General features: G+C 66.2%; 52 protein-coding genes and 2 pseudogenes (2 of these 54 running past the window's edge). 28 read left to right on the top strand and 26 right to left on the bottom strand.

Annotated elements, in window-relative coordinates; genetic code table 11:
* A protein-coding gene (locus C1931_RS09860) for an ATP-binding protein (protein WP_234412898.1) crosses the window boundary here: on the top strand, positions 1-1,558 show its 3' portion. The gene continues 782 nt to the left of window position 1, outside the view; only the last 1,558 of its 2,340 coding nucleotides appear in the window; its start codon lies beyond the left edge, outside the window; the stop codon is at positions 1,556-1,558.
* Position 1,559: 1 nt separating this feature from the next.
* Here the strand turns inward: C1931_RS09860 and C1931_RS09855 are convergent, their stop codons facing one another.
* The 10 genes from C1931_RS09855 to C1931_RS09810 all read right to left on the bottom strand — a co-directional run bounded on the left by C1931_RS09855 (position 1,560) and on the right by C1931_RS09810 (position 12,535).
* Complete coding sequence (locus C1931_RS09855) at positions 1,560-2,315, bottom strand: SapC family protein (protein ID WP_108749617.1); 756 nt, start codon at positions 2,313-2,315, stop codon at positions 1,560-1,562.
* Between the two features lie 110 nt (positions 2,316-2,425).
* Positions 2,426-2,698 (bottom strand): hypothetical protein, encoded by a 273-nt coding sequence (locus C1931_RS09850; RefSeq protein WP_079221882.1) that lies wholly within the window; start codon positions 2,696-2,698, stop codon positions 2,426-2,428.
* Between the two features lie 401 nt (positions 2,699-3,099).
* Positions 3,100-5,136 (bottom strand): elongation factor G, encoded by a 2,037-nt coding sequence (gene fusA / locus C1931_RS09845; protein ID WP_108756169.1) that lies wholly within the window; start codon positions 5,134-5,136, stop codon positions 3,100-3,102.
* 468 nt (positions 5,137-5,604) lie between these two features.
* On the bottom strand, positions 5,605-6,351 hold the full coding sequence (locus C1931_RS09840) for a hypothetical protein (protein WP_108756168.1): 747 nt from the start codon (positions 6,349-6,351) through the stop codon (positions 5,605-5,607).
* Between the two features lie 116 nt (positions 6,352-6,467).
* The gene (locus C1931_RS09835) at positions 6,468-7,034 is read right to left on the bottom strand and encodes an energy transducer TonB (protein WP_108756167.1); all 567 of its coding nucleotides are present in this window, start codon (positions 7,032-7,034) and stop codon (positions 6,468-6,470) included.
* Positions 7,035-7,115: 81 nt separating this feature from the next.
* The gene (locus tag C1931_RS09830) at positions 7,116-7,877 is read right to left on the bottom strand and encodes a heme ABC transporter ATP-binding protein (RefSeq protein ID WP_108756166.1); all 762 of its coding nucleotides are present in this window, start codon (positions 7,875-7,877) and stop codon (positions 7,116-7,118) included.
* Entirely contained in the window at positions 7,874-8,917 is a 1,044-nt protein-coding gene (locus C1931_RS09825; RefSeq protein ID WP_108756165.1) for an iron ABC transporter permease, read from the bottom strand. The genes C1931_RS09830 and C1931_RS09825 overlap by 4 nt, the downstream gene beginning before the upstream one ends.
* Positions 8,914-9,969, bottom strand: a complete 1,056-nt coding sequence (locus C1931_RS09820) for an ABC transporter substrate-binding protein (RefSeq protein ID WP_108756164.1) — start codon at positions 9,967-9,969, stop codon at positions 8,914-8,916. The genes C1931_RS09825 and C1931_RS09820 overlap by 4 nt, the downstream gene beginning before the upstream one ends.
* 53 nt (positions 9,970-10,022) lie before the next feature.
* Positions 10,023-11,402, bottom strand: a complete 1,380-nt coding sequence (locus C1931_RS09815) for a YncE family protein (protein ID WP_108757720.1) — start codon at positions 11,400-11,402, stop codon at positions 10,023-10,025.
* 122 nt (positions 11,403-11,524) lie between these two features.
* A complete protein-coding gene (locus tag C1931_RS09810) occupies positions 11,525-12,535 on the bottom strand; it encodes an alpha/beta hydrolase-fold protein (RefSeq protein ID WP_108756163.1) in 1,011 nt (336 codons plus the stop codon).
* Positions 12,536-12,772: 237 nt separating this feature from the next.
* On the opposite strand from C1931_RS09810, the gene C1931_RS09805 reads away from it, so the two are divergent.
* Entirely contained in the window at positions 12,773-13,882 is a 1,110-nt protein-coding gene (locus tag C1931_RS09805) for a hypothetical protein (protein ID WP_159095465.1), read from the top strand.
* Positions 13,883-13,993: 111 nt separating this feature from the next.
* Here the strand turns inward: C1931_RS09805 and C1931_RS09800 are convergent, their stop codons facing one another.
* Positions 13,994-15,271: a replication-associated recombination protein A gene (locus tag C1931_RS09800; RefSeq protein ID WP_234412896.1), complete on the bottom strand. Its 1,278-nt coding sequence runs from the start codon at positions 15,269-15,271 to the stop codon at positions 13,994-13,996.
* 341 nt (positions 15,272-15,612) lie between these two features.
* Here C1931_RS09800 and C1931_RS09795 point away from each other — a divergent pair, with 341 nt between their 5' ends.
* Entirely contained in the window at positions 15,613-16,782 is a 1,170-nt protein-coding gene (locus tag C1931_RS09795) for a hypothetical protein (RefSeq protein ID WP_108757719.1), read from the top strand.
* Between the two features lie 133 nt (positions 16,783-16,915).
* On the opposite strand, the gene lolA is transcribed toward C1931_RS09795, so the two are convergent.
* The 3 genes from lolA to C1931_RS09780 all read right to left on the bottom strand — a co-directional run bounded on the left by lolA (position 16,916) and on the right by C1931_RS09780 (position 21,994).
* Positions 16,916-17,554, bottom strand: coding sequence for an outer membrane lipoprotein chaperone LolA (lolA, locus tag C1931_RS09790; protein ID WP_108756160.1), 639 nt, complete (start codon positions 17,552-17,554; stop codon positions 16,916-16,918).
* 111 nt (positions 17,555-17,665) lie between these two features.
* Positions 17,666-19,597 carry a DUF3857 domain-containing protein gene (locus tag C1931_RS09785; RefSeq protein ID WP_108756159.1) on the bottom strand — a complete coding sequence of 644 codons (1,932 nt, stop codon included), beginning with the start codon at positions 19,595-19,597 and terminating at the stop codon, positions 17,666-17,668.
* Between the two features lie 36 nt (positions 19,598-19,633).
* Positions 19,634-21,994 (bottom strand): DNA translocase FtsK, encoded by a 2,361-nt coding sequence (locus C1931_RS09780; RefSeq protein WP_108749608.1) that lies wholly within the window; start codon positions 21,992-21,994, stop codon positions 19,634-19,636.
* A 232-nt stretch (positions 21,995-22,226) separates the two neighbouring features.
* On the opposite strand from C1931_RS09780, the gene trxB reads away from it, so the two are divergent.
* On the top strand, positions 22,227-23,198 hold the full coding sequence (trxB, locus tag C1931_RS09775; protein ID WP_108756158.1) for a thioredoxin-disulfide reductase: 972 nt from the start codon (positions 22,227-22,229) through the stop codon (positions 23,196-23,198).
* Between the two features lie 74 nt (positions 23,199-23,272).
* On the opposite strand, the gene C1931_RS09770 is transcribed toward trxB, so the two are convergent.
* Entirely contained in the window at positions 23,273-24,835 is a 1,563-nt protein-coding gene (locus tag C1931_RS09770) for an N-acetylmuramoyl-L-alanine amidase (RefSeq protein ID WP_159095464.1), read from the bottom strand.
* A 251-nt stretch (positions 24,836-25,086) separates the two neighbouring features.
* Between C1931_RS09770 and C1931_RS09765 the strand changes: the two are divergent.
* Positions 25,087-25,272 (top strand): annotated as a pseudogene (locus C1931_RS09765) (thioredoxin-disulfide reductase); the annotation flags it as partial.
* 307 nt (positions 25,273-25,579) lie between these two features.
* Here the strand turns inward: C1931_RS09765 and C1931_RS09760 are convergent.
* Positions 25,580-27,331, bottom strand: a complete 1,752-nt coding sequence (locus C1931_RS09760) for an N-acetylmuramoyl-L-alanine amidase (RefSeq protein ID WP_234412895.1) — start codon at positions 27,329-27,331, stop codon at positions 25,580-25,582.
* Positions 27,332-27,392: 61 nt separating this feature from the next.
* Between C1931_RS09760 and C1931_RS09755 the strand changes: the two genes are divergently transcribed.
* The 4 genes from C1931_RS09755 (at position 27,393) to C1931_RS09740 (ending at position 30,235) form a co-directional block, all read left to right on the top strand.
* Positions 27,393-28,517, top strand: coding sequence for a GNAT family N-acetyltransferase (locus C1931_RS09755; protein ID WP_108756156.1), 1,125 nt, complete (start codon positions 27,393-27,395; stop codon positions 28,515-28,517).
* Between the two features lie 81 nt (positions 28,518-28,598).
* The gene (gene aat, locus C1931_RS09750; RefSeq protein WP_108756155.1) at positions 28,599-29,339 is read left to right on the top strand and encodes a leucyl/phenylalanyl-tRNA--protein transferase; all 741 of its coding nucleotides are present in this window, start codon (positions 28,599-28,601) and stop codon (positions 29,337-29,339) included.
* 86 nt (positions 29,340-29,425) lie between these two features.
* Positions 29,426-29,644 (top strand): translation initiation factor IF-1, encoded by a 219-nt coding sequence (infA, locus tag C1931_RS09745; protein ID WP_005409596.1) that lies wholly within the window; start codon positions 29,426-29,428, stop codon positions 29,642-29,644.
* Positions 29,645-29,845: 201 nt separating this feature from the next.
* On the top strand, positions 29,846-30,235 hold the full coding sequence (locus tag C1931_RS09740; RefSeq protein ID WP_108756154.1) for a hypothetical protein: 390 nt from the start codon (positions 29,846-29,848) through the stop codon (positions 30,233-30,235).
* Positions 30,236-30,296: 61 nt separating this feature from the next.
* Here C1931_RS09740 and C1931_RS09735 read toward each other — a convergent pair whose 3' ends face one another.
* From C1931_RS09735 to clpS, 5 genes and pseudogenes are all read right to left on the bottom strand, one after another.
* Positions 30,297-30,581, bottom strand: a complete 285-nt coding sequence (locus C1931_RS09735; RefSeq protein ID WP_108756153.1) for a HigA family addiction module antitoxin — start codon at positions 30,579-30,581, stop codon at positions 30,297-30,299.
* A 7-nt stretch (positions 30,582-30,588) separates the two neighbouring features.
* A complete protein-coding gene (locus C1931_RS20595; RefSeq protein WP_267895969.1) occupies positions 30,589-30,666 on the bottom strand; it encodes a hypothetical protein in 78 nt (25 codons plus the stop codon).
* A gap of 85 nt (positions 30,667-30,751) precedes the next feature.
* Positions 30,752-30,868, bottom strand: a pseudogene (locus C1931_RS20590) (peptidase); the annotation flags it as partial.
* A gap of 180 nt (positions 30,869-31,048) precedes the next feature.
* The gene (gene clpA, locus C1931_RS09725) at positions 31,049-33,331 is read right to left on the bottom strand and encodes an ATP-dependent Clp protease ATP-binding subunit ClpA (protein WP_108749600.1); all 2,283 of its coding nucleotides are present in this window, start codon (positions 33,329-33,331) and stop codon (positions 31,049-31,051) included.
* A 375-nt stretch (positions 33,332-33,706) separates the two neighbouring features.
* Positions 33,707-34,033 (bottom strand): ATP-dependent Clp protease adapter ClpS, encoded by a 327-nt coding sequence (gene clpS / locus C1931_RS09720; RefSeq protein ID WP_108749599.1) that lies wholly within the window; start codon positions 34,031-34,033, stop codon positions 33,707-33,709.
* Between the two features lie 111 nt (positions 34,034-34,144).
* Here clpS and C1931_RS09715 point away from each other — a divergent pair, with 111 nt between their 5' ends.
* From C1931_RS09715 to C1931_RS09685, 7 genes are all read left to right on the top strand, one after another.
* A complete protein-coding gene (locus C1931_RS09715; RefSeq protein ID WP_108756152.1) occupies positions 34,145-34,639 on the top strand; it encodes a hypothetical protein in 495 nt (164 codons plus the stop codon).
* 19 nt (positions 34,640-34,658) lie between these two features.
* A complete protein-coding gene (locus C1931_RS09710) occupies positions 34,659-35,102 on the top strand; it encodes an NUDIX hydrolase (RefSeq protein WP_108757717.1) in 444 nt (147 codons plus the stop codon).
* The gene (mnmA, locus tag C1931_RS09705) at positions 35,099-36,241 is read left to right on the top strand and encodes a tRNA 2-thiouridine(34) synthase MnmA (protein ID WP_108756151.1); all 1,143 of its coding nucleotides are present in this window, start codon (positions 35,099-35,101) and stop codon (positions 36,239-36,241) included. Before C1931_RS09710 ends, mnmA begins: the two co-directional genes overlap by 4 nt.
* On the top strand, positions 36,238-36,852 hold the full coding sequence (hflD, locus tag C1931_RS09700) for a high frequency lysogenization protein HflD (protein WP_108753063.1): 615 nt from the start codon (positions 36,238-36,240) through the stop codon (positions 36,850-36,852). Before mnmA ends, hflD begins: the two co-directional genes overlap by 4 nt.
* A 181-nt stretch (positions 36,853-37,033) precedes the next feature.
* Positions 37,034-38,224, top strand: coding sequence for a methyl-accepting chemotaxis protein (locus C1931_RS09695; protein WP_108749595.1), 1,191 nt, complete (start codon positions 37,034-37,036; stop codon positions 38,222-38,224).
* A 5-nt stretch (positions 38,225-38,229) separates the two neighbouring features.
* Entirely contained in the window at positions 38,230-38,535 is a 306-nt protein-coding gene (locus tag C1931_RS09690; RefSeq protein WP_233614753.1) for a hypothetical protein, read from the top strand.
* Between the two features lie 67 nt (positions 38,536-38,602).
* Positions 38,603-39,130: a hypothetical protein gene (locus C1931_RS09685; protein WP_108756149.1), complete on the top strand. Its 528-nt coding sequence runs from the start codon at positions 38,603-38,605 to the stop codon at positions 39,128-39,130.
* A 227-nt stretch (positions 39,131-39,357) separates the two neighbouring features.
* Here the strand turns inward: C1931_RS09685 and C1931_RS09680 are convergent, their stop codons facing one another.
* Positions 39,358-42,096 (bottom strand): EAL domain-containing protein, encoded by a 2,739-nt coding sequence (locus C1931_RS09680; protein ID WP_108756148.1) that lies wholly within the window; start codon positions 42,094-42,096, stop codon positions 39,358-39,360.
* A gap of 133 nt (positions 42,097-42,229) precedes the next feature.
* On the opposite strand from C1931_RS09680, the gene C1931_RS09675 reads away from it, so the two are divergent.
* A complete protein-coding gene (locus C1931_RS09675; protein WP_108756147.1) occupies positions 42,230-44,332 on the top strand; it encodes a PAS domain-containing sensor histidine kinase in 2,103 nt (700 codons plus the stop codon).
* A gap of 3 nt (positions 44,333-44,335) precedes the next feature.
* Positions 44,336-46,111, top strand: coding sequence for an EAL domain-containing protein (locus tag C1931_RS09670; protein ID WP_108756146.1), 1,776 nt, complete (start codon positions 44,336-44,338; stop codon positions 46,109-46,111).
* Between the two features lie 80 nt (positions 46,112-46,191).
* On the opposite strand, the gene C1931_RS09665 is transcribed toward C1931_RS09670, so the two are convergent.
* From C1931_RS09665 to flgA, 4 genes are all read right to left on the bottom strand, one after another.
* Complete coding sequence (locus C1931_RS09665) at positions 46,192-47,409, bottom strand: ATP-binding protein (RefSeq protein WP_108756145.1); 1,218 nt, start codon at positions 47,407-47,409, stop codon at positions 46,192-46,194.
* A gap of 92 nt (positions 47,410-47,501) precedes the next feature.
* Positions 47,502-47,840 carry a flagellar protein FlgN gene (locus tag C1931_RS09660; RefSeq protein WP_108749585.1) on the bottom strand — a complete coding sequence of 113 codons (339 nt, stop codon included), beginning with the start codon at positions 47,838-47,840 and terminating at the stop codon, positions 47,502-47,504.
* Positions 47,837-48,142: a flagellar biosynthesis anti-sigma factor FlgM gene (gene flgM / locus C1931_RS09655; RefSeq protein ID WP_108756144.1), complete on the bottom strand. Its 306-nt coding sequence runs from the start codon at positions 48,140-48,142 to the stop codon at positions 47,837-47,839. Before flgM ends, C1931_RS09660 begins: the two co-directional genes overlap by 4 nt.
* A gap of 75 nt (positions 48,143-48,217) precedes the next feature.
* A complete protein-coding gene (gene flgA / locus C1931_RS09650) occupies positions 48,218-48,865 on the bottom strand; it encodes a flagellar basal body P-ring formation chaperone FlgA (protein WP_199912421.1) in 648 nt (215 codons plus the stop codon).
* 288 nt (positions 48,866-49,153) lie between these two features.
* Here flgA and C1931_RS09645 point away from each other — a divergent pair, with 288 nt between their 5' ends.
* The 10 genes from C1931_RS09645 to flgJ all read left to right on the top strand — a co-directional run.
* On the top strand, positions 49,154-50,098 hold the full coding sequence (locus C1931_RS09645) for a chemotaxis protein (RefSeq protein ID WP_025879111.1): 945 nt from the start codon (positions 49,154-49,156) through the stop codon (positions 50,096-50,098).
* 394 nt (positions 50,099-50,492) lie between these two features.
* Positions 50,493-50,888 (top strand): flagellar basal body rod protein FlgB, encoded by a 396-nt coding sequence (gene flgB, locus C1931_RS09640; protein WP_075075988.1) that lies wholly within the window; start codon positions 50,493-50,495, stop codon positions 50,886-50,888.
* A 3-nt stretch (positions 50,889-50,891) separates the two neighbouring features.
* Positions 50,892-51,299 carry a flagellar basal body rod protein FlgC gene (flgC, locus tag C1931_RS09635; RefSeq protein ID WP_108749581.1) on the top strand — a complete coding sequence of 136 codons (408 nt, stop codon included), beginning with the start codon at positions 50,892-50,894 and terminating at the stop codon, positions 51,297-51,299.
* Positions 51,300-51,322: 23 nt separating this feature from the next.
* On the top strand, positions 51,323-52,003 hold the full coding sequence (locus C1931_RS09630) for a flagellar hook capping FlgD N-terminal domain-containing protein (protein WP_108756142.1): 681 nt from the start codon (positions 51,323-51,325) through the stop codon (positions 52,001-52,003).
* A gap of 32 nt (positions 52,004-52,035) precedes the next feature.
* The gene (gene flgE / locus C1931_RS09625; RefSeq protein WP_049461067.1) at positions 52,036-53,259 is read left to right on the top strand and encodes a flagellar hook protein FlgE; all 1,224 of its coding nucleotides are present in this window, start codon (positions 52,036-52,038) and stop codon (positions 53,257-53,259) included.
* 32 nt (positions 53,260-53,291) lie between these two features.
* Positions 53,292-54,041 carry a flagellar basal body rod protein FlgF gene (locus C1931_RS09620; protein ID WP_108749578.1) on the top strand — a complete coding sequence of 250 codons (750 nt, stop codon included), beginning with the start codon at positions 53,292-53,294 and terminating at the stop codon, positions 54,039-54,041.
* A 103-nt stretch (positions 54,042-54,144) separates the two neighbouring features.
* Positions 54,145-54,930: a flagellar basal-body rod protein FlgG gene (flgG, locus tag C1931_RS09615; RefSeq protein WP_049461063.1), complete on the top strand. Its 786-nt coding sequence runs from the start codon at positions 54,145-54,147 to the stop codon at positions 54,928-54,930.
* Between the two features lie 22 nt (positions 54,931-54,952).
* A complete protein-coding gene (flgH, locus tag C1931_RS09610) occupies positions 54,953-55,645 on the top strand; it encodes a flagellar basal body L-ring protein FlgH (protein ID WP_108756141.1) in 693 nt (230 codons plus the stop codon).
* 8 nt (positions 55,646-55,653) lie between these two features.
* Positions 55,654-56,790 (top strand): flagellar basal body P-ring protein FlgI, encoded by a 1,137-nt coding sequence (locus C1931_RS09605; RefSeq protein ID WP_108756140.1) that lies wholly within the window; start codon positions 55,654-55,656, stop codon positions 56,788-56,790.
* Between the two features lies 1 nt (position 56,791).
* Positions 56,792-57,048, top strand: the 5' end (the start) of a protein-coding gene (gene flgJ, locus C1931_RS09600; RefSeq protein WP_108756139.1) for a flagellar assembly peptidoglycan hydrolase FlgJ. It continues 940 nt past the right edge of the window; only the first 257 of its 1,197 coding nucleotides appear in the window; it begins with the start codon at positions 56,792-56,794; its stop codon lies off the right edge, out of view.

The following is a 57,048-nucleotide window of genomic DNA, read 5'->3' as shown; positions in this document are numbered from 1 at the left end:
GCAGACCCTGCCCCGTTCGATTGCCGACGCATTGGCGCAGGCGGGCATGCGCGGTTCGTCGTCACTGCTGCCGCTGGTCGCGCTGGCCGTGGGCGGGTTGTGGCTGCGTCGCCGGCTGGCAGGACGTTGGCGCCAGCGCTCGCAGTCGCAGGCGCGTGCGGTGGGCATGCTCAGTCACGAGGTGCGCAATTCGGCGCACCTGGTGATGTCGGCACTGGATCTGCTGCGGCAGTTGCAACTGCCCGCCAGTGCGCGCGATCTGGTGAGCGCCGCCAATCGCGCGACGCTGGAGCTGCGCGCGCGACTGAATCGCGCACTGGATTTCTCGCGTCTGGCGGCCGGCACGTTCCAGCCCAGCCCCCGCCCCTGCGACGCCGCCGACATCGCAACCCAGGCGCTGGACGCCATCACCCCCGAAGCCCAGCGCAAGGGACTGACTCTGCATCTGGACGTATCGCCACAGCCGCTGCCGGGGCTGCAACTGGACCCGGACTGCCTGCGGCAGTTGCTGGACAACCTGCTGGGCAACGCCATCAAGTTCACCGATGCCGGCGGCATCGAGCTGCGCATGCAGTTGCGCGCAGATGCAGACGCGCCACAGTTGCTGGTGGATGTCATCGATAGCGGCATCGGTATCGCGCCGGCGCAGATGGCGGTGCTGTTCCAGCCCTTCCAGCCCGGCGACGAGGGACAGGCGCGCGGCGGCAGTGGCCTGGGGCTGTCGATCTGCCGCGAGCTGGCAGCATCGATGGGCGGTACGCTGGACGCGCACAGTGTGCAGGGCCGCGGCAGTCGCTTCAGCCTGCGCCTGCCGGTCACGGTCATCCCGTTGCCGGATGCCCAGGCACCGGCCGCGCCTACGGCCGCGGCCACGCCGCTGCTGGCAGGGCTGGATATGCTGCTGGTGGAAGACCACACGCTGTCGCGCCGTGTACTGGCCGCGCAGCTTCGCAGGCACGGTGCGGACGTGCATGAAGTCTCCAGCGCCGGTGCGGCACTGCTGCGCCAGGCGAGCGCGCAGCACGCGGTGATCCTGCTGGATATCGAACTGGGGCACAGCAATGGCTATGCGTTGGCGCCGCAGCTGCGCCAAGCCAGCACGGCCGAAGGTGGCACCACGCAGATCCTGGCGCTGTCGGCCCACACCGGGGCCGCGCACCAGCAGCGCTGCCTGCAGGCCGGCTTCGATGGTGTACTGAGCAAGCCCCTGCAGCTGGATGCGTTGCTGCAGGCCCTGGGTCATTGCGATGCAGCCGCCGAGCCTGCCATGCACGACAGGGTCACACTGGCGGCAGAGATGGCCGAGGATCTTCGGCGCGAACATGCGGCAGCCGAACGTGCGGCGCAGGCTCACGATTTCGTTGCGCTGGCGCACCATGCGCACCGGCTGCATGGCGCGTTGCAGATGCAGGGCCTGCACGAACTGGCGGCGATGGCCGCAACGCTGGCCCAGCACGGGCGCGAGCGCTCGCCCGATTGGGGCGCTGCGGTGCATCTGGTCGATCAACTGCGCATCGTGCACGGCCCCGGTATTGCCGGGGCCGTGCAGCTGCCCTGAATCAGGCGGCGCTGCGCGCGATCTGGCGACGGGTCAGGTCGTTGAAGCGGCCCAGCGACATCAGGTGCTGGTGGATCAGTGCCAGCCAGCCGCTGCGGTGCCATTCGACCACGGTCGCGTCGGGCAGTGCGATGAACTTCTCGACATCCACCACGAAGAAGCCGTTGAGGTTGAATTCGCGGCCATCGGGCAGGCGCACGTTGGCATTGCGCTCCACCAGCAGGTTGTTGTCCACCAGCGCCTTGGAGAAGGCCTGGGTCTGCTCGTGCTCGCGGGTGAACTGACCGCAGAATTCCAGCGCCTGCTGCACCAGCTCGGTGGCCTTGCCATCGGCGAACAGCGGCTGGCCTTCCTCGCCACCGCGGGCGATGCGGGCGCTGTCTTCGTCGATGCCCAGCAGGAAGTCGTTGCCTTCGCCGGTGTCGATGAAGATGAAGGGATGACGGCGCAGATAGGCCGGGATGTAGGTCTCATCGGCCCACAGGCCATCGGTGATGAACAGGTTGTCGTTGGTGATGCCCACCGCCGCCATCGGCACCGCGGTGGGGCCGGCGAACAGGATCGGGAAGTGGTGCAGCGCCAGCGAGAATTCGCCCAGCACCAGCGGGATGGAGTTGCTGCTGGCAGCAAATTCGAGCTTGCCCGGCAGGATCCGCACGTCGGCATGCTTGTCGGCCTGCAGCGGCACCGGACGGGTGTAGAACAGGGGCGCGCTGCTCGGTGCAGCTTCGGTGGTGGTGTCGCTGGTAGTGGTCATCGTAAAACCATGTCGATCATGCGCGCCTGCCATCCCGGGCGCGCCAGCGGGAACAACCTGAACCCCGCATTATCAACAAGCTGGGTGGCCACGGCCACCCCGGCCACGAATTATTTCAACTGAAGCGGGTAGCGCTGCCACAGAACGTGGACCAGGAAGCCGGCCAGTTCGGTGTCGCGGGCGCTGACGGCCGCGCGGATCTTGTCCAGCAGCACCATGTCGCTGCACGAACGCACGTCGGCATGGTTGGCCTGCCCTGCCCTGCGTGCGCGGTAGCGCGCCGCCCGCTGTGCATCGCTCATGGCGTACCCGAACTTGGGCGGCCGGCCGCGTTTGCGCGGCAGGGTCAACTCCAGGGTTCCGGGGTCATTGTCATCACGCATGGCGGGTGCGATCGGCGGTAATTCAACAGGGGGTGCGCAATTTATCGTGAGGCATCACTTTAATCCAGCTTTTTCTGCGCTTTTGTTGCGTTGCAGCGGGCATGACCCCGCATCCACGCATGGCGTGGATCTACCGCCGCGCGCAACGCGCCGATGACGTGACGTGTCGACCATTCGTGCAACGCCCCGATGGGCACAGTAGATCCACGCCATGCGTGGATGGCACGCCCATCGCCCCATCCGCCCCCGCGCGCAACGCGCCGATGACGTGACGTGTCGACCATCCTTGCAATGCCACGATGGGCGCAGTAGATCCACGCCATGCGTGGATGGCACGCCCATCGCCCTATCCGCCGCCAACAAAAAGGGGAGCCCGCGAACGGACTCCCCTGCCTTGCCTGCTATGCGGCGCGCACCGGCTCATACCCGTGCAGGTGCGCCTCGCTGCTGGCCCGCCCCTGGCTGAGCGAGCGCAGCGCGGTGGTGTACCCCACCAGGTTGGCCAGCGGCGCAAAGCCACTCACCTCGGCGCGACCGTCCTGGTCGTCGATGCGGGCGATGCGGCCGTGGCGGCGATTCAGGTCGCCCACCACGTCGCCCACCGATGCCGACGGCGAATGCACCGTCACTTCCATTACCGGCTCCAGCACCTGGGTGCCGCTGCCAGCCAGTGCCGCCCGCACCGCTTCCAGCCCGGCGCGATGGAAGGCCAGTTCCGAGGAGTCCTTGGCATGGGTTTCGCCATCGACCAGAGTCACCTCGATACCCACCACGGGGTAACCCTGCGGGCCATCGGACAGCGCCGCACGCACACCCTTTTCCACCGCGGCGATGAAGCCACGCGGCACCACGCCACCGACGATGCGGTCGTTGAAGACCACCTCGCCATCTTCGCGCGGCGCAATGTCCAGCACCACGTGGGCAAATTGACCCTGCCCGCCGTTCTGCTTGGACACCCGGCCCACCACACCGGAAACGGCCTTGATGGGCGTTTCCTGGTAGGCCACGCGCGGCGATCCCACGCCCACGTCCACCTTCCATTCGCTGCGCAGGCGCTCGACCATCACCTCCAGGTGCAGCTCGCCCATGCCCCAGACCAGGGTTTCACCACTGTCGCGATCCGTTTCCACACGGAACGACGGGTCTTCCTGGGCCAGGCTGGCCAGGCCCTGCGCGATGCGGATCAGGTCCGCCGCCCGCGCCGGGCTCAACCGCCATGCCAGTACCGGTGCCTGCGCCTGGATGTTTTCCAGTTGCAGCGGCCGTGCCCGGCTGCTCAGCGTTTCACCGCTGACCGCATCTTTCCAGCCCAGCACCGCCACGATGTCGCCGGCCACGGCCTGTTCGATGTCGTGGGTCTGGTCGGCCTGTACCCGTACCAGGCGGCTGACGCGCCGCCCCTGCGGGTGCTGCGAACTGGCCACGGCATCGCCCACCTTCAAGGTGCCCGAGTACAGCCGCACGAAGCTGAGCGCACCGTGCTGCTGGTGGGTGATCTTGAACAGCAGGCCCGCCAGCGGACCGTCCGGGTCCGGCGGCAGCACGACGTCACCCTGCTCGCTCACGGCCGTAACCGCGGGGCGATCCAGTGGCGAAGGCAGGTAATCGACCACCGCGTCCAGCAGCGTCTCGATGCCCTTGTCCTTGAACGCCGCACCGGCCAGCACCGGCACCCCTGCACCGGCCAGGGTGGCCCGGCGCAGCGCAGCGCGCAGCAGCGCTGCATCGATGGCGCGGCCTTCCAGCCAGGCATCGGCCAGCGCGTCGTCGTGGTCGGCCACCGCCTCGATCAAGGCCTGGCGGTGCGCCTGCCACTGCGTGCGCGCGGCATCGTCCCACGCCGAAACGGTGGTGGTGCCATCATCGTGCCACTGCAGCACGCGCTCATCGACCAGGTCCACCCAGCCGTTGAAAGCACTTTCGCTGCCCAGCGGCACACCCAGCGCCCACGGCTGCGCCTGCAGCTTGTCCTGCATCTGCTCCAGCACGCGCCCGAAGTCGGCACCCACGCGGTCCATCTTGTTGACGAAGGCAATGGACGGCACGCCATGCCGACGCGCCTGGCGCCACACGGTTTCCGACTGCGGCTGTACGCCATCCACGGCCGAGAACACGGCCACGGCACCGTCGAGCACGCGCAGCGAACGCTCTACTTCAATGGCGAAGTCGATGTGGCCGGGGGTGTCGATCAGCGTGAGCCGGTGCGGCGGCAGATCGCGCGGCGCCCACTGCGCCTGCACGGCTGCGGCGCCGATGGTGATGCCGCGCTCGCGCTCGATGGCCGAAAAGTCGGTGGTCGCATTGCCGTCGTGCACTTCGCCGACGCGATGGATTTCGCCGCTTTTCCACAGCAGGCGTTCGGTCAACGTGGTCTTGCCAGCATCGATGTGGGCAATGATGCCCAGGTTGCGGCGGCGGGAAAGGGTCTGGGTGTTCATGAGATAGGTTCCTGCAAAGCCAACTTCAGGGGCCGCACACCCCGGTTGGCGACAGGGCATGCGGCTAGCGTTCGGTCTCGGCGGTCTGGTGCATGGCACGTTCTCCTTGGGTCGAACCGGCGGCGCCGGCGGCGTTGAAAATGAAATTGCGGAAACGAAAAGAGCGCCCCGAAGGGCGCTCTGTGGATGGTCCAACGATAGCCGTATCAACGGCTTCGTGGCACTCCAGGCAGATACGCCCGTTCCGCGCTTGCGCGGGTCAGGGTGAAAAACTTCAGGAGCGGCATCCGGTTCATGCAGCGCATTCTAGACCTGCCAATCTGGCGCGCAAGGGGCTATTGCACACGCCAATGGAACAATGAGGTGTAATGGGTTCAGAGCCTTTCGCTTTGCGAAAGGATCCGACCCCTGACCCAAGGGGTCAGATCCCTTGGCCACGCCAAGGGCTCTGACCCCAGCAACGGCCGGTCACTCGCAGCCGTTGATCCGCCGCGCGTCGCCCACGGTCGCCGCGTTGTCACCGGTCACCGATACCCAACCCTTCAGCGAGTACGCCGGATCGACCTCGCCACGGCGCGGGGTGGTATGGACGGTGACTTCGGTCCAGCTGCCCACGGCGCCCAGCTCGCTCAGACGTGCGTCCTGGTCTTCGTCAGTGCTGAAGCTATCGCCCGGCTTGGAGCGCTTGGCCGTATTCACCGTGGCGGTCTTCACCGCGCGCACCCGCAAAGCGCCATTGGGCATGCGCTGGCTGGTCACATCGTAGCGCTCGGTGCCGTACGCCCACGGGCGTTCGGCCTGGCGGCGCACTTCGCTGCCATCGTCGGCCACGGCAACCGAGCCATCCACCATCTCGGCAATGGCCGCATAGCTGGTGTAGCCGGCCATCATGGCCTGTGCGCCGATCATCTGTCGCTGCTCCAGCGGCAGTTCGCTGGCAGCAGGCTTCATGCCCGGCAGTTTCAGATACGCAGACTTCCTGCACAGCACCAGCACCTGCTGGTCGGCCCACGCCATCATCATTTCACCGCCCACGTAGTAGTGCGTGGTGAACAGATCCGGGGTGGCGCCCTTGCCCTTGGCGCTGCGCGTTTCGATCGAGGTGGCCTGGTCGGCCGCCTTGCTCAACGACACCGAGGTCGTGGCTGCATTGGCCGCACACGCCGAAGCAAACAGCGCAGCGACAAGTGCGGTACGTGCGAAGGGAACTTTCATGGGGGTCATTCCGTTGAAGAAAAACGAACCGCCAAGGATACGTCGCGGCGCGAACGGAAGCTTTGCTGCGTGGGGTCAGAGCCTTTCGCTGGGCGAAAGGATCTGACCTTGGGCATTCAGCCGTCAGCCGGCGGATCAAAGTCAAACCGATGTTCAACGAATCCGCCTTCATCCTTGCCGTCGCGCTGTGCGGGCACGTAGCACCAGTTCCACACGCTCTCTGCTGCAGCCGCATCCTGCGCGGCATCACCACTGGACTGGACCACTTCGACTGAACGCAGCATTCCTTCAGCATCCACCTGCATGCGCACAACGGCCGTTCCACCGGAGAACCGGTCGGGCGGATACTCGGGCGGATTCAGGAACGGAGAGAAGAACGAGATGGAAGGCTCAGACGATCGGGTCGCTTTGAAACTGCAGTCATCACGCCGATAGAAGCGCTTCTCGCGTGCCTGTACGATCCGCTTCACCGATGCCACGGCTATCTCCGCGCAGGCGTCGGCGTGCAGCGCAAGACGACTTCGGCAGACCGTATCAGCCGCGCGCTCAGGGGCGGAGTGCTGCACGCACCCTGCGGACGCCAGCATGCAGACCGTAATGGCAGTCACGTGAAGCAACTTCATGGTGGCAGGCCGGCGGAAGCGGGCTGCACAGGATTCCATCGGCCCAACGCGCCGGTCCATGCAACTTTTCCGAATTTCGACCCTGGGGCCGAGCTTGGGGTCAGAGCCTTTCGCGGGGCGAAAGGATCTGACCCCCGACAGTCAGGTCACTACTACCAGCGGCACGCCACGCTTGGGGTGCTGCAGCACCACTACGTCCTGCTGGTATACACGCTGCAGGTTGGCCTCGGTCAGCACGTGCGAGGGGGTGCCATCGGCGGCCACCCTGCCCTGTTCCAGCAGCACGATGCGGTCGGCGTAACCGGCGGCGAGGTTCAGATCGTGCAGCACCACGATCACGCACGCACCGGCTTCGGCGCAGGCGCGCACGCTGCGCAGGGTACGTTCCTGGTGGCGCAGGTCGAGCGCTGCGGTGGGTTCGTCCAGCAGCAACAGCGGCGTGTCCTGCGCCAGCACGCGGGCGAAGGTGGTGCGCGCCGATTCGCCGCCGGACAACTGCTGCACTTCGCGCAGGCGCAGTGCCTGCAGCTCGGCGGCATCGATGGAGGCTTCCACGCGCGCATCGTCCACGGCCGGATCGGGGGGGTGCGGCAGGCGCCCCATCGCCACCACTTCTTCCACGCTGAAGGCGAAGCGCACGCCGTGTTCCTGCGGCATCACCGCACGCTCGCGCGCCAGCGGCCCGGCCTTGTAGGCGTGCAGCGCACGCCCGTTCAACGCCACGTCGCCGACGTCGGCGCGCAGGTCGCCCGCAGCTACCGCCAGCAAGGTGGATTTGCCGGCACCATTGGGACCCACCAGGGCAGTGACCGTGCCCGGCGCGAAATCCAGGGTGATGCCATGCAGGATCTCGCGCTGCTGGCGGCGCACCACCACGTCGCGCAGGCTCAGCAAGGCGCTCATGCAGCCACCTTGCGGCGCTGCTGCAGCACCAGCCACAGGAAGAACGGCGCGCCCAGCGCGGCCGAGAACAGCCCCAACGGAATCTCCGCAGGCGGATCCAGCGTCCGCGCGGCGGTGTCGGCCACCACGATCAGCAGCGCGCCCAGCACGCCCGATACCGGCAGCAGCCAACGATGCCCCGGGCCCACCAGCAAGCGCGCCACGTGCGGCACCACCAGGCCCACGAAGCTGATCGAGCCGGCAAATGCCACCGCCGCGCCCACCAGCAATGCACTGAAGGCCACCAGACGGCGGCGCGTGCGCGCCACGTCCAGGCCCAGGTGCTGCGCCTGGCGCTCACCCAAGGCCAGCATGTCCAGCGGTGTGGCCAGGCGCAGCAGCGCGAACACGCCAATGGCAAACAGCGGCAGCACCGCTGCCACGTCCGACCAGTTGGCACGTGCCAGCGAGCCCATCTGCCAGAACACCAGCGACTGCAGCTCGCTTTCGCTGGCGATATAGGTCAGGAAGCCGATCAGCGCCGAACAGAACGCGGCCATCGCAATACCTACCAGCAGCAACGTGGCATTGCCGGTGCCCTTGCCCGGGCGTGCCAGCGCATAGGTCAACCCGATGGCCGCGGCGCCGCCCCCGAAGGCCGCCACCGGCACCAGCCAGCCGGCGGCACCGGCCGCGCCCAGCACGATGGCTGCCACTGCGCCCAGCGCCGCACCCTGGCTGACACCGACGATGCCAGGGTCTGCCAGCGGGTTGCCGAACAGGCCCTGCAGACTGGCGCCTGCCATGGCCAGCGCCGCACCCACCATCGCCCCCAACAGGGCGCGCGGAATACGCAGCTGCCAGACCACCGCCAGGTCACGGCTGCTGACCGCCTGCGGATCGACCAGCCCCAGCTTCACTCCCAGCGCCTGCAGCACCTCCAGCGGCGGCAGCCGCAGCGGGCCCACGGCGAACGACGCCAGCACTGCCCCCAGCAGTGCCAGCAACGCAACCAGCAACATCACCCGCCCGCGACGGCGGCGCCGATCCGCAGGGCTCATGCCGGCGGCAGCGCCGCAAAGGCCTTGGCCAGCGCCAGCGCGCCCGCACCCGAGCCCACGCTGGTGTACTTCAGCTGCACATCCGGCAGCACCCAGACCCGGTTGGCGGCGCCGGCCGGGGTCTGCTTCAGGGTCGGATAGGCCTTCCACAGCCCATCAGCACCGCCGAACTGCTGCAGGTCGTGCTCGGTCACCAGAATCACTTCCGGCGCCGCGGCAACCACACCCTCGTTGCTCAACTGCGAATAGTTCTTCACCCCGGCTTCGGTACCGATGTTCACGCCGCCAGCCAGCGCGATCAGCTGCGCCGAGGCGCTGTCAGCACCTGCGACGGTGGGCAGACCGCCGGCGCCGGTGGCCGACACGTGGATCACGCGCGGCGCATGGGCCAAGCCCTTGCCGATCCCGGCCGCCTCATCCAGCTGGCGCTGCACCTGGGTGGCCAGTGTCTGGCCGGCATCGGCAAGACCAATCGCCGCCGCGATCTTGCGCACCTTGTCCGGTGCCGGCTGCAGGTCGTCGACCACCACGGCCGGCTCGCCCACTTCGCGCAACTTCTTCGACAGCTCGGTGTGGCGGCGCAGGCTGTTGCCCAGGAACAGCGAGCCCTGCAGGCTCAGCACGCCTTCCACGCCCGTGGTGCGATTGAACAGGAACTGATGCGGCGCGGCCAGGCCGGCCTGGGTGGTGGTGTTGGTGGGCGCGGCAAACACCTGCCTGCCAGCGCCCAGCGCTTCCAGCACCGCAATCACGTCATCGCCGCCGGCAATGATCCGGCTGGCATCCTTCACTTCCACTTGCGCGCCGTCATCACTGGTTACCGTGGTCGGCAGTGCGGCCTTCTGCTCCTGCAGGGCCGGCACATCCACGCCGGCCACGCGCTGCCAGCCAGCCGGCAGTTCCGGCGCAGCGCCTGCCGAAGCCGCAGCAGACCCGGCGGCCGGCGCAGCGGCATCGGTCGCGCTCGGCGGCGCACTGCCACCGCAGGCGGCCAACGCCAGCGAAACGGCCAACGGGAGCGCACACAGGCGCAGATGGGAAGCGAAGTTCATGCGAATTCTCCTTGCTGGCCAGGCGAAGGCACTGCCCCCGCCCGGCACGGGGGTTACGGCTGGCGCAGGCTGATGCGGGTGATGCGGTCACCCTTGGGGTCTTCGGCGCCACGCGACTTGTTCACGGCAAACACATTGCCCTTGCCGTCGGCGCGCACGTGGTTGGGCAGCGTGCCGCCATCCAGGTTGCCGACGATGTTGCCATCACGGCTGACCGCGGTAACCGTACCGGCACCACGATTGGTGACGTAGGCCAGGCCGCTCTTGTCATCGAACGCGACGTTCAGCGCACCGGCGCCGACCGGCACGTCGTGCACGACCTTGCCGCTGGCCACATCGACGATCAGCAGGTTGTCGGTGCCCTGCGAGGCGACGTACAGACGGTTCTGCTGCGCATCGAAGGCCACGCCCGAAGCGCTGATCGAATTGCCCAGGTCGATCACCTTGTCCACCTTGCCGCTGGCCACGTCGATCACCGCCGCTTCCGGGGTGCCGATGCTGACGGTGAACAGCTTGCCGGCCTTTTCATCCAGCACCAGGCTCATCGGGGTGAATTTGCCTTCGTCCACGCCCGATTCCAGGGTGATCGATTCCAGCGGCTTCAGCGTCTTGGCGTCGAACACCGACAGGTGGTCTTCGCCCGTTGCCGAAGCGAATACCTTGCCGTGGGTGCCATCGACCACCACGTCGCGCGCATGCGGCACGGCATCGACCGGGAACTGGTGGACCAGCGACAGATCCTTCTGGCGGTAGACGGCCACCGTGTCCTGGCGGGTGTTGGTGACCCACACGTTGCCGTTGGTGTCATCCACACCCACGCCGTACACCGCGTAGACCGCGCCGTTGGTGCTGCCCGGCACCTGCGCCGGGGTGATCGCCTTGGTCACCTTCAGGCTCTTGGGGTCCAGCTTCAGCAGCTGCGACTGGGTAACCGGCGGGCGGCCAACGGCCGAGGTAACGAACACCGCGTTGCTGGCGGCGCTGTAGGCCGACTGGTACAGGCCCGGCACCAGCTTGTTGGACTGGGTGGCGAACTGCTGCTGGCCCGACAGCGGCAGCTGCGGCGAGATGCGCAGCTTCAGCACGGTGGCGGCCGCCGGCTGGCTGGCGCGCACCACCACCGGGTGGGTGCCCGGCACCGCATCGGCCGGGATGGCCAGCTGGGTCTTGAAGTTGCCATCGGCATCAACCACCACCGCCTGGCTGTTCAGCACGGTATCGCCGCGCACCAGGCTGATCTGCTGGCCGGGCACGAAGCCGCGGCCGGTGACATCGGCGGTGCTGCCCGGCACCACGTTCTCGCCACGCGAGACCACCTGGCCCTTGAAGGTCGCGTTGGCCGGCTGGTCGAACACCGGCTGCGCCGATGCGGTAACGGCCAGCAACAGGCCGGCGGCCAGGGAAGTAAGACGGAAGGAAGAACGGGACGACATGGAAGGCTCCTTGCACACGTAGGCCGCGCCGCGTGGCGCGGGATTCATCGGTTGCCTGGGCCGCTGCACATCGACAGCCAAGCCTGGGTAGTGGGGTCGCACGGATTGGCCGTGCGCGGTTGTCATTCGGTGGCGTTGGACGCGGCCGGCGCCTTGCCATCCGCTTCGCTGCGGTCGGCCACGCCGTACAGCTCATGCAGGGCGGCGTGGAACGAGGCTGGCAGCATCGGGCCATGGCCCAGCCCCGGGAACTCGCGGTACTGCACCTGCAGCGCCGGCACCTTGGCCAGGCGCGTGGACAGCTGCATGGCTGCATCCGGGGTGGCGCCGCCAATGCGGCGCAGGTGCGCGACCACGCGCGGGTTGTTCATATCACGCTTGCCGCGGTCACCCACGCGCTCGGCGCCGCCCAGCATCAACCAGACCTTGGCCGGCTGGCCGTGCACGTTCTGCACGAACTGCTGTTCCGGGTCGCCCAGCGCAGCGCCCTGCGCCCACCACAGCGACGGGCTGGCGGCCACAAAGTACTGGAAGGCTGCCGGGCGGGTGTACAGCGTGTTGAGCACGAACAGTCCACCCAGCGAGTGGCCCCACAGCGCCTGTTGCTGCGGGTCGATCTTCGCGCGGCGCTCGACCTCGGGCTTGATGCGGCGTTCGATCACATCCAGGAACGCGGCGGCGCCGCCCCCGGTGGCCTGGGTGGTACCGGCCTCATCGTCGGCGCGATCGATCCAGGCGGTGTAGTCTCGGGTGCGCGACGGCGAATCGATGCGCAGTTCATTGTCATAACCGATCATCACCAGCACCGGCGGTGCCTTGCGGGCGGCCAGCTCGGCCAGCAGCGGCTGGTCCAGCACCATGGCCACCGCATTGCCGTCCAGGGCGTACAGCACCGGCGCGGGGGTCTTGCCCGCCTTGGCCGGGATCGCCACGTTCACCCGCCAGCGGCGCTGCTGGTCCGGGCTGTCGATCACGAAACGTTCGAAGCGGTAGCTGGACGCGGGCTCGTCCAGCACGGTGCGGCCCATCAGCTGCTGCGGGTTGCGCTGCTGTGCATGGGCGTAGGGAGCGGCCATCAGGACCCCCATCATCAGGGCGGCCAGACAGCCGACGGAGCGTACGGAAAACATCATGGGTGACGGACGCGGCGGGCCGGGCCGCCTCTTCATCAAGGGACCGCAGTCTATCCTAGATGCGAATGCTTATCACCTAGATCAAACGTCACGCTGTGTATCACGCGCGCGCAGGAACCGCTGCCGAGGGAGAGAGCCCAGCAGCGTCTCCTGCGCCAACCTCACCTACGATCTCTTTTCATGAGACTCCCCCGTGTAAAGGTCACCCACCATCGAACGCGAACGGAAAGCAATCAAGTGTCAGAACCGAGCAATCAGGGCACCCCACCGACAGGGGTAGCCGCACTCGAGCATATTCTCGCGCATCTCAAACGCCACTTCCTGGTGATGACCAAGCTGCTTGGCTTGCCTGCGCTTGCATTTGGAGGCCTCCAGCTCTGGACGTATACGCGCGTAAATCAGATCCCGTATCCCCAATTCGGCGCAGGCCTTGAGGCGCTCGTCATTCTGATCGCTGGTTTCCTGCTGATTGTCGGCGGGCTTCTAGGGGCGCTCTACATTGCTCCCGCGCTCCTCGCTTCAATCGCAGACGAGCCGTCAGGTGGCCAAAGCGGGCTCCGCGTCTCGGATATGAAACTCGGCACGTTCCTCAAATGGGCCGCCCCGCCTGCAGTCGCTGGCTGGCTCGTACTGATCATTGTCAGCCATTACCCTCAGTCGAATGGCCTACTGCACGCATTCTGGCTGGTGCTGATCATTGCCACACTAACAACGTTCAAATCGATTCCAACCAGCGGCCCCCTTTTGAATCGAATTCTGGTATGCGCAGCCTACAGCTTCCTGAGCCTGGCTTGGCTGTGGATTGGCGCGATCCATCTTGTCTGGCACCGCAGCTACCTAAGCCTGCTCGAGCCCCTTCCTGAGGTTGTACAGTGGGGTGCCCTGTTGGCGATGACGATCGCGTACATCGTCATCGTTTACGCCCAGGTTCGACTCCAAGCTCGAGTGCGCAGATCCGGCATTGAAATCGTAACTGTCCTTGCTTTGATGATGATGATGGCCGGATCCATGCTCGCGATCGCCGAGCCGACCGTGATGTCGGCGCAGACATCCAAACTATTGATGAGTTTGAACCGGGGCGGCGGACAACACGTTGAGATCGTTCTCAGCGATGCGGTCGTTTCCATGCCCAGCCGAGGGTGCGCTCCGCACGGAAATGGTACTGTCCGCTGCAGCGCAAGACTACTGTTGGATTTCGGCAACGAAGTCACAATCAGACTCGAATCAACGCCACAGTCGTCCACACTGAACCGCTCTGACGTGCGCCAGATCATTCGCGATCCGCCAGCTCCGAAGCCATCGATTGAGCAGAGTGGCAGCAGTGACCAGCCGACTCCACAGAGCTGAACGCATCGTCCAGCTCCGCGTAGACCGAAGTCGGCGCCATCTCGCCAATGCAGCCTCGAAGTGTGACTCGACTCTGCAAGGGCACGAAACGCAGTCGAGCATGGCTCGACTCTACAGGCGCTTCGCGGCCCTGGCTGCTTCGCGCTCGGCGCGCAGCCGGTCAAGCTTTTCCTTCAGCTTGATTTCCAGCCCGCGCGGCACCGGGTTGTAGTACACCCGTTCGCCCAACGCATCAGGGAAGCCGGTCTGGTCCAGCGCGATGCCGCCCTCGGCATCGTGGTCGTACTGATACTCGGCGCCGTAACCCAGCTCCTTCATCAGCTTGGTCGGTGCGTTGCGCAGGTGCAGCGGCACTTCTTCGGTGCCGCTCTCGCGCACATCGGCCTTGGCCTGGTTGAAGGCCGCATAGCCGGCGTTCGATTTGGCGGTGCTGGCCAGGTACAGCACCAGCTGGGCGAAGGCGAGCTCGCCTTCCGGGCTGCCCAGCCGCTCATAGATGTCCCAGGCTTCCAGCGCCATGCTCTGCGCACGCGGGTCGGCCAGACCGATGTCCTCGATGGCCATGCGGGTCAGGCGCCGCGCAAGATAGGACGGATCGCAGCCGCCATCGAGCATGCGGGTCAGCCAGTACAGCGCGGCATCGGGGTTGGAGCTGCGTACCGACTTGTGCAGCGCCGAGATCTGGTCGTAGAACTGCTCGCCGCCCTTGTCGAAGCGGCGGGTGCGGTCGGCCAGCACCTGGGTCAGGGTCTGCGGGGTGATGCGACCGCCCTCCCCGCCCGCCAGCTCGGCGGCGATTTCCAGCAGGGTCAGCGCACGCCGCACGTCACCGTCGGCGGCCGTGGCGATTTCCAGCAGCAGTTCGGGGGCGACCTCGATGCGCTCCTCGCCCAAGCCGCGCTCGCGGTCCCCGAGTGCTCGTTCCAGCGCCTCGACAATATCCGTGGGCGACACCGCTTCCAGCACGTGCACGCGGCAGCGCGACAGCAGCGCCGAGTTCAGTTCGAACGAGGGATTTTCGGTGGTGGCGCCAACAAACAGGATGGTGCCGCGCTCGATGTGCAGCAGGAAGGCATCCTGCTGCGCCTTGTTGAAGCGGTGCACTTCGTCCACGAACAGCACGGTGCGGCGGCCTTCGGCGAAACGCTGCGCGGCCTCGGCCAGCACCTGGCGCACTTCGGGCAGGCCAGAAAGCACGGCAGAGATGGCGCGGAATTCGGCGTCGGAGTATTCGGCCAGCAGCAACGACAGCGTGGTCTTGCCACAGCCGGGCGGGCCCCACAGGATCATCGAATGCACGCGACCGGATTCGACCGCGCGGCGCAGCGCGCTTTCCGGCGCCAGCAGGCGCTTCTGCCCGACCATTTCGTCGAGGGTGCGCGGGCGCATGCGCTCGGCCAGCGGGCGCAGATGATCCCGATCAACACTCAGCAGATCGGGGCCGGGGAAGGAAGTGGAACGATGTCTTGGCACCGGGACATTGTACCGCGAGAGCGTGCCAACCAAGGTTGGCACCCACCAGAGCGGGAGGGTTGGCGCCTACCAGAGCGGCGGGCCCGTGCATTGGTAGCGCCGGGCCATGCCCGGCGGGCCAATTGTCGGAAATGGCCTGCCACCGGCGCAGCCGCGCCGACGATAAGTCACTGATTCAACAAGGCATCCCAGCCCGCAGCAGCCCACGGCGTATCCAGTTGCCGAAAATGCCGGGTTCAACCAGCCAGGACCTACGCGTGCGCGACCCAGAATCCAATGTGCTTGAATTCGTTGCCGGCTGCGCGGTCGATGCCGATATCTACTACCTGGCTGCGGCGATTGGCCCTGGGCACGAGTACTACGACCCGGATCCCGGCCCGCCGACCCGTATGTTCTTCTATCAACGGCAAACAGAGGAAAAGTGGTTCTACCACGACCTGCCGGACTTTCAGGTCATGTCCGTGCAGTTTGTACCCGAGAAGAACGGTCTGCCTCGTCGCGTGCTCGCGCTCGATTTCTATGGGCAGCTGGAAGACTACTCCCGCGTTGGCGCAACGACGGAGTACATCCCGCCCGAGGGCCCCGCGTTTTCGGGCGGCCTTACTACCCTTCGACGTGTAGGCGAAGATCTGGTCTGTTGCGGTGTGCACGGAATGATCTATCACCGCAGTGACTCTGGGTGGAAGCAACTTACTACTGACTTCCCCTCGCCCGAACGCAGTAGTTTCGAAGTCGATCTTGATGCGCTTGACTTCGATACTTGGCTTCTGCATTGCGGCCACATATTCGAACTTGACGGCACTGCCCCTCTACCCACTGACCCGGTCGAGCGCGAAGCCGAGCTGCGCCGGAAGTTCGACGAAACGCGGAGCCAGCTGGCCGATGCGCGCAAGGACGCTGAACGTAGCAAATGGCTCGCCAACCTTGACGTGCCCAGCGTGTACGACCTCTGTGGAACCGGCGTGACAGACCTCTACGCAATCGGCTGTGATGGCTTATTTGCACATTGGAATGGCTTGACCTGGACACTGCCCGAACAAGTCACCACGTCGGACCTGTTTCATGCCTGCAGAACTGACCAGGGCCGCCTCATCTTCGTGGGCAAAGAAGGCGCTATCGTTTCGGGAGACATCGCCACTGGGTTTGAGCTTGTGCAGCTCGACGTAAGCGAAGGGGTCCATTTCGGTTCCGCCTGCCAGTACGGGCAGCAGATCTATCTCGGCACGGACACTGACGGGCTGTACGTCTACAGCCTGGAGACCGGCGTAGTTGAGCCCTTGCTGGAAGGTATCCCGGACGAACTGAGAGATGCGACGATCATTGACATCAGCTCCGTCGGCAGCGTTCTGTGGGTGCTCACGCCTTGGGACCTGTTGCGATTTGATGGCAACCGCTGGGAGATCATCATTCATCCGGACAACGGATGAAGCAGCTCTAGGCGTGCCAACCAAGGTTGGCACCTACCAGAGCGGCGGTTTGGGCCATGGGTAGCGCCGGGCCATGCCCGGCGGATCGAGAGCGTGCCAACCAAGGTTGGCACCTACCAGAGCGGTTGCGGCATCAATTGCCGATGACGTCGGTGCCCTTCGGCGGGGTGAAGCTGAAGGTGCCGGCGGCGAAGCCGGGGTTGCGCTTCCAGCCGCTGAAGGTGATCACGGTGCGCTGGCCGACGGCATCGGTGATTTCCATCTTGGCCAGGCCCTGGGCGTTGAAGCCCAGTGCGGCGTACTGGAAGCTGGCTTCGGTATCGCGCTTGGGCGACAGCGACAGCCACTGCAGGCCGTCACGCTTGGCCGCTTCTTCGCTCAGGTCGTACTGCTGTTCCAGCAGCGCCGGGTTGATCAGTGCAGTCAGCGGGCTGTTCTGCTCTTCCTTGCCCTGCTCGCGCACGGTGGCCTGTTCCAGGTCCGGCTCGTACATCCAGACCTTCTTGCCGTCGGCCACGATCAGCTGTTCGTGCGGGCGCACGTATTCCCAGCGGAACAGTCGCGGCGCCGACAGCGCAACGCGGCCACTGGTCAATTCCTTCACCTTGCCGCGGCTGTCGAACACCTGCTGGCTGAACTGCCCATCCAGACCCTTCAGGCCACTGGTGAAGGCTTTCAGGTCATCGCGGGCGCCAGCCCAGGCGCTGCCAGCGGCGGCGCAGGCCACGGCCAGGGTGGTGGTGGCAAGGAAACGACGGAAGCGGATGTTCATGCGGGAATCCTGTGGGCGCGTGCGCCAGGAAAGTTGGGTGCCAGTGTGCCCGGGCAAAGATGAATGGGCGATCAGGGCGACATTATGCCGCCCCGCGCGTGCATCGGCGATTCAGTTGCCGCCGGTCGGCAATCTGCCGTACAGCACTTGGCCACGGAAGCCGCGGCGCACTTCCCGGTACAGCGCCCGGAACGCGGCATAGTCCTGCGGCTGGCACAGCGCCTGCGGGCCGCGCACCGCGTTCTGCTGCAGGCGGTGGTGCACGGTCACTTCCTGGCCGTTGCGGCTCCAGTCCACGCGGTAGTCGCCGGCCGCATTGGTGAAGCGCTGGCTGGCCGGAATGGCGATGATCGGCGCGTTGTCCGGGAACTGCAGGCGATAGGTTTCCTCGCGCAGGCTGGCATTGCAGTAGAACGGGGTCTGGTTGTCCGGCGCCGACGCGCTTGCGTACAGCCCGCGCACCGATTCACCCCCGGGCGGATCGGGCACGGCCATGCCGCCGGCCACGGCGAAGTCGACGTAGTCCTCGGCCTGGAACGCCATGCGGTAGCCGAACGGCCGGGTCAGGTCGACCGGCACGCCCTGCAGCTGCAGCTGCCCGCGGCCATCGAAACCGGACGCGGCCATGATCGACTCCTCTGCCCGTGCGCGGTTCTGCGCATTGAGCTGGGCGAACTGCGCGCGCATACCGATCTCGGCGTTGTCGCCCAGCTGCGGCACGGTCTCGCCACGCAGGTTGCCCTGCGCATCGAAGGTGAAGCGCACGTCCATCACCGTGGCATTGCGCTGCGGGTCGTTGGCCGGGGTGCGCGCCACGCTGGCAGTGCGCGTGTGCAGTACCGGCGCGCCCAGGTCGCCATCGGGCAACTGGCCGAAACGCGCCCAGGCGCTGGTCGAATCCAGGTACAGATCGAATTCGGGCACGTAGGTGATGGCGTGGTTGAAGCGGCCCAGCACCGGAATCTTCGGCAGGGTCGGCCCGCCACCGGCGCCGATCAGCACCGGCGAGCTGGCAATGCCCTTGGCCGCCAGCAGCGCTTCCAGGATCGCCACGTGGTCCTTGCAGTCGCCATAGTGGTTGTCCAGGATGCTCTGCGCGCTGTTCGGCTCCAGCCCACCATTGCCCAGGTAGACCGCCACGTAGCGGATGTTCTGCGCCACCCAGCGGTACAGCGCATCGGCCTGTGCCTTGCGGTCGCTGATGCCGGCGGCCACTTCATCGGCCAGGGCCTGGATCTGCGGGGTCACCTGTGCCGCCTCCCCCGCCTTCAGCTGGTAGGCACGGCCCATCTGCGCCCAGTCCTTGTAGGTGCTGGCCATGATGTTCGGGCCAAACTCCCACACCGCCGCCGACCAGTTCTGCGCCTGCATCGGTTCGCGCCGCTGGTAGCGCCAGCGCCACTGCGCCTGGCCGTTCTTCACCTGCGGGCGGTCGCTGCCCTGCACGCCCCGGCTGTCCACGTGCATGGGCAGGTTGGCCGGCGCGCTCAGGGTCACTTCGGCATCGTCGTACTGGGTGAACACATTGAAGGTTTCCCACAGCCCGAAGTAGCCCGGGAAATACGGCGTCAGCTGGGTGCGTCGCACCTGGTAGAACAGCCGCGTGCCCGGCGCCAGGTTGGGGAACACGATCACCCGCACCTTGCGGTCGGCATACATGGCGGCCGCGGCGCTGGAATAGCTTTCCTGGGTATAGATGCGGTCGGCGGGCACGTCGCGGCGCTGGCCGTCGGCGGTGAGCGTGTAGGCGCTCACCACCTCCAGCGTTTCCATCTTCTCGCTGTAGCTCAGCCGCACCTGGCTGAACTGCTCCACCGCCGCCTTGGTCTTGAGCAGGATTTCGTAGGTTTCGGTCTGGATGTTGCCGGCGTCGGCACGCACCTGGTAGTCGGCGCGATAGCGCACGAAGCTGAAATTGTTGCTGGCCTCGGCATCGCTGCTGGTGGACGGCGGCGCCGGCTGCGGCACGCCGGCGTCAGCCAGAGCGGGGCCGACCGCCAGCGCGCAGGCCAGCGCCAGCACGCGGGGAAGAAGTCGATGCATGCGTCGGTTCCTTGGACGTGGTGGCGGTGGCGGGGCTTACTTCGGCGGCGGCGGTGCCAGCACCGTGCGGTCGCCGTTGTGTTCGGGCGCGCTGACCACACCGGCCGCTTCCATGGCCTCGATCAGGCGTGCCGCGCGGTTGTAGCCGATCTTCAGGCGCCGCTGCACACCGGAAATGGAGGCGCGGCGGGTTTCGGTCACCACGCGCAGGGCCTCGTCGTACAGCGGGTCGGATTCGTCGCCGGCCGCGCTGGTTTCCGGCAGGCCGGTGGCCCCCACCACCACGCCATCGCCCAGCGTCTGCACTTCGTCCAGCACGCCGTCGATGTAGTCGGCCGGGCCCATCGCCTTCAGGTGCTCGACCACGCGGTGCACTTCATCGTCGGACACGAACGCGCCGTGCACACGCTCGGGCATGGCCGTGCCCGGCGGCAGGTACAGCATGTCGCCGTGGCCGAGCAGGGTTTCGGCGCCGGACTGGTCCAGGATGGTGCGCGAATCGATCTTCGAGCTGACCTGGAAGGCAATGCGGGTGGGGATGTTGGCCTTGATCAGGCCGGTGATCACGTCCACCGACGGGCGCTGGGTAGCCAGGATCAGGTGGATGCCGGCCGCACGCGCCTTCTGTGCCAGGCGGGCGATCAGCTCTTCCACCTTCTTGCCGACGATCATCATCATGTCGGCGAATTCGTCGATGAAGATGACGATGAACGGCAGCGTTTCCAGCGGACGCGGCGCCTCGCCCAGTTCCGGGTTGGGCTTGAACAGCGGGTCCATCAGCGGCTGGCCGGCGTCCTCGGCGTCCTTCACTTTCTTGTTGAAGCCGGCCAGGTTGCGCACGCCCACCGCGCTCATCAGCTTGTAGCGGCGCTCCATTTCGGCCACGCACCAGCGCAGGCCGTTGGCGGCCTCCTTCATGTCGGTGACCACCGGCGCCAGTAGATGCGGAATGCCTTGGTAGACGCTCAGTTCCAGCATCTTCGGGTCGATCATCAGCATGCGCAGGTCTTTTGGCGAGCCCTTGTACAGCAGGCTGAGCACCATGGCGTTGACCGCCACCGACTTGCCCGAGCCGGTGGTACCGGCCACCAGCAGGTGCGGCATGCGCGCCAGGTCGGCCACGGTCGGCCGGCCGGCGATGTCCTTGCCCAGCGCCAGGGTCAGCACGCTGGCTGCCTTGTCGTATTCCTTCGAGCGCAGCAGCTCGGACAGGAAGATCATTTCGCGGGTGACGTTGGGGATTTCCAGGCCGATCACCGACTTGCCCGGAATCACGTCGACCACGCGCACCGACTTCACCGACAGGCCGCGGGCGATGTCCTTGTCCAGCGAGCTGATCTGGCTGACCTTGATGCCCGGCGCCGGCTCGATCTCGAAGCGGGTGATGACCGGGCCCGGATAGGCGCCGACCACCTGCGCATCGATACGGAAGTCCTTCAGCTTGAACTCGATCTGCCGCGACAGGGTTTCCAGCGTTTCCTCGTCGTAGCCCTTGGGCTGCGGCTTGGGGTCGTCCAGCAGGGCCAGCGGCGGCAGGTCCGAGCCGTCGCCGTTGACGCCACGGAACATCGGAATCTGGTTGTCACGCTTGGCCCGGTCGCTCTTCTCGATCACCGGCTCCGGGCGCGGCTCGATCTTCACCGGCTCGCGCTTGGCGCGCACTTCGGCATCGGCCTTGCGTACTTCCTGGCGCTCCTCACGCAGGGCGCGGGTCTGCTTCCATTCGGTGGCCTGTTCCTTCTTGCGCTCCAGCAGCGGCGCCAGCGACATCACGCCGCGGCCGATCTTTTCCATCACCGCAAACCACGACAGGCCGGTGGCCAGGGTGATCGAGGCCAGCAGCAGCACCAGTACGAACAGATTGGCGCCCAGCGCGCCGAAGCCCACGGTGAGCGAATTGCCCACCAGCTTGCCGAGGATGCCGCCGGCGCTGGACACATCACCACTGAACAGGCGCACGTGCAGGAAGCCGGTGCCGGCAATCAGGAAGCCGACCAGGCCGACAAGGCGCAAGGCCGGGTCCAGGTCGTTGTCGCCCTTGGCTTCGCGCTTGAGCCCGAACATTGCGATCCACGACAAGGCGCCCAGCACCACCGGCAGCAGGAAGGCGATGTAGCCGAACAACTGCAGCAGCACATCGGCAATCCAGGCGCCGGCACGGCCGCCCATGTTGTGCACCGGGGCGACCACGCTGCCGGTGTGCGACCAGCCGGGATCACTGGCTGAATAGGTAAAGAGACTGGCGGCCAGGTACAGCAGCGCCGGAGCGATCGCGATCAGCCCCAGGTCGCGCCAAAGGCGCTGGCGCCGTGGATTGTCGGTCGTTGCCGCGGCCGCCGTGCGACGCGACGCCTTGCTGTCGTCAGACTTGGAGCGTTCGGGCACCTGCTTCGCCACCTTAGACCATACCTTTGGAATGCGCTGTTAGTGGTTGATAATAAACGACACGGCGTCAGTTTTCAGTCACCGCAGCCGAACGGGCGCCAGAACGGCGTCAATCCGCCCGTGGGCGACCGCGTTCTGTTCATCGGCTTGAATCGCCCTGCCCCAGCCGCCACTCTATGACCAGCCAAGGTTGCCGCGCAAACCGCAGCCGCGCCTTGTCCCATCTACCTTTTCGCGAGTCTACATGAGCACCAGCCTGCCCTCCCGCCATCAGCGCCTCGTCATCCTCGGTTCCGGCCCGGCCGGTTGGACCGCCGCGGTCTATGCCGCCCGCGCCAACCTGAAGCCGGTGGTCATCACCGGCCTGCAGCAGGGTGGCCAGCTGATGACCACCACCGAAGTGGACAACTGGCCGGGCGACGCCCACGGCCTGATGGGCCCGGACCTGATGGCGCGCATGCAGGCCCACGCCGAGCGCTTCGAGACCGAGGTCATCTTCGACCATATCTATACGGCCGACCTGTCGCAGCGCCCGTTCAAGCTGATCGGTGACAGCCACGAGTACACCTGCGACGCGCTGATCATCTCCACCGGCGCCACCGCCAAGTACCTGGGCATTCCGACCGAGGAAACCTTCAAGGGCCGCGGCGTGTCCGCCTGCGCCACCTGCGACGGCTTCTTCTACCGCGACCAGGACGTGGTGGTGGTCGGCGGCGGCAACACCGCCGTGGAAGAGGCCCTGTACCTGTCCAACATCGCCCGCAAGGTCTACCTGGTGCACCGCCGCGACACCCTGAAGGCGGAAAAGATCATGCAGGACAAGCTGTTCGCCAAGGTCGCCGCCGGCAAGATCGAAACCGTCTGGCACCACCAGGTGGAAGAAGTGCTGGGCAACGACGCCGGCGTGACGGGCGTTCGCGTGAAGTCGACCCTGGACGGCAGCACCCGTGACATCGAGGCCCATGGCTTCTTCGTGGCCATTGGCCACCACCCGAACACCCAGCTGTTCGACGGCCAGCTGGCCATGAACAACGGCTACCTGGAAATCCGCTCGGGCCTGGGCGGCAACGCCACGCAGACCTCGGTGGAAGGCGTGTTCGCTGCGGGCGACGTGGCTGACCAGCATTACCGCCAGGCAATCACCTCGGCCGGCTTCGGCTGCATGGCCGCCCTGGATGCCGAGCGCTACCTGGACGCACAGGGCAAGGCCAGCTGACCACCGGTCTGTAGAGCCATGCTCGACTGAACCATGCAAGACAAAGGCCGGCGCGAAAGCGCCGGCCTTTTCGTTCACTGCACCAAGCCAGCAACGTTTCTGGCCGGGGTGCTCCGATCAGGACTGCCCGCCGCAACGCAACGAACGGTGTGAGGCATCGGCTGGGTCTTGACCCCGTCGGCATCCACCACATGCGTTTCCCAGCCAAGCGTTCCCACGCTGTTGCGACCACAGCTGAGTTTCATCCTGCTGGGCTGGTCTGGCGAATCGATCACCACGGTTCTTCCGTTGCAGCCCCAGCCCGGAGGACACAGGGTGTTGCTCGTGACCAGACTGATCGGGAACTGCGGATGACCTGCGAACGCGACATCCACCTCGCGCGATTCCCCAGATGGGATGTCGACATCTACGATGGATTGCCCAGAGAGAGGCTCACAGGTCTTCCCCTGCGCCCACAGGCGATAGCCCTTCTCGACGCCTTTCATGGAGGCGGTGCGGAAAATTGGATCCTGGAGCGCTCGGGCATCATCCGGATTGGTATGAAAGGCCGTTTCAACAATGATTGACGGCATCTTTGCCTCACGATTCTCCCCTTTGTTTTCAGCGTGGGGAGCGGGGGCCACCGTAAAGTCGACATACCCCGGAGCTGATTGAATCAGCTCCTTCATTGAGCACAGGACGCTTTGCGCAAGCGCTGCGTCGGCGGGCCGGCCGGGCTGCACGATCACACGAGAGCCTCGCGCATTGAGGGATGGCTCCGCGTTACTGTGGAGATGAATCGCCACCTCCGTCTGCAGATGATTTGCAAGAAGCGGCCGACTATTGATGTCTTCGAGCTCTTCCCTGTTCCAGAGCGAACTGTTTGCGTACGTATTCCATATTTGCCGCTCGCCTGGGTACTGCTCTGCAATCGCATAGCGCGCAGCCATCGTCCACCACTCCTTCCCACTTGGCGCGTGCGTCGCCCCCATGTCCTGCACCCGTGGGCGAATGACCGGCATCTGGCTCCGCTGCTCGATCGCTTCCTTGAGGGAATCCGCGTAGTACGGCGTCAATAGGCCTTCGGAAACACCGTTCCACTCATCCCTGGACGTCACCCATTCATTGTGTCTGTAGCTGTAGAAGTATCCATGCCCAGCAGCAACGAACGCCATTCCCGATCCACCTCCCGCGCGCCGCTGCCGAATCGCCTCCCCTGCCTCTCTTGCTGCATCATCTGCAGCCTTGATCTCAGGAAAGTAGTACTCAGCCGGCTGGCCGTCGTACAGATGTATCACGCGATGAAACGGCGCCACCTGCTCAGCCCAGTGCAGAAGTCCGAAGTTGATTTCGCTGGTCTGATCTTCATACGACGCCCCATGGGTTTCAGGAAGGAATGATCGATCCAGCGAGATCGTTAAAACACCCGCGGCGACATCAGCAACGACATCGACGCGACGACTGCGCACCTGACCATCGACCAGCTTGACGCGCTCAAGGATGTCGCGCGCCTTCTGGGTCAGCAGGTTGTCCAGCTCGGCATCGCGCCGAGCGATCGCGGGAGAATCGTCGGGTTGAGCAAAACACGGGGCGGCTGCGCTTCCAAGAAGTGCAAGCAAGAGAGGAAGGGCGATTCGCTGAGAACTCCGGGTCATCATGACTACTCCTCGCATGAAATGGATGCGCCGCTCCTGCGACGCCCACTCACCCTGCGCTGCACCGCACCTGCGGTCCTCCACCGAACACGCACAACCAAGGATTTCCAACTTTCCTCACGGCGCCGCCGAAGCTGGCCAGTGCGATCTCGCCAGCCCCGTTCGCATTCCATCTACCCCATCCGTCCTTCCATGCATTCCCCCCGCTTCCTCGACTCCCTGCAGGCCATTCCCGCCAGCGACCGGCTGACCGGAGCGGCTCCCTTGAAACCCGCTCCGGTCAGGGCGGCAACGCCACCCAGACATCGGCGGTAGGCCTGTTCGCCGCTGGCGACGTGGCCGACCCGCACTACCGCCAGGCGATCACCTTGGCCGGCTTCGGCTGCATGGCCGCATTGGACGCCGAGCGCCACCAGGACGCGCAGGGCAAGGCCAGCTGACCGGCGGTTTGTAGAGTCGAGCCATGCTCGACTGGGCGATGCAAAACAAGGACCGGCGCGCAAGCGCCGGCCTTTTCGTTTACTGCGCCAAGCCAAGAACGTTTCGGGCGGGGGCGCTCACGTCAGGACTGCCCGCGGCAACGCAACGAACGGTGTGAGGCAGCGGCTGGGTCTTGACCCCTTCGGCATCCACCACATGCGTTTCCCAGCCAAGCGTTCCCACGCTGTTGCGACCACAGCTGGGTTTCATCCTGCTGGGCTGGTCTGGCGAATCGATCTTCACCGCTCTCCCGCCGTCGATCGCGCGTTACCCCGCCGTTGCAGCACCCAAATCGATTTCAACTCCCGGGCTCACAACTGAGTCTCGCGACCCGCGGATGCACTGCACCCAGTGGCGGACGGGTGCCGACTTCACCCCATCGGCATCCACGACTTGTGTATCCCAGAGAACGGGGGCACTGCCCGCGCTGTCGCAGCGCAGCGTGATCTTGCTTGGCTTGGCATCCGGCGTCTCGATTCGCACCCGACCATCGGCGCAGGCCCAGCCTGGCGGGCAGCCTACGTTTGTAGTCACCAGTTCAATTGGATACTGCGGGTAGCCCTCGAAGACGACATCCACCTGCTGAGAGCCACCTTGGGGCAGTTGAATCCCCTGAATCGGATCGGCCTTTAATGGGACGCAGCCCTTTCCCTCGCGAAACATTCGGTACCCCTTCTCCACACCTTTCATGGAAGCTGCACGAAACAGGGGATCCTGCAGTGCCTGCGCATCTATGGGATTGGTATGGAACGCCACCTCCACGACGACGGAAGGCATGCTCGCGAAGCTGTTTTCGCCGTGTCCTGCTGCGGTACCCGCCGCGGGCACGGGAAAGTCAGCATAGCCGTCCTGTGCAGTAATGATCTCCTTCATGTAGCAAAGCGCTAGGTCCGCAAGCAGGCGATCCCCAGGTTTGCTTGCGTGATAGTAGACCCGCGCCCCACGAGCGACGCCCGGGACATCTGCATTGGTATGAATACTGAGCAATCCACCAACACCCAGGTGGTTGGCGTAGTAAGGTCGCGCGCGAATATCGTCAAACACCTCCCTGTCGGTGGCAGTACTGGTGGCAAAGTGATTCCAGATGTCTGTCCGCTCAGGCAGAAGATCCTTCAGGTGGTACCGGGCAGACATCTGGGGCCACGGACGCTCCGACTCAGGATGTATGGCACCACTGTCCCTGCGGGCTTGATGCACAACCAGTCCACCACGCTCCTGTAGCAGGACTTGCAGCTCCTCGGCATAGGCCGGTGTGACCAGGTCTTCCAGAAGGCCATTGCTTTCTGGCCGCTGAAACTTCCATTCCAGGCCAGGATGCACTCGCAACAGACCATGACTGGCCGAGACAAGCACGGAATCGCCCACTTGTGCATGACTGGCCCGCATTGACACCGCTGGATCCCGGGGGAAATGCTCCCAGTACAGCTTCCCCTCATAGAGAACTTCCGTTTCGACCTCGCCCACCCCCGCCTGGAGTGCACGTGCCTCCAATGTGTTCCTTATGTGTTGCTCCATTTCCTCGAGCGAATGATCGTCTTCCATCGGCAGCACGCCGGGACCGAACCTGATGGACAGCTTCCTCTGCTGGATTTCCACCGAAGCATCCACCGACGCTGACAATGGTCGCCTAGCGCGTAACTGATGGCGATTAAGGATGTCCTGCGCCTCCCGCGTCAAAAGCAGGTCCAGGGCTGTATCGGCCACCATGGAAGGCATTCGACCGTTGTAGGTTTCCGTCGACCACGCCGGAGCGCAGGTGACAAGCCAAACCAGCCCAAGAAGCCGGAGTATCCGCATGCAGTTCATATCAAGTCCTTTGATGTCCTTTGTGAGCGCGCTACGTGTGGCGTGCACAAAGAACACTGCCGAGCGTCCAAAGGGGATGCGCTGCGAAATGCGCCAAATGCGGCCATTGAGCCAATCCTCAAGCCGAATGCGCCCGTCGCTGGCGCAAGGCCCCTGTACGCGCTCTGCGCCGATCAGAGCGCGCAGGCTACTTGCGTCGTGGCGGCAGTCCATTCGCATCTAGCGATCCACGCATGGACTCCGATCGCACACTGCCTGTCGTATCCTTGCTTCCATGCGTTCCCCTCGCCTCCTCGACTCCCTGCAGGCCATTCCCGCCACCACTTGGGATGCCCTGCACGACGGCCGCAATCCATTCGTCACCCACGCCTTCCTGGCCGGGCTTGAAGAACACGGCTGCTTGCGCGAGGACTGGGGCTGGCAGCCGCAGCACTTCACGCTATGGGAGGGCGACACGCTGGTCGGCGCCATTCCGGGCTACCTGAAGACCAATTCGCACGGCGAGTTCGTGTTCGACCATGCCTGGGCCAATGCCTACGCCCGCCATGGCCGCGACTACTACCCGAAATGGCTGGGCGCGGTGCCGTACTCGCCCGTCAGCGGCCCGCGCCTGCTGGCCCGTCACGATTCGCTGCGCGGCGAACTGCTGGAGGCGCTTCACGGGCATCTGGCGTCACTGCAGGTCTCGTCGGCACACATCAATTTCCATACCGCCCGGGATGAGGCCGCCTTCAGCGACGACTGGCTGCTGCGCGAAGACATCCAGTTCCAATGGCAGAACCCGGGCGACTGGACGACCTTCGAGCAATTCCTGGGGGCGATGAACCACAAGCATCGCAAGAACATCCGCCAGGAACGGGCCAAGGTCACCCGCCAAGGCATCAGCCTCCGCGTGGTACATGGTGACGAAGCCAGTCGCGCGGATCTGCAGGCGATGTACCGCTTCTATCTGCAGACCTTCCTGGAATATGGCAACGCGCCGGCGCTGACCGAGGCCTTCCTGCGCCACCTGGCCATCTCGCTGGGTCGCGGGCTGGTGCTGTTCCTGGCCGAGCACGACGGCGAACCGATTGCGGGCGCGCTGTGCCTGCGCGGCGGGGACACGCTGTACGGGCGCTACTGGGGTGGCGCTACCCTGCCCGGCCTGCATTTCGAGGCCTGTTACTACCAGGGCATCGAGTACTGCCTGCGCGAGGGATTGACCCGTTTCGAGCCGGGCGCGCAGGGCGAACACAAGCTGGCGCGGGGGTTCCTGCCTACGGTGGTGCGCAGCCGGCACTGGGTGGCCGATGCGGAGTTTGCCGACGCCCTGCAGGACTGGTGCCGGCAGGAGCGCCGCGATGTGCGGCGGTACCAGCAGACGCTGCAGGCGCACAGCCCGTTCCGCACAGACCCGTGAAGCGTGCCAACCAAGGTTGGCACCCACCAGGGCTGTGCGGTTGGCACCTACCAGGGTTGCGGGGGCCGGTACACTTCGGGCATGACCCGCCAGTTGCCCTGGCGCCTGGCCGATGCGCCGGACGCGCCGTTCCCGCCCGCTGAAACTGCGCTGCGCCAGCCCGATGGGCTGCTGGCGGTGGGCGGCGATCTGCACCCGCTGCGGCTGCTGAACGCCTACGCCGGCGGCATCTTCCCGTGGTTCAGCGACGGCGAGCCGATCCTGTGGTGGTCGCCCGATCCGCGCATGGTGTTCCGCACCGATGGCGTGCACCTGTCCAGCCGCTTCCGACGCCAGCTGCGCGCCAGCCCGTGGGAAGTGACGGCGGATACGGCATTCACCCAGGTGATGCGCGCCTGCGCCGGGGCGCCCCGGGCCGGTCAGGATGGCACGTGGATCAGCCCCGCCATGGTGGACGCCTACAGCCATCTGCACGACCTGGGCTTTGCCCACTCCTTCGAGGTCTGGGACCGGCAGGATCTGGTCGGCGGCATCTATGGTGTCGCCATTGGCCAGATGTTCTTCGGCGAAAGCATGTTCAGCGGCGCCAGCGGCGGGTCCAAGGTGGCGCTGGCGGCACTGGCGGCCACCCTGAACGATTGGGGCTGGCCGCTGATCGATGCCCAGGTGGAAAACCCGCACCTGCTGCGGATGGGCGCGGTCCACCTGCCGCGCCAGGCGTTCCTGCAGCAGGTGCGGCATGCCGTGCAGCAGCCGGGGCACGAGAGCCCTTGGACCCAGGCATTGGGGCGCCGGCCTGCGCGCGCCCTGGCCGGGGGTTAACACAAACTTTGCAAGCTGGCGCGAGTGCGCGTAAAATACTGCGCCTTAGGCCCAGCGTGGCCGTTTTCTGAACCGCACAGGACTACATGTCGAAAGACGATTCCATCGAGTTCGAGGGCACCGTCAGCGAGACGCTGCCGAACACCACTTTCCGCGTTCGCCTGGAAAATGGGCACGAAATCATCGCCCACATCTCCGGCCGCATGCGCAAGAACTACATCCGCATCCTCACCGGTGACCGGGTCAAGGTTGAAATGACCCCGTACGACCTGACCAAGGGTCGTATCACCTACCGCATGAAGTAAGCGGTCGGCGCACTGCGCCACCCCGACAAGGCCAGCCCTGGTTGCTGGCCTTTTGTCATGCCTGCCATCCGGCCCTGCCGGAGGTCACCGTGACCGAGCTCACCGTGGCATCGGTCAGCCGTGCTTGCGGCAGATTCGCATTCGTACCGATGGCGGCATCGTGGCACCCGGTCCAGTCCGGACCGCCACCCCTGCCCCGCCATGAACACGCCCCGCCTGCACGCCCTGATTGCTGCCGCCGCGCTGTCTGCCGGCGCCCTGTTTGTCACCGCCAACGCCGCTGATGCCCCCGCTGCCAGCGCCGGCGACTGCGTTGAACTGGGCAACGACCAGCAACTGGTCCGCGCCAACGCCTCGCGCGATGTACTGCTACGCAACGGCGAAGCGCACTATCGGGTGCACTTCCAGGGAGACTGTTCCAAGGCCGCCTACTCGCGCAAACTGACCTTCAGTACCGACGGCCAGCCCGGACAGGTCTGCGGGGCCGGGCGCACCCAGCTGCAGACCGACCGCGGGCAGTGCACCGTGGCCCGCGTGGAAGCCATTGATGCCGACACCTTCAAGCAGAAGGCGCGCCAGCGCAGCCGCTGATGAGGCGCACAACAAGGGCGGCCGAAGCCGCCCTTGTTGATGCAGCGACGAAGTGCAGGCGCTACCGCGCCGCTACAAGCGACTGCACATTCGGTTGCGCGCGCTGCCGCGCCAGCCAGAGATCGTAGTTCGACTGCAGGCCCATCCAGAACACCGCCGTACTGACGCCGGCAAGCTCCAGCCGAATCGCGAGATCGGGACTGATTCCCGCCTTGCCGTTGATGACACGGGACAGCGCAACACGCGACATGACCAGGCGCTCGGCGGCCTCGGTGACAGACAGCGAGACCGGATCGAACACCATGGCCTTGAGAGTTTCGCCCGGATGGGGGTGGTGGTGAATCATGTGCGCCTCAGTGGTAGTCCTGGTAATCCAGCAGCTCAACATCACCGCCCGAAAATCGAAATGTGACCCGCCAGTTGCCGTTCACCCATATCGACCAGTGCCCCTTGCAATGCACCTTTCAGGCCGTGCAAGCGCAGGCCGGGCATCGCCAGATCGTGAGGGCCGGATGCGACGTCAAGAATGGAGAGAATCATCAGCAGCTTCGCCGCGTGACTCTGACGAATACCTCGGCTGGCGCCTGTTCGATAGAGCTGCTCTAGACCGTTGTGCCGAAAGCTGATGATCACAACTGTATCCCGTATCGTTACGCGATACAATAGGTGTACAGTATCGCTGAACGCCAGACACTCCCACCGATCCCAGCACCGGGCAAGGCAGCCAGCGACAACCGCGCACAAAAAAGGGCGGCCGAAGCCGCCCTTGCCTACCCCCCCAACAGTGGCCGGGCGTGACCCCGGCCGCTGGTTTTATTCCACCGTGGCCGGCAGCAGCCGCTCGGGCTCTGCCTGGGTTTCCACCACCAGTTCGTCGTCGCGCACGTCGATGCTGACCTTGCCACCGTTCACCAGCTTGCCGAACAGCAGCTCGTCGGCCAGCGGACGCTTGATCTTGTCCTGGATGACGCGGGCCATCGGCCGTGCGCCCATCAGCGGGTCGAAACCATGGTGGGCCAGCCAGTCGCGCGCGGTCGGGGTGGCCGACAGGCTGACGTGCTTTTCCTGCAGGCGCATTTCCAGCTCGATCAGGAACTTGTCCACCACGCGCAGGATGTGCTCGAAGCCCAGCGCCTGGAACTGCACCACTGCGTCCAGGCGGTTGCGGAATTCCGGGGTGAACGCGCGGCGGATGGTTTCCATCGCGTCGGTGGCGTGGTCCTGTTTGGTGAAACCGATCGAACGCCGCGAGGCCTGGGCCGCACCGGCATTGGTGGTCATCACCAGCACCACGTTCTTGAAGTTGGCTTCGCGACCGTTGGTGTCGGTCAGCACGCCGCGGTCCATCACCTGCAACAGGATGTTGAAGATGTCCGGGTGCGCCTTCTCGATCTCGTCCAGCAGCAGCACGCAGTGCGGCGTCTTGACGATCTTTTCGGTCAGCAGCCCGCCCTGGTCAAAGCCGACGTAGCCCGGGGGCGCACCGATCAGGCGGCTGATCGAATGCGGCTCCATGTACTCGGACATGTCAAAGCGCACCAGCTCAATGCCCAGCTGCAGGGCCAACTGCTTGGTCACTTCGGTCTTGCCCACGCCGGTGGGGCCGGCGAACAGGAAGTTGCCGATCGGCTTTTCCGGGTTGCCCAGGCCCGAGCGGGCCAGCTTGATGGCCGACGCCAGGGTGTCGATGGCCGGGTCCTGGCCGAAGATCACCATCTTCAGGTTGCGCTCCAGGTGCTGCAGCACATCCTTGTCGGTGGCGCTGACCTGCTTGGCCGGGATGCGCGCCATCTTGGCCACGATCGATTCGACCTCTTCGACGTCGATCAGCTCCTTGCGCTGGCCTTCGGGCATCAGCCGCTGGCGGGCACCGGCCTCATCGATCACGTCGATGGCCTTGTCCGGCAGCAGACGGTCGCCGATGTGCTTGACCGACAGGTCCACGGCGGCCTGCAGCGCTTCGTCCGAGTAGGTCACCCCATGGTGGGCCTCGTACTTGGCCTTCAGGCCCTGCAGGATCTCGTAGGTTTCACCCACGGTCGGCTCCACGATGTCGATCTTCTGGAAGCGACGGGCCAGCGCCCGGTCCTTTTCGAAGATGCCGCGGTATTCCTGGAAGGTGGTCGAGCCGATGCAGCGCAGCTCGCCCGAGGCCAGGGCCGGCTTGATCAGGTTGGAGGCATCCATGGTGCCGCCCGAGGCCGAACCGGCACCGATGATGGTGTGGATCTCGTCGATGAACAGCACGGCGTTGGGCACCTTCTTCAGGGCCGTCAGCACGCCCTTCAGGCGCTTTTCGAAGTCGCCCCGGTACTTGGTGCCGGCCACCAGCGCGCCCAGGTCGAGCGAGTAGATGATGGCATCTGCCAGCACGTCGGGCACCGAGCCTTCCACGATGCGGCGGGCCAGGCCCTCGGCGATCGCGGTCTTGCCCACGCCGGCCTCGCCCACGTACAGCGGGTTGTTCTTGCGGCGGCGGCACAGGACCTGGATGGTGCGCTCGATCTCGTCGGCACGGCCGACCAGCGGGTCGATGCGGCCGGCGCGGGCCTGGTCGTTCAGATTGCTGGCAAATTCGGTCAGCGCGTCGCCCTTGGGCTCGCCCTCCCCGCCCTCCATGCGGCCCTCGCTTTCCGGGGAGGACGGCTGTTCGCCCTCCTCGCCCAGCTTGGCGATGCCATGGGACAGGTAATTGACCACGTCCAGCCGGGTGACATCCTGCTGGTTGAGGTAATAGACAGCGTGGGAGTCCTTTTCGCCAAAGATCGCTACCAGCACGTTGGCGCCGGTCACTTCCTTCTTGCCCGAGGACTGCACGTGGTACACGGCCCGCTGCAGCACGCGCTGGAAGCCCAGGGTGGGCTGGGTATCGCGGCCATCATCTTCGGCCAGGCGGGACACCGAGGCCTCGATGGCCTGTTCCAGCTCCTGGCGCAGGCGCTCGGCGTCGGCGCCACAGGCCTTCAGGACCGCCTGGGCGGAGGGGTTGTCGAGCAGTGCCAACAGCAGGTGTTCGACCGTCATGAACTCATGCCGGGCCTCACGGGCGCGCTTGTAGCACTGGCCGATGGTGTGTTCGAGGTCTTTGCTGAACATGGATTACTCCGGCGGCAGTTGGAGACAATATGCGGCCTGACTACGCGATTTCCATCACCCTAGCGGATTGCAGCGTTCAGATGGCGTTAGCAGTGCGAACCGCTTGATCATCATTCACTCCACGGGCAGCCCACGGGGGCCTGAGCGCACCCTACCCGAGGCGCGGGCGATTGTGACGTGAATGGACCATCCCCATGGCTTTGAAGGAGAGCACGCAGGCTGTGGCGCCGAGCGGCCAGCGGAGGGGCGACCAAGGCGTGGTGCTGCGACGGGGCTGCCATTGGGGCGCGCGACCAAGGCCGTCGTAGAGTCGAGCTTGCTCGACTGCTGTTGGCCAGAGCAGTCGAGCAAGCTCGACTCTACGGGGCAGTCGGCTCAGGCCTTTTCCATCGTGCACAGCAGCGGGTGCTGGTTCATGCGCGAGTACTCGTTGACCTGGGCCACCTTGGTCTCGGCCACTTCGCGAGTGAACACCCCGCAGACGCCGCGGCCGCGGGTGTGGACGTGCAGCATCACCTGGGTGGCCTTGTCCAGGTCCATGGTGAAGAACTGCTGCAGCACATCCACCACGAAATCCATCGGGGTGTAGTCGTCGTTGAGAAGCATGACCTGGTAGAACGGCGGCGGCGCCACTTCCGGGCGCGCGGGCTCCACGGCAAGGCCGTGCTCGTGGTGGGAATCGGGGGAAGACTCGCGGGGCATCCGCCTATTATAAGCGCTGGCGGCCAGCCGCGTCGGCCTGCCGCAGAATGGACGACACGCACCGGCACCGTCACAATTACCGCCTTCCCCAACGTGTTTCACAGGAATTTCATGAAAAGGATCCTTCTGCCCGCCCTGCTGATCGCCCTGGCCACCCCGGCCATGGCCGCCGCGGCCAACGCCGCTGGCAACAGCGCGGCCAAGGCCGATGCCGCCATCGGGCGCCACCTGGACAAATTGGGCTATACCTACGAAGTTGACGAAGACGGCGACTACCAGATGGTGTTCGACGTGGAAGGCGACCGGACCCAGATCGTGTACGTGCGCTCGACCGTGGAAGATTTCGGCACCCACAACATCCGCGAGATCTGGTCGCCGGGCTACACCGGCAAGAGCAAGCAGTTCCCGGCCGAGGTGGCCAACCGTCTGCTGGAAGATTCGCAGGACGCCAAGATGGGCGGCTGGGTGAAGCAGGACATGACCGCGATGTTCGTGGTCAAGATCGATGCCGATGCCAGCACTGAACAGCTGAGCGATGCCATCGACGCGGCGATCCGTACCGCCGATGCGATGGAACTGGAACTGACCAAGAAGGACGACCTCTGAATTGAATACCCCGCAGGACATGCGCTGGGCACCCCACGCCACCGTCGCCACCGTGGTGGTCGATGGCGGCCGCGTGCTGCTGGTGGAAGAAACCATCGAGGGCCGCGCCGTGCTGAACCAGCCGGCGGGCCACCTGGAGCCGGGCGAGAGCCTGGCCCAGGCGGCGCTGCGTGAAACCCGGGAAGAAACCGGCTGGACCGTGGCGCTGACCGATTTCATCGGCTGCTACCAGTGGACCGCCGGCGACGGCACCGTGTTCCTGCGGTTCTGCTATGCCGCCCGCCCGCTCAGCCATGACCCGGCGCAACCGCTGGATACCGGCATCGACCGTGCCCTGTGGATGACCCCCGATGAGCTGCAGGCCGCCGGCGAGCGCCTGCGCAGCCCGCTGGTCTGGCGCGTGCTGGCCGACTACCTGGCCGGCCAGCGCCACCCGCTGCACCTGGTGCAGGAGGTCGCATGAGCAGCCCACGGGTGATGGTGGGGGTGTCTGGCGGCGTGGATTCATCGGTGGCCGCCTGGCGCCTGGTGCAGCAGGGCGAGGCCGTGGCCGGTCTGTTCATGCAGAACTGGGCCGACGATGGCAGCGGCGATTGCCGCGCCGAGGACGACCGCCGCGACGCCGTGGCAGTCTGCGGGCTGCTGGGCATTCCGTTTCACTTCCGCGATTTTTCCAGCGAGTACTGGCAGGGCGTGTTCGAGCACTTCCTCGCCGAGTACGCGGCCGGCCGCACCCCCAACCCGGACGTGCTGTGCAACCGCGAGGTGAAGTTCAAGCACTTCCTGGACGCCGCCCGCGAGCTGGGCGCCGAACGCATCGCCACCGGCCACTACGCCCGCGTGGCCCAGCGCGGCCAGCAATGGCTGCTGCTGCGCGGTGCCGACCGCAGCAAGGACCAGAGCTACTTCCTGCACCAGCTGGGGCAGGCGCAGCTGGCCGCGACCCTGTTCCCGATTGGTGACCTGGAAAAGAGCGATCTGCGCCGCATCGCCCGCGACGTCGCCCTGCCCACCCATGCCAAGAAGGATTCCACCGGCATCTGCTTCATTGGCGAGCGCGATTTCCGCGAGTTCCTGGGCCGCTACCTGCCCGCGCGCCCGGGCCAGATCCTGGACCCGGCCGATGGCAGCGTGATTGCCGAGCACCCCGGCGTGTTCTATTTCACCCTGGGCCAGCGTGAGGGCCTGAACATCGGCGGCGTGCGCGGCCGCCCGGCCGCGCCCTGGTACGTGGTGGGCAAGGATGTGTCCAGCAACGTGCTGTACGTGGACCAGGACCGGGAAAGCCCATGGATGCTGTCCAACCGCCTGCGCTCGGAAACCGCGCACTGGATTGCCGGCGCGCCGCCGGCCCGGCGCTTCGAATGCACGGCACAGACCCGCTACCGCCAGCCCGATGAACCGTGCGTGGTATCGGTGCTGGACGATGGCAGCGTGCTGGTCACCTTCGCCCGGCCGCAGCGCGCCGTCACCCCCGGCCAGTCGCTGGTGCTGTATGACGGTGAGGTCTGCCTGGGCGGTGCGGTGATCGCCGCCACCGATGCGCCGCTGGAACAGCGCCTGCGCACCACCCCTTCTCCTTTCGAGGTAATTGCTGCATGAGTTTCACTGTCGACGACCGCGTACTGGCCCTGGCCGGCATTGCCCAGGCCCTGCAGCAGGTCCGCCGTATCGCCGATACCGGCCATTCCGATGCCTCTGCCGTGCGTACCGCGGTGGACAGTGTGTTCCGCATCGATGCCGGCTCGCCGCAGGACGTCTTTGGTGACCGCCATGCGCTGAAGAGTGGCCTGCGCCTGCTGCACAACTACTTCCGCAACCAGGGCCAGGACCCGGTGCTGCCCAAGCTGGCCCTGTCGGTGCTTCAGCTGGAGCGCCGCTTCGTGCAGGACGGGGCCACCGTGAACAAGGTGGCCTCGGGCATCGAGCGTGCCCAGCAGCAGGCCGCCGAGCTGGGCGACAGCGGCCACCCGGACGTGCTGGCCAACCTGGGCGGCCTGTACGCCGACACCATCAGCCACCTGAAGCCGCGGGTGATGGTGCAGGGCAACCCGCATTACCTGGCCCAGGCCGGGGTGGTGGCCGAGATCCGCGCCCTGCTGCTGGCCGCCGTGCGCGCCGCGGTGCTGTGGCGGCAGGTGGGCGGCAGCTACTGGGACTTCCTGATCGGGCGCAAGGCCATGATCGAAGCGGTGGACCGCCTGCTGGCCTGAGGGCCGGGGGTCGGAGCCCGGGGTCGTCTGCCCCGGGGTCAGATCCCTTTTCCCCGGAAAAGGGCTCTGACCCCAGGACACCGGAAGGCGCCAGAAATCCGGCGCATTCAGAAAGCACATCGACGTTAAAGAGAAAGGGGGTACGGCCGATACATCCTCCGTGCACCTCCCGAGAACGTCCATGTACTCACGCATTTTCATCCGTCTGGCCGCCCCCCTGGCTCTGACCCTGCTGCTCCCTTTCGCCATCGGTTTCGAATGGCCGGCCGCCCTGCGCTGGGCGATCCTGACCACGATGACGCTGAGCTGGCTCGGCTTCGCGTGGTGGACCACCCGTGCCCAGGCCCATCGTTCCCCGGAACATGCCCGTGTCCTGCGTGAGCAGGACCAGCTGCTGACCGAGCTGCGCAGCTTCGTCGGCAACGAGATCGACGGCTCGCGTGGCGAAGTCGAACGCGCCCGTGACCTGATCCGCCAGGCCGTGTCCAGCCTGGGTGGCAGCTTCGATGCCATGAACCGCAAGTCCCGCCAGCAGAGTCAGGCCCTGTCGCGCATCGTCGACCGCGCTGGCGATGAAGGCAGTGCCGGCCTCGACGTGGCCCGCTTCGCCCAGCACGCCAGCAACCGCATGGAACAGCTGGTGGAAGCGCTGGAACAGGTGAGCGGCCAGAGCAGCACCACCGTGCAGCACATCGACCAGATGGCGCAGCACCTGGACGGCATCTTCGCCCTGCTGGAAGACGTCAAGTCGATTGCCGACCAGACCAACCTGCTGGCGCTGAACGCGGCCATCGAAGCAGCTCGTGCCGGCGAAGCCGGTCGTGGTTTCGCGGTGGTGGCCGACGAAGTGCGCAATCTGTCCGAGCGCTCGACCACCTTCAACGAACAGATCCGCAAGCTGGCGCACAGTTCCAAGGACGCCATTGCCAAGGTGCGCGAGACCGTCTCGCACATGGCCTCGCGCGATATGGACCGGTCCCGCGAAGCGCGCCAGGAAGCGGCAACCATGCTCGACAACGTGGCGCAGATCAACGCGTCGCTGGGCGATGGCATGCGCGAAGTCTCCGAATGCGCCCGTTCGATCGACGGCAGCGTGGCCGAGGCCGTGCGCGCCCTGCAGTTCGAAGACATCGCCACCCAGGCCCTGGGCGGCGTGCACACCCACCTGGATCGCCTGACCGCGATCAACCGTGAGGCGGTGGCCCTGCAGGAGCTGCTGCACCGCAATGGCGGCGTGTTCGACGAAGAGATCGCCACCGCACTGCAGCGCACCGGCAACCGCCTGCGCGACCTGCGCAGCGAATGGGAACGTCCGCCGCACAAGCCGGTTGCCCAGCAGAACATGGGCGCCGGTACGGTCGAGCTGTTCTGACCCTGATGTCCGCTGCCTTTTCCGGCAGCGCCGAAGGCCCCGGTAGTTCCGGGGCCTTTGCCTGTACGCTAGCTCTGGACCACGCCGACCCGCGCAGCATGACCCTGATCCGCGCCCTGCCCCCCATCGACGCCAGCCAACGCCCGCGCAACCCCAGCGTGCGCGAGCAGTTGCAGCAGCTGGAGGACGTGGCGCGCGAGGAGATTCAGGAGCTGCAGCGCCTGGCCGATGCCCGCCCCGCCCCGCCGGCCCAGACCGACGCCCTGATGAGCCTGGCCTGGGATCTCGGCCTGGGCGGCGACGCGCTGTAGATCCACGCCATGCGTGGATGGGCTCGTACCCATGGCATGATGCCCCAGTCCCGTTCATGGAAGACCGATGGCCATCGCCCTGATCGCATTGGTGCTGATCGAATTGCTGCTGCTTCTTGCATGGGCGCCGCTCTTCTTCCGCACCGGCATCGTGCTGTTCAACCAGCGCATTGCCGCTTCACCTGACGATCTGAAACGACTTTCGCTGGGCGGCCTGGAATACGATCTTCCGACCGAACGATGGGCGCGCCTGGCATTCCGCGCCCTGCCCGACGGCAGCGTTGCATTCCGTGAAAGCTTCGTACCGGGATTCGGTGGCCGCTACTTTCCCTTGCTGCACGGCCAGATCGTGGTGGACACGCGGCGCCGCGAAGTGCGTGTGCTCGGCCGCTGCAGCTGGTTCGCAACGGTCCTGACCGTACTGCTGGTACCGATCGTGCTGCTGCGCCCGGTGGCGTGGCCGATGCTGGCGGTGCCGCTGTTGTTCTATATCGGTTACCGCATCCAGCGCCGGCGCTATGCCAATGTAGTGGAGGCGGTGCGCGCACGGGTGCGCAACGAATTCCCTTGGCAGTTCAAGGACCCACCCCGGTAGATCCACGCCATGCGTGGATGGGTGTCTGCGAGCGCACGCGTTCGTGCCAACCAAGGTTGGCACCTACCGTAGATCCACGCCATGCGTGGATGAGGGATTGCGCACGCGTGCGTGCCAACCAAGGTTGGCACCTACCGTAGATCCACGCCATGCGTGGATGGATGATTGTCGGCCCATGCAAGCGTGCCAACCAAGGTTGGCACCTACCAATGCGGTGTGGGCCGGCGTCAGCGGGCCAGGGCGACTTCGCTGCCGGCGTGCTGCTGGCGCAGCCATTGGGCCAGATCGCGCGGGCTGAGCGGGCGTGAGTACAGGTAGCCCTGGATCTCGTCGCAGCCCTGGCGGCGCAGCATGTCTTCTTCCTGGTGCGTTTCCACGCCTTCGGCCACCACCTTCATGCCCAGCGCGTGGCCCAGGTGCACGATAGCCTGGGTCACTTCGGCCGTACCCGAGTCGTGCAGCATGCCCTGCACGAAGCTGCGGTCGATCTTCAGCCGCCCCACCGGGAAACGATTCAGATAGTTCAGGTTGGAGAAGCCGGTACCGAAATCATCCACCGCCAGCGGTACGCCATGCCGTTCCAGCACATCGAAACAATGGCGCAGGATGTCGGTGTCACGGATCAGCGCCGACTCGGTCAGTTCCAGTTCCAGCCGCTGCGGCGGCCAGCCGTGAGCGTGGCAGATCTCGATCACGCGCTCGGCAAAGCCCCGGTCGCGCAACTGCACGGCCGACACATTCACCGCCACGCGTTCGAAGCACAGACCGGCGCGGTCCCACGCCGCAGCCTGGCGGCAGGCCTCGTTCAGCACCCAATCGCCGATGCGGACGATTTCGCCGCACTTCTCCGCGATGGGAATGAACTCGGCCGGGCTGCAGTAGCCGATGCCGGGGCGGTGCCAGCGCAGCAGCGCTTCGATTGCCGGCGGTTCGCCGTTGTGTGCGTGCAGCAGCGGCTGGTAGGCCAGGCTGAACTCTTCGCGCTCGATCGCGCCGTGCAGGCCGTGTTCGATCTCCAGGCGGCGCTGGATGCGGGCCAGGGCGTCCTGGCTGTAGTACTGATACGTGTTGCGCCCGGCTTCCTTGGCCGCGTACATGGCCGCATCGGCGGCGCGCAGCAGCGAATCGAAATCGGTCTGTGATTCACCCAGCATGGCGATGCCGACGCTGGCCCCGACCTTCAGTGTGGTGTCGCCACGACGCAGCGGCTCGGCCAGCGAGCCAATCAGCTTGCGTGCCACATGGCCGGCATCCTCCGGCTCGGCCAGGTCGCGCAGCACCACGATGAATTCGTCACCACTGAAGCGGCCGAACAGGTCGTTGTTGCGCAGGTTCTGGTGCAGGCGGGTGGCAGCGGCCTTCAGCAGCGCATCGCCGGTGGCGTGGCCAAAGCTGTCGTTGATGTTCTTGAAGCCGTCCAGGTCGATGAACAGCATGGCCAGCGAGGTGCCACGGTCGCGCGCCTCTTCGATGGCTTCGGCGGTCTGCTCGCCCAGCAGCACCCGGTTGGGCAGGCCGGTCAGCAGGTCGTAGTGGGCCAGCAGTTCGATGCGCTCGCTGGCCTCGCGTTCGCGGGTGATGTCACGGAACAGGACCACGTAGCGGGCCGGCAGGCCGTCGCGGCGGTCCAGCTCGATCAGCACCTGCACCCACACGCGCAGGCCGGACTGCCGGTAGAAGCACAGGTCCAGCTGCTCGGGCAGCCCGCCATTGGAAATGCGGCCCAGCGCGGCCTCGAACGCGTTGCGCGAGTCCTCGGTGTAGAGCGCCAGCGCCTGGTCCAGCGTGATCGGTTCCTTGCGCAGGCCATGGATGCGGTAGCACTCCTCGGTCCACTGCATGTGCCGGGTGGACACTTCGATTTCGCAGCCGCCAATACGACCCAGCGCCGACACGCGATTGAGCAGCTCGGTGCGCCAGCGGATCAGCGCGTCGGTCTGGTGTTGTTCGGTGATGTTCTGCACCTGGCCGAGCAGGCGCTTGGGCTGCCCGTCCATGTCCAGCAGCGGCTGCATCCACAGGCGCAGGTGCTGCGAGGGCTCGCTGCCACGGGTCAGTTCCAGGTCCAGGTTGGCGGCGCGGCCGTCGCGCCACAGGCGCCGCCATGCAGCGCGCAGCGCACCGCGCGAGCGCGGATGCAGTTGCTTCAGCCAGCGCCGCTGGCCGGGCACGCTGCCCTGCTCCAGCGCCAGCAGCGAGCGCAGCTCCGGCGACCACCAGAACCGGTGGTTCTGCGGATCGAACGACCAGCTGCCCATGCTGGCGATGCGCTGGGCCTCGCTCAGGTGCAGCTGCTGTTCCTGCAGCAGTGCTTCCAGCTGCTTCTGCTGTTCGATATCGGTATGGGTGCCGACCATGCGCAGCGGCTGGCCGTCGGCGGTACGCGCCACCACCCGGCCGCGATCCAGCACCCAGCGCCAATGGCCATCGCCCTGGCGGAAGCGGAACTGCGCGCTGTACTGCTCGCTGTGCCCGCGCAGGTGCTCGTCCAGCACCGCGCGCACATCGGCGATATCGTCCGGGTGGACCCGGCCCAGCATCTCGGTAGCGCTTTCATCGCCCAGCGCGGGCGTGCGCAGCACGCGGTCGGTGGGAATATCCCAGTCCCACAGGCTGTGGCCGGCACTTTCCAGGGCCAGCGCCCAGCGCCCGCCGCCGGTCAGCGGTACCGGTTCAGGCACGCTGAGGGTGAAGGCCAGCAGGTTGCCGCTGCCATCGTGCACGGCGCGCAGGTGGCCGTCGTAGTGCCCCTGCGGCCCGCCGGGCAGCGAGCACGGCACTATGCCGCCGTCGGCTGCCAGCAGGCGCAGGTCTTCCAGCATGGGGGCATAGGCCGCCAAGGTGGCCGGCAGCCCATGTTCGCGCGCGGCCGGATTGGCCGCCAGCGGGCGGCCACTGCGGTCGACGATGACCAGTGCCGACGCGAGCGGATGCTGCAGCAGGCTGGCGATGATCCCTTGGTCCACGCGATCTAGCTCCGGAAAGACGCGCCCGACAGCGGGGCATGCAGTCCTTAACGGCCCGCCGCAGGGATAATTGAGTGGCCATCGCACACCCGCGCGGTAAGATGGCTGGCGCCCCTCCTTACTGCCCCTGTCCATGCCCGCAGACCCAACCGGCACCGACCCAGATTCCGCCCTGCGGATGGCGCAGTCGTTGCGGCGCGACCGCCGCCGGGTGGTGCTGAGCTATCTGATGATGGCCCTGGCCTGGATCATTGCCTCCGACGGCGCGGTGAACGGGTTCGTGCTCGATCCGCAGCAGGCCGCCTTCTGGCAGAGCGTGAAGGGCGCGTTCTTCGTCTTCGCCAGCGCGGGCCTGCTCTACCTGCTGCTGCGACCACTGGCCGAGCACGTGCTGGCCACCCATGCGCGGCTGCAGATGTCCGAGACCCGCCTGCGGCAGATGTTCGAGGGCAACCCCGGGCCGATCCTGGTGTACGACCTGGACAGCCTGGCCATCCTCGATGCCAATCCCGCGGCATGCCTGGCCTTCGGCTGGGAGCGCGAGGAACTGCTGGCCCGCACCATCGAGATCCTGTGGCCGCGCGGCCAGGACCAGGCGCTGCAGACCAAGCTGGAGGCGATCCGCGAAGCGCCCGAGCAGCTGTGCATCCTGCGCGCGCAGCTGCAGCTGCGTGATGGCAGCCTGCGGCAGATGGAGCTGCGGTCCAATGCCATCGACTATGACGGCCACAACGCCCGCCTGCTGATCGCCATTGATCGCACCGCTGAAGACCTGGCGCAGCTGCGCCGTGACCAGGCGCTGGCGCGGGTGGAGGAAGCCCACGAGCTGGCGCGCATCGGTGCCTGGGAACTGGACCCCGCCAGCGGCCTGGGCCGCTATTCCAACCAGGTCTACCATCTGCTGGGGCGGCGCCCGCCCGAGGCCCGGCGCTGGCACCGCTTTGACGAACTGCTGGTGCCGGCCGACCCGGCCACTGCCGCGCAGACCGAGCAGCTGCTGGCCGACCTGTGCGCTGGCGAACCGGTCCAGGTGGACGTGCTGCTGCCGCTGCTGGCCATGGATGGGCGCGCCCTGATGGTGCACCTGCGCGCGACCAGTGGCCGCGACGAAGCCGGCCGCGAACGCGTGCTGGGTACGCTGCAGGACGTGACCGAGCGCGAGCAGTCGCGGCGCCTGCTGCGTGAGCGCGAAGAACAGTTCCGCGAGCTGGTGCGGGTGCTGCCCGACGGCGTGGTGATCCTGTCCGAAGAACATGTGCTGTATGCCAATGCGTGGGCCGCGGCGCTGTTCGGCTATGGCAGCCATGCCCTGCTGGGCGAGCCGCTGTCGGCGCTGGTGAACGGCGCCGATCTGCAGCGGGTGCGCGCCCAGTTGCGGGCCGGCCAGCCGCAGCACAGCCCGGGCCACAGCAGCGTGGCGGTCATGCAGCGTGCCGACGGCCGCCACTTCCATGCCGGCCTGGCGGTGGGTGAGGTGCGCTACGGTGGCCGCGACTGCAAGCTGCTGATCGTGCGTGACCTGAGTGAAGCCGAACGCACCCGCAGCGCGCTGGAAAACAGCAACCGCGAACTGCAGGCCATGGCCGGGCGCCTGTTCTCGCTGCAGGAAGACGAGCGCCGGGCGATCTCGCGCGACCTGCACGATGACATCGGCCAGGCGATCACCGCCATGAAGCTGTCGGCCTATGCCGCGCAGGACGAACAGGACCCCGCCCGCCGCGGCGAGGACCTTGCGCAGATCGTCAGCCTGGCCGACACCACCGTGGCCAAGCTGCGCGACATCTCCACCCTGCTGCGCCCGCCACAGCTGGATGCGCTGGGCCTGGAAGCCGCGCTGAGCTGGCAGGCGCGGGTGCTGTTCCGCTCGTCGCCGGTGGAGCTGCTGGCCGACATCGACGCCCTGCCCACCCGCCCGGACAACAGCATCGAACAGGCCTGCTTCCGCATTGCGCAGGAAAGCCTGACCAATGCCCTGCGCCACGCGCGCGCCAGCCAGGTGCAGCTGCAGCTGCGCGACCTGGGCCAGCGCGGACTGCACCTGCAGATCCGCGATGATGGCGAGGGCTTCGACCCCGATGGTCCGCGCGGCCTGGGCCTGATCGTGATGCGCGAGCGCGCGCAGAGCGTGGGCGGCCACGTGCATATCGCTTCGGCGCACGGCGCCGGCACCCTGGTCGACGTCCACCTTCCTTACCAGGCCGCCATGACGGCGGCCGTCGAGTCTCCGGAACACTGAACCATGTGGAACCCCAACCTGCCCCCGGTCAGCATTGACGACGCCCCCGACCGGCTGGGCGCCGGCAACCCCGAACTGCAGGCCATGGTGGCCGAGGCGGCCTCTGGCGGCACCCCGCTGATGCTGATGCACGTGGACATCGACCACTTCGCTTCGGTGAACGAGAACATGAGCGCCGAAGTGGGCGATCAGGCGCTGGTGCTGGTGGCCCAGCGGCTGCAGTCGTACCTGCGCGGGCGTGGCAAGCTGTGGCGGCACGGCAGCGATGAGTTCCTGATTGCCGTACCGCGCACCGCCGACCTGCCGCTGCCGGAAGACTTCGCCGAAGAGATCCGCCAGCAGATGGAGCTGCCACTCTCCGTACTGCCGTACACCCTGTTCATGACCGGCAAGCTGGGCGTGAGCCTGTGCCCGGAACATGCCAGCAGTGCGTCGCGGCTGCTGGACCACGCCGAGGATGCGCTCTACCAGGCGGCCCGCGAAGGCGGCAACGCGGTGCGCATCCACGCAGTGGACACCCCGCCCAGCGCGCACAGTGAAAGCATCATTGCCCGGCAGATCGTCGATGCCATTCCCAATGGCGAACTGAAGCTGCGCTACCAGCCGCTGGTGAGCGCACGCGATGGCCACGTGGTGGGCATGGAAGCGCTGCTGCGCTGGCAGTCGCCCACCCTGGGCATGCTGGTGCCGGAACGCTTCATGCGCACCGCCGAACGGCTGGGCATCATCGTGCAGATCGGCACGTGGGTGCTGGAAGGCGCACTGAAGCAGGCACGCCTGTGGCGCGACCAGGGCTTTGACGATTTCACCATTGCAGTGAACGTGTCGACCCTGCAGCTGCTGCGCCCGAACTTCTTCGCCGAAGTGATGTCGTTGATGCAGGCCGCCGGCGTTCCGGCGCACATGCTGACGCTGGAGATCAACGAAAGCGCGCTGACCAACAACGTCAATTTCGTGCACGAAACCCTGGCCAACCTGCGCAATGAAGGCATCAGCCTGAGCCTGGACAACTTCGGCACCGGCGATTCCAGCCTGAGCGCGCTGGTGCGCTACCCGGTGGACAAGCTGAAGATCGACCGCAGCTTCATCAAGAGCGCCCCGGCCGGTAACCGCGAGGCGGCCATTGCCCGCGCGATCATCGCCATGGGCCACCAGCTGGGCATGACGGTCATTGCCAACGGCGTGGAATCACAGGCCCAGCTGGGCTTCCTGCGCCGCAACGACTGCGATGTGTTCCAGGGCTATCTGTTCGGCGAGCCGATGTCGGCCGATGCCGCCGGCATGACCCTGCGCCGCCGCTACCTGCGCCCGGAAGCCTTCGCCGAAACGCGCCCCGACCGCACCCTGCTGCTGCTGGATGACGAGGAAAACGTGCTGCGTTCGCTGGTGCGCCTGTTCCGCCGCGATGGCTACCGCATCCTGGCCGCCGGCAACGTGCGCGACGCCTTCGATCTGCTGGCGATCAACGACGTGCAGGTGATCCTGTCCGACCAGCGCATGAGCGACATGAGCGGCACCGAATTCCTGGGCCGGGTGAAGATGCTGTACCCGGACACGATCCGGCTGGTGCTGTCCGGCTACACCGATCTGAACACGGTGACCGATGCGATCAACCGCGGTGCGATCTATCGCTTCCTGACCAAGCCGTGGAACGACGATGAGCTGCGCAAGCACATCCACCAGGCGTTCCGCACGTATGAAGAGCAGCGCCGCAGCAACGCAGGCCCGGCGCTGGCCGAGCCGCTGGAAGGTGGCGAGGATCGTACGCCGTTGCGGTGATTACGCCCGCCGGGCATTGCCCGGCGCTACCGGAACACGTGGGTAGCGCCGGGCCATGCCCGGCGAAGGGCGGTCGAAGGTCAGCGCGGCTGCTTGATCGGCAGCACCACGCGGAAGCGCGAGCCCACGCCCGGGGTGCTGTCCAGATCGATGCGGCCGTGGTGCTTGTTGATGATGCTGTAGGAAATCGACAGGCCCAGCCCGGTGCCACTGCCCACCGGCTTGGTGGTGAAGAACGGATCGAAGATGCGCTGGCGCAGTTCCGGCGAAATGCCACCGCCAGTGTCTTCAAACTCCACCCACACGGTCTCGCCATCCACGCCGGTGCGCACGGTGATGGTGCCGCGCTCGGCAATGGCATGGCCTGCGTTGAGCAGCAGGTTCATGTACACCTGGTTCAGTTCCGACGGCAGGCATTCCACCAGCGGCAACTGGCCGAACTGGCGTTCCAGGGTGACCTTGTACTTGAGCTCGTTCCAGATGATGTTGATGGTCGATTCAAGGCCGGCATGCAGGTCCACCAGCTTCCACGACTCGTCGCGGCCGGAGTACGAAAAGTCCTTCAGGTCGCGCACGATGCGGGTCACCCGCTCGATGCCTTCGCGTGATTCGGCCATCAGCTGCGGCAGATCCCGGCTGATGAAATCGATGTCCAGGCGGTCACGGATATCGTCGATTTCCGGAATCAGCGCCTTCGGATCGGGCGCACGCAGGGCGCGTTCGTAGGCTTCGATCACCGTGAACAGACTGCGCAGGTATTCCTGCAGGCTGCCCAGGTTGGAGTGCACGTAACCGATGGGATTGTTGATCTCGTGCGCCACGCCAGCGGCCAGCTGGCCGATGGAGGCCATCTTTTCCGACTGCAGCAGCTTTTCCTGGGTGCCGTTCAGACGCAGGTACGCCTGGCGCAGTTCGGCATGGCGCTGCTGCAGCTCGCGTTCGTAGTCTTCCTGCCCTTCAATGCGCTGGAACAGCGCCAGGTAGTGGCTCTGGCCGCCCTCGCCATGGTGGTACAGATGGGCGATGACCACGCCCTCGCCCAGCGGCAGGCTGCCACTCCAGGCACCCTGCTGCCGGGCCTGTTCAAGGGCATCAGGCGGCAGCAGTTCGCGCAGGCGCTGGGCCGGTGCGGCCGCACTGTCGGCGTTGCCCAGCAGGTGCTGGGCGGCCGGATTGGCCAATGCCACCTGCCCGTCTGCGGTGAACAGCAACAGCCCTTCGCGCAGGCGTTGCAACAGGGCCTGCAGCACGGGCTGGGAAGGAAGGGGGGCGGTAACCAGGGCGTTGGCGGCGGACACGTCGACTCGGGGGCTTGCGAACAGGCGCCCAATATACGCGCTCCGGCTGCGGGTCACAGCCCGCCCGGTGGCGGCCAGTGGCCGCCGGGGAATCAGGCGACGGCCAGCGGCCGGCGCGCAGTGACGGTGTGCGACTGGCCCTTGGCGTCGTAAGCCGAGGCGTCTTCGGTGCGGCCGAGCTGGCGCAGCGCCCAGTTGACCTCGCGGCGGCGGCGCGACAGCAGCACGCCGTTGGCGCGGTTGCGCTCGGCCAGTTCCTGCAGCTGTTCGCCCTGCCCGACCGGCGGCGTGCCTTCCAGCGCACGCAGCGCTTCCAGCTTGGCCCCGGTGGCGCGGATCAACGCATGCACGTCGTGCTCGACCAAGGCCTGGCGTTCAACGTCCAGGGCCTCGGCAAGGCGCTGCAGCGGCTCGCTCATGGCCGCGCTCATCCCTGCAGCTGCTGGTCCAGCTCGAGCATGCGCGAAGCAATCGCGTCCGGATTGATCTTGTAGGTGCCGTTCTGCAGCGATTCGCGCACTGCGGCCACGCGCTGGGCGTCGATCGCCGGGGCGGTGCTCAGGTCGCGTTCGATGGCCTGCAGGTTGGTGGCTTCGCCGGTCAGGCGCAGGCTGTCAGCTGCTTCCACCGGGCGGGCAGCCGAATCGCTGCTGACGCCGGGCTTGATGGCCGGGGTCGTCACGCCGCGCAGGGCCTGCGGGATCTGCAGATTGCCGTCGATTTTCTGGCTCATGGGGTGTCCTGGAGTTGCCGTACACAAGGGATAACGGCCGCTGGGCCGTGATCTTTAGGGATTTTCCAAACTTTTTCAACGCGCCACGATTACGTCACCGGCCGCATCCACCACGCCCTGCACGATGCGGCGGGTGGACAGGTTTTCGACCGAAACGCGGTCGTTGTGCCCGGCATCGCCCAGGGCGCGGCCGGCAATACGTACTTCCACGGCGCCGGTGCGGGCGACCAAGGCCACATTGTCTCCGCGCTTGATGAGACGCTGTGCCAGAAGATCATTGCCCGACAACAGGCTGCCGGCCGCCAGCGGACGGCGCGCAATGCGCCCCACCGCCGCGGCCGGGTCGGCCAGCACGGCGCCGGCAATACGGGCGGCGTCACGCTGGGCAGTGCTGATATCGGCCGCGCTGATGGTTTCTCCAGTGGCGATGCCACGGGTCAGCACCAGCACGGTCTGGTTGTGCCGTACCTTCACCGGCACGAACAGGCGCCAGCCGCCCGCATCGGGGCAACTGACCTCGACAGTGGTGTTGGCGGTGGGCTGCACCGCCAGCGGCTTGCCACACTGCGGCAGGCGCAGCGCATCGGCCACGATGGCCTCGCCTTCGCTGCCGGCCGCCAGGGTGGACAGCGCTGCGGCACGAATGCTGGCCACCGGCTGCCACTGCGCGGCCTGCGCCCACGGCGCGGCCATCGCGAGCGCGGCGGCTACTAGTAATGTCATCCGGCACATGGCGCCTCCTGGGTTCGCTGGGACCTGGCCCGGAAGGATGCAAGCGCTGTGCCAGCCCACCTCTGCAGCGTCGAGCGTGCTCGACGTCCGGCTTTTGTAGCGTCGAGCTTGCTCGACGTCCTTCTGTAGAGTCGAGCCGTGCTCGACTGCACGGCACATCAGTCGAGCATGGCTCGACTCTACAAGAGGCGGAAGTCGAGCAAGCTCGACGCTACGACCGCGGGGTGTGGGCATCACATGACCCTCAAGTTCGGCGGGCACCACGCCGATACAGCAGCCATGTCCCATGACCTGCTCAACCGGATCGACCAGCGGACCCGACTGGCCGGCCACAATCGCCTGGCGCTGCTGCTGTTCCGTCTCGGCGGACGTCAGCTTTTTGGCGTCAATGTCTTCAAGGTGCAGGAAGTGCTGCGCCGGCCCGAGCTGTTCCAGGTGCCCGGCCTGCCCGGCCAGTTCGCCGGCGTGGCCGACGTGCGCGGCCGCTCGGTGCCGGTACTGGACCTGGGCCTGGCCATCGGCCACCCCGAGCGTGAACCGGATGCGGACACCGCGCCGGGCTACCTGGTGGTGACCGAGTTCAACCGCTCCATCCAGGGCTTCCTGGTGAGCGGGGTGGAACGCATCGTGAACATCGCGGTGGAGGACATCCACCCACCGCCGGAGCTGGGCGCCGAATCGAGCTACCTGACCGCCGTCACCCGCTTCCAGGGCGAACTGATCCAGGTGATCGACGTAGAAAGCGTGCTGGCCGACATTGCCCAGGTGCGCGGTGAAGCCGTGCTGGACCCGGCCATGGCCATGCCTGCCGACGCGCCGCAGCTGCAGGTGCTGGTGGTGGACGACTCGCGGGTGGCCCGCCAGCAGATCCGCAGCGTGCTGGACCAGTTGGGCGTAGGCGCCACCCTGCTGTCCGACGGCAAGCAGGCGCTGGACCACCTGCTGCAGATCCACGCTTCGGGCGAAAACCCGGCCGAGCGCTACGCCATGGTCATTTCCGATATCGAAATGCCGGCCATGGACGGCTATACGCTGACGACAGAAATCCGGCGCCACGCCGGGCTGTCCGGGTTGTATGTGCTGCTGCACACCTCCCTGTCGGGCGTATTCAACAATGCGATGGTCGAACGCGTGGGCGCCAATGCCTTCGTGGCCAAGTATTCGCCGCACGAACTGGCGGACTTCGTGCTGGACCGCCTGCGCAAGGTGGCCATGGCGGCGTAAGGCCGCCACGCGGGGTCGGATCCCCGCAGGGGCTCTGACCCCTTCACGCCTCCCCTGTCCCAATGGGGTCAGAGCCCCTGCGGGGATCTGACCCCTTCACGCCAATGCCTTCGTGGCCAAGTATTCGCCGCATGAACTGGCGGACTTCGTGCTGGACCGCCTGCGCAAGGTGGCCATGGCGGCGTAAGGCCGCCACGCGGGGTCGGATCCCCGCAGGGGCTCTGACCCCTTCACGCCTCCCCTGTCCCAATGGGGTCAGAGCCCCTGCGGGGATCTGACCCCGTCGCGCCTCCCCTGCCCTGTTGGGATCGGACCCCCGCAGGGGCTCTGACCCCTTCACGCTTTTGGCACACCGCTTGCAGCTTCCCGGGCAACGTTCCTGTGGGAGTGCATCGTGCGCAACCTGATTACCGATTACCTGGGCGTCCACGCCCAGGCCATGCCGTTGCGCGAACAGCGCATGAAGCTGATCGCCAGCAACCTCGGCAACGCCGACACCCCCGGCTACAAGGCCCAGGACCTGGACTTCGATGCCGCCCTGCGCCACGCCCAGGGCCTGGATGCCAACGGTCTGATGACCACCACCAACGAGCAGCACTACGAAATCAGTAGTGGCCTGAACCCGTTCCAGGTGGCCCGTGAAGGGGTGCAGCCCAGCCTGGACGGCAACACCGTCGACCCCGATGCAGAGCGCGCCGCCTATGGCCGTGCTGCCCTGGAATACCGCGCCTCGCTCAGCTTCGTCGAAAGCAAGGTGCGTTCCATGCTGACCGCGATCACGGGGCAATAAGCCATGAGCAATCTGCCGATCTTCGATATCGCCGGTTCCGCGCTGCAGGCGCAGTCGGTGCGCATGAGCACCATCGCCTCCAACCTGTCCAACGCTGACAGCATCGCCGGCTCGGCCGACGCGGTGTACAAACCGCTGGAGCCGATCTTCCAGGCCGTCACCAGCAAGACCGATCCGAATGTCACTTCGGTGAAGGTGAAGGAAATCAGCCAGAGCGAAGCAGCGCCGATCAAGCGCTACGAGCCTGGCCACCCGCTGGCCGACGCCGAAGGCTACATCTACCAGCCCGACGTGGACCCGGTGGCGCAGATGGTCAACCTGATCTCGACCTCGCGCAATTACCAGGCCGGCGTGGAAATGCTGACCACCGCCAAGGAACTGGCCCTGGCCACCCTGACCATGGGCCGCTGAGGCGGACCCCTGAGGATTACCCGATGACCACCGTCTCTACCCAGACCAGCCAGGACGTGTACAGCGCCCTGGGCCTGACTGCCCCCAACAGCAACGCCAGCACGCGCAAGAGCACGCTGGACCAGGCCGACTTCCTGCGCCTGATGACCGAACAGCTGCAGCACCAGGACCCGCTGAAGCCGATGGACAACACGCAGATGGTCGCGCAGATGGCGCAGATGTCCACCGTGCAGGGCATTACCGATCTGAACACCACGGTGCAGGGCTTCCAGGAATCGATGGCCAGCGACCAGGTGCTGCGTGGCGCGGCGCTGGTCGGCCACGAAGTGCTGGTGCCTTCCACCAAGATGGTGCTGGGCGATGAAGGCGGTGCCAGCGGCGTGGTTGCTGCACCGGGCGCCGGCATCGTGAACGTGACTGTGACCGATGCCAACGGCAACACGGTCACCCAGCTGAGTGTTGAAGCTACCGCCGCCGGCGAAACCGCCTTCGAGTGGGACGGCAAGGATGCCAACGGCAACCGCGTGTCTGCCGGCGATTACACCATTGCCGCCACCCACACCGACACCGCTGGCGCGGAAACCAAGTTGTCCACCTATGTGCAGGCGCCGGTGGAAAGCGTGACCGTCGGCTCGGACGGCCTGTACCTGAACCTGAAGGGCCTGGGCACGGCCCCGATCGACTACGTGCTCCGCGTCAGCTGAGCCGCACATCCCGCATCTACCAGGAGCATCCCATGGGCTTCAACATCTCGCTGTCCGGCATCAATGCCGCCAACTCCGACCTGAGCGTCACCGCCAACAACGTCGCCAACGTCAACACCACCGGCTTCAAGGAATCGCGCGCCGAATTCGCCGACCTGTTCTCGGCCACCAGCTATGGCCTGTCGAAGAACTCGATCGGCTCGGGCGTGCGCGTTTCCAACGTGGCCCAGCAGTTCCTGCAGGGCAACAACGAGCAGACCGGGCGCAGCCTGGACATGGCCGTTTCCGGTGAGGGCTTCTTCACCATGAACATGAACGGTGCGCGCGTGTACACCCGCGCCGGCAACTTCCAGACCGATTCGGCCGGCTACGTGATCAACCCGCAGGGTGCACGCCTGCAGGTGTTCGCGCCGAACGCCGATGGCACCAACTTCGATGCCGGCCGCCTGGTCGACCTGCAGCTGCTGACCACCGACAGCCCGCCCAAGCAGACCAGCGAAGTGAAGGTGGGCTTCACCCTGCCGGCCAATGCCAGCGTGCCGACCGTGGGCACCTTCGACCCGACCGATTCGAACAGCTACAACTTCTCCAGTGGCGGCATCACCGTGTACGACTCGCTGGGCGTCAGCCACACCCAGGTGTCGTACTTCGAAAAGCTGCCGGGTGTGAACCAGTGGCGCGTGCACAACTACGTTGACGGCCAGGCCGCGGGCACGCCCACCGATCTGGAATTCGACAACGCCGGCACCCTGATCGACCCGGCCGACGGCAAGATCAGCCTGGGCACGTTCACCCCGACCACCGGTGCGGGCGTGCTGAACATGACCCTGGATGTGACCGGCTCGACCCAGTACGGCGAGAAGTTCGCCCTGCGCAACACCCAGCAGGATGGTTACGCGGCCGGCAAGCTCAATGAAATCACCGTTTCGGAAAGCGGCGTGGTGTTTGCCCGCTATTCCAACGGCGATGACAAGGCGCTGGGCCAGGTGGCACTGACCACCTTCAACAATCCGCAGGGCCTGGAAGCCAAGGGCAACAACCTGTGGGTGGAAACCTTCGATTCGGGCACCCCGCGCACCGGCTCTCCGGACACCTCGAACCTGGGCAAGATCCAGGCCGGCGCGCTGGAATCGTCCACCGTGGACCTGACCGAGCAGCTGGTGAACATGATCGTGGCCCAGCGCAACTTCCAGGCCAACGCGCAGATGATCACCACGCAGGACCAGATCACCCAGACCGTCATCAACATCCGTTGATGAGCTGCTGACCCTGTCACGGAACTCCCCGCATGGATAAAGCCCTTTACGTGGCGATGACCGGTGCCCGCGCCTCCCTGCAGGCGCAGGGTACGCTCAGCCACAACCTCGCCAACTCCGACACCCCCGGCTTCAAGGAAGCGCTGGCCAACACCGAGGCCTTCCCGATCCGTGGGCAGGGCTATGCCTCGCGGGTGGATGCGCTGCACGTCGACGCCGGTTTCAACCGCAGCGCCGGCGCGCAGCACATCACCGGCAAGCCGCTGGACCTGTCCTTGCAGACCGGCACCTGGCTGGCCGTGCAGGCCACCGATGGCAGCGAAGCCTACACCCGGGGGGCCGCGCTGTCGGTCACCCCCAATGGCCAGCTGGTGACGTCCAGCGGCCGTGCGGTGCTGGATGACAACAATAACCCCATCGCCATTCCGCCCTACCAGGCAATGGAAGTGGGCAACGACGGCACGATCTCGATCATTCCGCAGGGCGAAGGCCCGCAGACCATGGCGATGATCGGCCGCATCAAGATCGTGCAGGCACCAGACGAACGCCTGGAACGCGGCCTGGACGGCCTGTTCCGCAACACCGACCCGCAGCAGCCCTTCGCCCAGGCGCAGGGTGCCACCGTGCACAGCGGCCAGCTGGAAGGCAGCAACGTGGATGCCGCCGGTGCCTTGGTGCAGATGATCCAGCTGCAGCGCCAGTACGAAATGCAGGTGCAGGTGATCAAGCACGGCGACGACAACGCGCGCAGCGCCAACAGCCTGCTGCGCCTGGGCGGCTGACGGAATTCCGGCGCCGGCATGGGCCGGCGTTGGCACACCGCTTGCACACCCTTCACCAACGGCCGCACCGCGCGGCCCGCTTCAGCCAGACAGGATTCCGAAGATGAACCAGGCATTGTGGATCGCAAAAACCGGACTGGATGCGCAGCAGACGCGCATGTCGGTGGTTTCCAACAACCTCGCCAATACCAACACCACCGGTTTCAAGCAGGACCGCGCCAGCTTCGAAGACCTGCTGTACCAACAGGTGCGCCAGCCCGGCGGCGCCAGTTCGGCACAGACGCAGCTGCCGACCGGCCTGCAGCTGGGTACCGGCGTGCGCGTGGTGGCTACCTCGAAGAACTTCGAACAGGGCAGCCAGCAGCAGACCGGCCGCGCGCTGGACGTGATGGTCAACGGCCGTGGCTTCTTCGAAGTGCAGCTGCCCGACGGTAGTTCCGCGTACACCCGTGATGGCTCGTTCAAGATCAACCAGGACAGCGAGCTGGTGACCAACACTGGCTACCCGGTGCAGCCGGGCATCCAGATTCCCGAAGGCGCGCAGTCGGTCACCATCGGCAGCGACGGCACCATCAGCGTGAAGATGGCCGACGACGCTGCATCGGTGGAAGTGGGCGCGCTGACCCTGACCGATTTCGTGAACCCGGCCGGCCTGCAGGCCCGCGGCGAAAACCTGTTCCTGGAAACCACGGCATCGGGCCCCGCACAGAACGGCAACCCCGGCCTGAACGGTCTGGGCACCGTGGTGCAGGGTGCGCTGGAAGGCAGCAACGTGAACGTGGTGGAAGAGCTGGTGTCGATGATCGAAACCCAGCGCGCCTACGAAATGAACGCCAAGGCCATTTCCACCACCGACGCCATGCTCGGCTACCTGAACCAGAACGTCTGACCGCAACCACCGGGATACCGCCATGTCGCCCTTCTCTACCCTCGCCCGCACCGCGCTGTGCTGCGCCGTAACCGCCCTGCTGGGCGGCTGCGTGATTGCCGGCGACGTGCGCCCCTACCCCGCCATGGCCCCGGTGCAGCCGATCGTGCCGATGCAGGCCGCGCCCACCGCCGGCGCCATCTATGCCGCCGGCCCGACGCTGAACCTGTATGCCGACCGCCGCGCCCGCGATGTGGGTGATCTGCTGACCATCACCCTGCTGGAAAACACCACCGCGCAGACCAGTGCCAACACCGCCACCAGCAAGGAATCGGGCCTGACCATCGGCTCGCCTTCGCTGTTCGGCGCACCGGTCACCCTGGGCGGCAAGGACATCCTGAGCGCCAGCGCCAATGGCGAGCGCGAGTTCACCGGCAAGGGCAACAGCGCGCAGAGCAACCGCCTGCAGGGCAGCGTGACCGTCACGGTGGTGCAGCGCCTGCCCAACGGCAACCTGGTGGTGCAGGGGCAGAAGAACCTGCGCCTGAACCAGGGCGACGAACTGGTGCAGGTGCAGGGCATCGTGCGCCCCGGCGACATCAACCAGGACAACACGGTGCCTTCCAGCCGCGTGGCCGAGGCCCGCATCGTCTACGGCGGCCGTGGTGCCGTGGCGCAGTCCAACGCCATGGGCTGGCTGAGCCGCTTCTTCAATTCGGCGCTGGCGCCGTTCTGAGTACTGTCATGAAACTCTTCTCCTTCTCTTCCTGGCAGCGACGCATGGCGTCGCTCTACGGATCGATTTTCCTTGTGATGGCGGTGGTATCGCCGGCCAGTGCCGAGCGCATCAAGGACCTGGCCCAGGTGGGCGGCGTGCGCGGCAACGCGCTGGTTGGCTACGGCCTGGTGGTGGGTCTGGATGGCAGCGGCGACCGCACCAGCCAGGCGCCGTTCACCGTGCAGAGCCTGAAGAACCTGCTGGGCGAGCTGGGCGTGAACGTGCCGGCCAACGTGAACCCGCAGTTGAAGAACGTCGCCGCCGTGGCCATCCACGCCGAGCTGCCGCCGTTCGCCAAGCCCGGCCAGCCGATCGACATCACCGTGTCTTCCATCGGCAACGCCGTATCGCTGCGCGGCGGCTCGCTGCTGATGGCACCGCTGCGCGGTGCCGACGGCCAGATCTATGCCATCGCCCAGGGCAACCTGATCGTGGGCGGCTTCGGTGCGCAGGGCAAGGATGGTTCGCGCGTGTCGGTGAACGTGCCCAGCGTGGGCCGCATTCCCGGCGGCGCCACCGTTGAACGTGCCCTGCCCGATGTGTTCGGCGCCAACGGCGAGATCACCCTGAACCTGCACAACAACGATTTCACCACCGTCTCGCGCATGGTCGGTGCGCTGAACAATGCCTTCGGTGAGGGCGCCGCGCGTGCGGTGGATGGCGTGACCGTGGCCGTGCGTGCGCCCACCGACCCCGGTGCCCGCATCGGTCTGCTGGCCCGCATTGAAAACCTGGAACTGACCCCGGGCAGCGCGCCGGCCAAGGTGGTGGTCAATTCGCGCACCGGCACCGTGGTGATCGGCCAGCAGGTGCGCGTGGGCCCGGCGGCGATCTCGCATGGCTCGCTCACCGTCACCATCCAGGAAAACGCCAACGTCAGCCAGCCCAACGCGTTGGCCGGTGGCCAGACCGTAGTGACCCCGCAATCGACCATTACCGCCACCAACGATGGCAGCCGCATGTTCAAGTTCAGCGGTGGCACCAGCCTGGACGAGATCGTGCACGCGGTGAATGCGGTCGGTGCCGCGCCGGGCGACCTGATCGCGATCCTGGAAGCCCTGAAACAGGCCGGTGCGCTGAGCGCCGAGCTTGAGGTGATCTGACATGCGTATCACCCCCGCCCTTGAGCTGCACCCGACGCAGCAGAACGATCCGGCCAAGATCGACAAGGTCGCACGCCAGCTGGAAGGCCAGTTCGCGCAGATGCTGGTGAAGAGCATGCGCGATGCCAGCTTCGGCGATTCGCTGTTCCCGGGTGAAAACAAGGTCTTCCGGGACATGTACGACCAGAAGATTGCCGAGACCCTGACCCGCGGCAAGGGCCTGGGCCTGCACGAAACCATCGCCCGCCAGTTGTCCGG

The sequence above is a fragment of the Stenotrophomonas sp. YAU14A_MKIMI4_1 genome (genome assembly GCF_003086855.1).
Taxonomy (GTDB): domain Bacteria; phylum Pseudomonadota; class Gammaproteobacteria; order Xanthomonadales; family Xanthomonadaceae; genus Stenotrophomonas.
This window is presented reverse-complemented; position numbering and strand designations above follow the sequence as displayed.

Bases quoted from the DNA above. Each gene is read 5' to 3' on its own strand.
- C1931_RS09685 (WP_108756149.1), top strand. From the start codon at position 38,603: ATGGCCATCGCCCTGATCGCATTGGTGCTGATCGAATTGCTGCTGCTT.
- hflD (WP_108753063.1), top strand. From the start codon at position 36,238: ATGAGTTTCACTGTCGACGACCGCGTACTGGCCCTGGCCGGCATTGCC.
- C1931_RS09825 (WP_108756165.1), bottom strand. From the start codon at position 8,917: ATGAGCCCTGCGGATCGGCGCCGCCGTCGCGGGCGGGTGATGTTGCTG.
- lolA (WP_108756160.1), bottom strand. From the start codon at position 17,554: ATGAACATCCGCTTCCGTCGTTTCCTTGCCACCACCACCCTGGCCGTG.
- aat (WP_108756155.1), top strand. From the start codon at position 28,599: ATGACCCGCCAGTTGCCCTGGCGCCTGGCCGATGCGCCGGACGCGCCG.
- C1931_RS09740 (WP_108756154.1), top strand. From the start codon at position 29,846: ATGAACACGCCCCGCCTGCACGCCCTGATTGCTGCCGCCGCGCTGTCT.
- clpA (WP_108749600.1), bottom strand. From the start codon at position 33,331: ATGTTCAGCAAAGACCTCGAACACACCATCGGCCAGTGCTACAAGCGC.
- C1931_RS09660 (WP_108749585.1), bottom strand. From the start codon at position 47,840: ATGAGCGCGGCCATGAGCGAGCCGCTGCAGCGCCTTGCCGAGGCCCTG.
- C1931_RS09850 (WP_079221882.1), bottom strand. From the start codon at position 2,698: ATGCGTGATGACAATGACCCCGGAACCCTGGAGTTGACCCTGCCGCGC.
- C1931_RS09675 (WP_108756147.1), top strand. From the start codon at position 42,230: ATGCCCGCAGACCCAACCGGCACCGACCCAGATTCCGCCCTGCGGATG.
- C1931_RS09645 (WP_025879111.1), top strand. From the start codon at position 49,154: ATGTCCCATGACCTGCTCAACCGGATCGACCAGCGGACCCGACTGGCC.
- infA (WP_005409596.1), top strand. From the start codon at position 29,426: ATGTCGAAAGACGATTCCATCGAGTTCGAGGGCACCGTCAGCGAGACG.
- C1931_RS09630 (WP_108756142.1), top strand. From the start codon at position 51,323: ATGACCACCGTCTCTACCCAGACCAGCCAGGACGTGTACAGCGCCCTG.
- C1931_RS09670 (WP_108756146.1), top strand. From the start codon at position 44,336: ATGTGGAACCCCAACCTGCCCCCGGTCAGCATTGACGACGCCCCCGAC.
- C1931_RS09755 (WP_108756156.1), top strand. From the start codon at position 27,393: ATGCGTTCCCCTCGCCTCCTCGACTCCCTGCAGGCCATTCCCGCCACC.
- fusA (WP_108756169.1), bottom strand. From the start codon at position 5,136: ATGAACACCCAGACCCTTTCCCGCCGCCGCAACCTGGGCATCATTGCC.
- C1931_RS09810 (WP_108756163.1), bottom strand. From the start codon at position 12,535: ATGATGTTTTCCGTACGCTCCGTCGGCTGTCTGGCCGCCCTGATGATG.
- C1931_RS09690 (WP_233614753.1), top strand. From the start codon at position 38,230: ATGTCCGCTGCCTTTTCCGGCAGCGCCGAAGGCCCCGGTAGTTCCGGG.
- C1931_RS09770 (WP_159095464.1), bottom strand. From the start codon at position 24,835: ATGATGACCCGGAGTTCTCAGCGAATCGCCCTTCCTCTCTTGCTTGCA.
- C1931_RS09835 (WP_108756167.1), bottom strand. From the start codon at position 7,034: ATGGACCGGCGCGTTGGGCCGATGGAATCCTGTGCAGCCCGCTTCCGC.
- C1931_RS09785 (WP_108756159.1), bottom strand. From the start codon at position 19,597: ATGCATCGACTTCTTCCCCGCGTGCTGGCGCTGGCCTGCGCGCTGGCG.
- flgG (WP_049461063.1), top strand. From the start codon at position 54,145: ATGAACCAGGCATTGTGGATCGCAAAAACCGGACTGGATGCGCAGCAG.
- mnmA (WP_108756151.1), top strand. From the start codon at position 35,099: ATGAGCAGCCCACGGGTGATGGTGGGGGTGTCTGGCGGCGTGGATTCA.
- C1931_RS09800 (WP_234412896.1), bottom strand. From the start codon at position 15,271: ATGCGCCCGCGCACCCTCGACGAAATGGTCGGGCAGAAGCGCCTGCTG.
- C1931_RS09820 (WP_108756164.1), bottom strand. From the start codon at position 9,969: ATGAACTTCGCTTCCCATCTGCGCCTGTGTGCGCTCCCGTTGGCCGTT.
- flgM (WP_108756144.1), bottom strand. From the start codon at position 48,142: ATGAGCCAGAAAATCGACGGCAATCTGCAGATCCCGCAGGCCCTGCGC.
- C1931_RS09710 (WP_108757717.1), top strand. From the start codon at position 34,659: ATGCGCTGGGCACCCCACGCCACCGTCGCCACCGTGGTGGTCGATGGC.
- flgA (WP_199912421.1), bottom strand. From the start codon at position 48,865: ATGACATTACTAGTAGCCGCCGCGCTCGCGATGGCCGCGCCGTGGGCG.
- flgH (WP_108756141.1), top strand. From the start codon at position 54,953: ATGTCGCCCTTCTCTACCCTCGCCCGCACCGCGCTGTGCTGCGCCGTA.
- trxB (WP_108756158.1), top strand. From the start codon at position 22,227: ATGAGCACCAGCCTGCCCTCCCGCCATCAGCGCCTCGTCATCCTCGGT.
- C1931_RS09815 (WP_108757720.1), bottom strand. From the start codon at position 11,402: ATGTCGTCCCGTTCTTCCTTCCGTCTTACTTCCCTGGCCGCCGGCCTG.
- flgC (WP_108749581.1), top strand. From the start codon at position 50,892: ATGAGCAATCTGCCGATCTTCGATATCGCCGGTTCCGCGCTGCAGGCG.
- flgE (WP_049461067.1), top strand. From the start codon at position 52,036: ATGGGCTTCAACATCTCGCTGTCCGGCATCAATGCCGCCAACTCCGAC.
- C1931_RS09715 (WP_108756152.1), top strand. From the start codon at position 34,145: ATGAAAAGGATCCTTCTGCCCGCCCTGCTGATCGCCCTGGCCACCCCG.
- C1931_RS09855 (WP_108749617.1), bottom strand. From the start codon at position 2,315: ATGACCACTACCAGCGACACCACCACCGAAGCTGCACCGAGCAGCGCG.
- C1931_RS09735 (WP_108756153.1), bottom strand. From the start codon at position 30,581: ATGATTCACCACCACCCCCATCCGGGCGAAACTCTCAAGGCCATGGTG.
- C1931_RS09605 (WP_108756140.1), top strand. From the start codon at position 55,654: ATGAAACTCTTCTCCTTCTCTTCCTGGCAGCGACGCATGGCGTCGCTC.
- clpS (WP_108749599.1), bottom strand. From the start codon at position 34,033: ATGCCCCGCGAGTCTTCCCCCGATTCCCACCACGAGCACGGCCTTGCC.
- C1931_RS09830 (WP_108756166.1), bottom strand. From the start codon at position 7,877: ATGAGCGCCTTGCTGAGCCTGCGCGACGTGGTGGTGCGCCGCCAGCAG.
- C1931_RS09840 (WP_108756168.1), bottom strand. From the start codon at position 6,351: ATGAAAGTTCCCTTCGCACGTACCGCACTTGTCGCTGCGCTGTTTGCT.
- C1931_RS09760 (WP_234412895.1), bottom strand. From the start codon at position 27,331: ATGGACTGCCGCCACGACGCAAGTAGCCTGCGCGCTCTGATCGGCGCA.
- C1931_RS09695 (WP_108749595.1), top strand. From the start codon at position 37,034: ATGTACTCACGCATTTTCATCCGTCTGGCCGCCCCCCTGGCTCTGACC.
- C1931_RS09620 (WP_108749578.1), top strand. From the start codon at position 53,292: ATGGATAAAGCCCTTTACGTGGCGATGACCGGTGCCCGCGCCTCCCTG.